The organism is Streptomyces sp. NPDC046805 (assembly GCF_040645355.1).
Classification (GTDB): Bacteria; Actinomycetota; Actinomycetes; order Streptomycetales; family Streptomycetaceae; genus Streptomyces.
On sequence record NZ_JBEYYC010000008.1, the window covers coordinates 1 to 57,671 of the forward strand.

46 protein-coding genes and 2 tRNA genes (1 of these 48 running past the window's edge) are annotated in these 57,671 nt (G+C 71.6%); 17 read left to right on the top strand and 31 right to left on the bottom strand.

The window, feature by feature from the left end:
• On the bottom strand, nucleotides 1–266 hold a 266-nt coding region (locus ABZ910_RS10855), incomplete at its 3' end, for a catalase (RefSeq protein ID WP_361361828.1).
• A gap of 144 nt (nucleotides 267–410) precedes the next feature.
• Between ABZ910_RS10855 and ABZ910_RS10860 the strand changes: the two genes are divergently transcribed.
• Nucleotides 411–827, top strand: coding sequence for a Fur family transcriptional regulator (locus ABZ910_RS10860; RefSeq protein WP_361361830.1), 417 nt, complete (start codon nucleotides 411–413; stop codon nucleotides 825–827).
• A 128-nt stretch (nucleotides 828–955) separates the two neighbouring features.
• On the opposite strand, the gene ABZ910_RS10865 is transcribed toward ABZ910_RS10860, so the two are convergent.
• The 4 genes from ABZ910_RS10865 to ABZ910_RS10880 form a co-directional block, all read right to left on the bottom strand.
• Nucleotides 956–1,029, bottom strand: a tRNA-Met gene (locus ABZ910_RS10865).
• 308 nt (nucleotides 1,030–1,337) lie between these two features.
• On the bottom strand, nucleotides 1,338–3,206 hold the full coding sequence (locus ABZ910_RS10870) for a tetratricopeptide repeat protein (protein WP_361361832.1): 1,869 nt from the start codon (nucleotides 3,204–3,206) through the stop codon (nucleotides 1,338–1,340).
• A gap of 216 nt (nucleotides 3,207–3,422) precedes the next feature.
• Nucleotides 3,423–3,496, bottom strand: a tRNA-Met gene (locus ABZ910_RS10875).
• A 62-nt stretch (nucleotides 3,497–3,558) separates the two neighbouring features.
• A complete protein-coding gene (locus ABZ910_RS10880; protein ID WP_361362255.1) occupies nucleotides 3,559–6,462 on the bottom strand; it encodes a UPF0182 family protein in 2,904 nt (967 codons plus the stop codon).
• A gap of 185 nt (nucleotides 6,463–6,647) precedes the next feature.
• On the opposite strand from ABZ910_RS10880, the gene ABZ910_RS10885 reads away from it, so the two are divergent.
• A complete protein-coding gene (locus tag ABZ910_RS10885) occupies nucleotides 6,648–7,193 on the top strand; it encodes a PPA1309 family protein (protein WP_361361834.1) in 546 nt (181 codons plus the stop codon).
• A gap of 108 nt (nucleotides 7,194–7,301) precedes the next feature.
• Here the strand turns inward: ABZ910_RS10885 and ABZ910_RS10890 are convergent, their stop codons facing one another.
• The 3 genes from ABZ910_RS10890 to ABZ910_RS10900 form a co-directional block, all read right to left on the bottom strand.
• Nucleotides 7,302–8,399: a PDZ domain-containing protein gene (locus ABZ910_RS10890; RefSeq protein ID WP_361361836.1), complete on the bottom strand. Its 1,098-nt coding sequence runs from the start codon at nucleotides 8,397–8,399 to the stop codon at nucleotides 7,302–7,304.
• Nucleotides 8,400–8,760: 361 nt separating this feature from the next.
• Entirely contained in the window at nucleotides 8,761–9,222 is a 462-nt protein-coding gene (locus ABZ910_RS10895) for a molybdenum cofactor biosynthesis protein MoaE (protein WP_361361838.1), read from the bottom strand.
• A 297-nt stretch (nucleotides 9,223–9,519) separates the two neighbouring features.
• On the bottom strand, nucleotides 9,520–10,635 hold the full coding sequence (locus tag ABZ910_RS10900) for an SDR family oxidoreductase (RefSeq protein ID WP_361361840.1): 1,116 nt from the start codon (nucleotides 10,633–10,635) through the stop codon (nucleotides 9,520–9,522).
• 190 nt (nucleotides 10,636–10,825) lie between these two features.
• Here ABZ910_RS10900 and ABZ910_RS10905 point away from each other — a divergent pair, with 190 nt between their 5' ends.
• Nucleotides 10,826–12,289, top strand: a complete 1,464-nt coding sequence (locus ABZ910_RS10905) for a zinc-dependent metalloprotease (RefSeq protein ID WP_361361842.1) — start codon at nucleotides 10,826–10,828, stop codon at nucleotides 12,287–12,289.
• Nucleotides 12,286–12,807, top strand: coding sequence for an NUDIX hydrolase (locus ABZ910_RS10910; RefSeq protein WP_361361844.1), 522 nt, complete (start codon nucleotides 12,286–12,288; stop codon nucleotides 12,805–12,807). The genes ABZ910_RS10905 and ABZ910_RS10910 overlap by 4 nt, the downstream gene beginning before the upstream one ends.
• Before the next feature lie 88 nt (nucleotides 12,808–12,895).
• Here the strand turns inward: ABZ910_RS10910 and ABZ910_RS10915 are convergent, their stop codons facing one another.
• From ABZ910_RS10915 to ABZ910_RS10930, 4 genes are all read right to left on the bottom strand, one after another.
• Nucleotides 12,896–13,651 carry an AIM24 family protein gene (locus ABZ910_RS10915; RefSeq protein WP_361361846.1) on the bottom strand — a complete coding sequence of 252 codons (756 nt, stop codon included), beginning with the start codon at nucleotides 13,649–13,651 and terminating at the stop codon, nucleotides 12,896–12,898.
• A gap of 16 nt (nucleotides 13,652–13,667) precedes the next feature.
• A complete protein-coding gene (locus tag ABZ910_RS10920) occupies nucleotides 13,668–14,348 on the bottom strand; it encodes an AIM24 family protein (RefSeq protein ID WP_361361848.1) in 681 nt (226 codons plus the stop codon).
• Between the two features lie 11 nt (nucleotides 14,349–14,359).
• On the bottom strand, nucleotides 14,360–16,027 hold the full coding sequence (locus ABZ910_RS10925; RefSeq protein ID WP_361361850.1) for a TerD family protein: 1,668 nt from the start codon (nucleotides 16,025–16,027) through the stop codon (nucleotides 14,360–14,362).
• A gap of 200 nt (nucleotides 16,028–16,227) precedes the next feature.
• Nucleotides 16,228–16,824 (bottom strand): M48 family metallopeptidase, encoded by a 597-nt coding sequence (locus ABZ910_RS10930; RefSeq protein ID WP_361361852.1) that lies wholly within the window; start codon nucleotides 16,822–16,824, stop codon nucleotides 16,228–16,230.
• Nucleotides 16,825–17,058: 234 nt separating this feature from the next.
• Here ABZ910_RS10930 and ABZ910_RS10935 point away from each other — a divergent pair, with 234 nt between their 5' ends.
• Complete coding sequence (locus tag ABZ910_RS10935; RefSeq protein WP_361361854.1) at nucleotides 17,059–18,273, top strand: TOMM precursor leader peptide-binding protein; 1,215 nt, start codon at nucleotides 17,059–17,061, stop codon at nucleotides 18,271–18,273.
• On the top strand, nucleotides 18,266–19,645 hold the full coding sequence (locus tag ABZ910_RS10940; protein ID WP_361361856.1) for an AarF/ABC1/UbiB kinase family protein: 1,380 nt from the start codon (nucleotides 18,266–18,268) through the stop codon (nucleotides 19,643–19,645). The genes ABZ910_RS10935 and ABZ910_RS10940 overlap by 8 nt, the downstream gene beginning before the upstream one ends.
• A 16-nt stretch (nucleotides 19,646–19,661) precedes the next feature.
• Here the strand turns inward: ABZ910_RS10940 and ABZ910_RS10945 are convergent, their stop codons facing one another.
• The 5 genes from ABZ910_RS10945 to ABZ910_RS10965 form a co-directional block, all read right to left on the bottom strand.
• Nucleotides 19,662–19,871: a hypothetical protein gene (locus ABZ910_RS10945; protein WP_361361858.1), complete on the bottom strand. Its 210-nt coding sequence runs from the start codon at nucleotides 19,869–19,871 to the stop codon at nucleotides 19,662–19,664.
• A gap of 136 nt (nucleotides 19,872–20,007) precedes the next feature.
• Nucleotides 20,008–20,331 carry a hypothetical protein gene (locus tag ABZ910_RS10950; RefSeq protein ID WP_361361860.1) on the bottom strand — a complete coding sequence of 108 codons (324 nt, stop codon included), beginning with the start codon at nucleotides 20,329–20,331 and terminating at the stop codon, nucleotides 20,008–20,010.
• Nucleotides 20,328–20,696 carry a WhiB family transcriptional regulator gene (locus ABZ910_RS10955; RefSeq protein WP_361361862.1) on the bottom strand — a complete coding sequence of 123 codons (369 nt, stop codon included), beginning with the start codon at nucleotides 20,694–20,696 and terminating at the stop codon, nucleotides 20,328–20,330. The genes ABZ910_RS10950 and ABZ910_RS10955 overlap by 4 nt, the downstream gene beginning before the upstream one ends.
• A gap of 172 nt (nucleotides 20,697–20,868) precedes the next feature.
• Complete coding sequence (locus ABZ910_RS10960; protein WP_361361864.1) at nucleotides 20,869–21,189, bottom strand: hypothetical protein; 321 nt, start codon at nucleotides 21,187–21,189, stop codon at nucleotides 20,869–20,871.
• Nucleotides 21,190–21,353: 164 nt separating this feature from the next.
• Nucleotides 21,354–23,552: an ATP-dependent DNA helicase UvrD2 gene (locus tag ABZ910_RS10965; protein ID WP_361361866.1), complete on the bottom strand. Its 2,199-nt coding sequence runs from the start codon at nucleotides 23,550–23,552 to the stop codon at nucleotides 21,354–21,356.
• A 219-nt stretch (nucleotides 23,553–23,771) separates the two neighbouring features.
• Here ABZ910_RS10965 and ABZ910_RS10970 point away from each other — a divergent pair, with 219 nt between their 5' ends.
• Complete coding sequence (locus ABZ910_RS10970) at nucleotides 23,772–24,029, top strand: mycoredoxin (RefSeq protein WP_361361868.1); 258 nt, start codon at nucleotides 23,772–23,774, stop codon at nucleotides 24,027–24,029.
• A 64-nt stretch (nucleotides 24,030–24,093) separates the two neighbouring features.
• Here the strand turns inward: ABZ910_RS10970 and nudC are convergent, their stop codons facing one another.
• The 5 genes from nudC to ABZ910_RS10995 form a co-directional block, all read right to left on the bottom strand.
• Nucleotides 24,094–25,038 (bottom strand): NAD(+) diphosphatase, encoded by a 945-nt coding sequence (gene nudC / locus ABZ910_RS10975; protein WP_361361870.1) that lies wholly within the window; start codon nucleotides 25,036–25,038, stop codon nucleotides 24,094–24,096.
• A 153-nt stretch (nucleotides 25,039–25,191) separates the two neighbouring features.
• Nucleotides 25,192–26,595, bottom strand: coding sequence for a dipeptidase (locus ABZ910_RS10980; RefSeq protein WP_361361872.1), 1,404 nt, complete (start codon nucleotides 26,593–26,595; stop codon nucleotides 25,192–25,194).
• Between the two features lie 10 nt (nucleotides 26,596–26,605).
• The gene (locus tag ABZ910_RS10985; RefSeq protein WP_361361874.1) at nucleotides 26,606–30,133 is read right to left on the bottom strand and encodes an ATP-dependent DNA helicase; all 3,528 of its coding nucleotides are present in this window, start codon (nucleotides 30,131–30,133) and stop codon (nucleotides 26,606–26,608) included.
• A gap of 124 nt (nucleotides 30,134–30,257) precedes the next feature.
• Nucleotides 30,258–33,632, bottom strand: coding sequence for an ATP-dependent DNA helicase (locus tag ABZ910_RS10990; RefSeq protein ID WP_361361876.1), 3,375 nt, complete (start codon nucleotides 33,630–33,632; stop codon nucleotides 30,258–30,260).
• 254 nt (nucleotides 33,633–33,886) lie between these two features.
• Complete coding sequence (locus tag ABZ910_RS10995) at nucleotides 33,887–34,273, bottom strand: MGMT family protein (RefSeq protein WP_361361878.1); 387 nt, start codon at nucleotides 34,271–34,273, stop codon at nucleotides 33,887–33,889.
• 186 nt (nucleotides 34,274–34,459) lie between these two features.
• Here ABZ910_RS10995 and ABZ910_RS11000 point away from each other — a divergent pair, with 186 nt between their 5' ends.
• The 3 genes from ABZ910_RS11000 to ABZ910_RS11010 all read left to right on the top strand — a co-directional run bounded on the left by ABZ910_RS11000 (nucleotide 34,460) and on the right by ABZ910_RS11010 (nucleotide 40,523).
• Nucleotides 34,460–37,189 carry a lysylphosphatidylglycerol synthase domain-containing protein gene (locus ABZ910_RS11000; RefSeq protein ID WP_361361880.1) on the top strand — a complete coding sequence of 910 codons (2,730 nt, stop codon included), beginning with the start codon at nucleotides 34,460–34,462 and terminating at the stop codon, nucleotides 37,187–37,189.
• Between the two features lie 72 nt (nucleotides 37,190–37,261).
• Nucleotides 37,262–38,800 carry an alpha/beta hydrolase gene (locus ABZ910_RS11005; protein WP_361361882.1) on the top strand — a complete coding sequence of 513 codons (1,539 nt, stop codon included), beginning with the start codon at nucleotides 37,262–37,264 and terminating at the stop codon, nucleotides 38,798–38,800.
• Nucleotides 38,801–38,981: 181 nt separating this feature from the next.
• Nucleotides 38,982–40,523, top strand: a complete 1,542-nt coding sequence (locus ABZ910_RS11010; protein WP_361361884.1) for an alpha/beta hydrolase — start codon at nucleotides 38,982–38,984, stop codon at nucleotides 40,521–40,523.
• Between the two features lie 71 nt (nucleotides 40,524–40,594).
• Here ABZ910_RS11010 and moeZ read toward each other — a convergent pair whose 3' ends face one another.
• The 7 genes from moeZ to ABZ910_RS11045 all read right to left on the bottom strand — a co-directional run bounded on the left by moeZ (nucleotide 40,595) and on the right by ABZ910_RS11045 (nucleotide 49,599).
• Nucleotides 40,595–41,773, bottom strand: coding sequence for an adenylyltransferase/sulfurtransferase MoeZ (gene moeZ / locus ABZ910_RS11015; protein ID WP_361361886.1), 1,179 nt, complete (start codon nucleotides 41,771–41,773; stop codon nucleotides 40,595–40,597).
• Between the two features lie 63 nt (nucleotides 41,774–41,836).
• Entirely contained in the window at nucleotides 41,837–42,604 is a 768-nt protein-coding gene (locus ABZ910_RS11020; RefSeq protein WP_361361888.1) for a spherulation-specific family 4 protein, read from the bottom strand.
• Complete coding sequence (locus ABZ910_RS11025; RefSeq protein WP_361361890.1) at nucleotides 42,592–43,551, bottom strand: NAD-dependent epimerase/dehydratase family protein; 960 nt, start codon at nucleotides 43,549–43,551, stop codon at nucleotides 42,592–42,594. The genes ABZ910_RS11020 and ABZ910_RS11025 overlap by 13 nt, the downstream gene beginning before the upstream one ends.
• A 405-nt stretch (nucleotides 43,552–43,956) precedes the next feature.
• Nucleotides 43,957–45,156, bottom strand: coding sequence for a hypothetical protein (locus ABZ910_RS11030; protein ID WP_361361892.1), 1,200 nt, complete (start codon nucleotides 45,154–45,156; stop codon nucleotides 43,957–43,959).
• Nucleotides 45,156–46,841: a DUF3492 domain-containing protein gene (locus ABZ910_RS11035; protein ID WP_361362258.1), complete on the bottom strand. Its 1,686-nt coding sequence runs from the start codon at nucleotides 46,839–46,841 to the stop codon at nucleotides 45,156–45,158. The genes ABZ910_RS11030 and ABZ910_RS11035 overlap by 1 nt, the downstream gene beginning before the upstream one ends.
• 231 nt (nucleotides 46,842–47,072) lie before the next feature.
• Entirely contained in the window at nucleotides 47,073–48,452 is a 1,380-nt protein-coding gene (locus ABZ910_RS11040; protein WP_361362261.1) for a DUF3152 domain-containing protein, read from the bottom strand.
• Nucleotides 48,453–48,516: 64 nt separating this feature from the next.
• Entirely contained in the window at nucleotides 48,517–49,599 is a 1,083-nt protein-coding gene (locus tag ABZ910_RS11045) for an alpha/beta hydrolase (RefSeq protein ID WP_361361894.1), read from the bottom strand.
• 241 nt (nucleotides 49,600–49,840) lie between these two features.
• Between ABZ910_RS11045 and ABZ910_RS11050 the strand changes: the two genes are divergently transcribed.
• The 4 genes from ABZ910_RS11050 (at nucleotide 49,841) to ABZ910_RS11065 (ending at nucleotide 51,825) form a co-directional block, all read left to right on the top strand.
• Complete coding sequence (locus tag ABZ910_RS11050) at nucleotides 49,841–50,065, top strand: hypothetical protein (protein ID WP_361361896.1); 225 nt, start codon at nucleotides 49,841–49,843, stop codon at nucleotides 50,063–50,065.
• Nucleotides 50,066–50,231: 166 nt separating this feature from the next.
• Nucleotides 50,232–50,876 (top strand): TetR/AcrR family transcriptional regulator, encoded by a 645-nt coding sequence (locus ABZ910_RS11055; protein ID WP_361361898.1) that lies wholly within the window; start codon nucleotides 50,232–50,234, stop codon nucleotides 50,874–50,876.
• Between the two features lie 156 nt (nucleotides 50,877–51,032).
• Nucleotides 51,033–51,260: a DUF3107 domain-containing protein gene (locus tag ABZ910_RS11060; RefSeq protein WP_361361900.1), complete on the top strand. Its 228-nt coding sequence runs from the start codon at nucleotides 51,033–51,035 to the stop codon at nucleotides 51,258–51,260.
• A gap of 274 nt (nucleotides 51,261–51,534) precedes the next feature.
• Entirely contained in the window at nucleotides 51,535–51,825 is a 291-nt protein-coding gene (locus tag ABZ910_RS11065; RefSeq protein ID WP_361361902.1) for a hypothetical protein, read from the top strand.
• A 13-nt stretch (nucleotides 51,826–51,838) separates the two neighbouring features.
• Here ABZ910_RS11065 and ABZ910_RS11070 read toward each other — a convergent pair whose 3' ends face one another.
• Nucleotides 51,839–52,624: a ferritin-like fold-containing protein gene (locus tag ABZ910_RS11070; protein ID WP_361361904.1), complete on the bottom strand. Its 786-nt coding sequence runs from the start codon at nucleotides 52,622–52,624 to the stop codon at nucleotides 51,839–51,841.
• A 488-nt stretch (nucleotides 52,625–53,112) separates the two neighbouring features.
• Between ABZ910_RS11070 and ABZ910_RS11075 the strand changes: the two genes are divergently transcribed.
• The gene (locus ABZ910_RS11075; protein ID WP_361361906.1) at nucleotides 53,113–55,491 is read left to right on the top strand and encodes a DEAD/DEAH box helicase; all 2,379 of its coding nucleotides are present in this window, start codon (nucleotides 53,113–53,115) and stop codon (nucleotides 55,489–55,491) included.
• A 134-nt stretch (nucleotides 55,492–55,625) separates the two neighbouring features.
• Complete coding sequence (locus tag ABZ910_RS11080; RefSeq protein ID WP_361361908.1) at nucleotides 55,626–56,510, top strand: alpha/beta hydrolase; 885 nt, start codon at nucleotides 55,626–55,628, stop codon at nucleotides 56,508–56,510.
• A 12-nt stretch (nucleotides 56,511–56,522) separates the two neighbouring features.
• Here the strand turns inward: ABZ910_RS11080 and ABZ910_RS11085 are convergent, their stop codons facing one another.
• Complete coding sequence (locus tag ABZ910_RS11085; protein WP_361361910.1) at nucleotides 56,523–57,416, bottom strand: NYN domain-containing protein; 894 nt, start codon at nucleotides 57,414–57,416, stop codon at nucleotides 56,523–56,525.
• Between the two features lie 193 nt (nucleotides 57,417–57,609).
• On the opposite strand from ABZ910_RS11085, the gene ABZ910_RS11090 reads away from it, so the two are divergent.
• Nucleotides 57,610–57,671 carry the 5' end (the start) of a hypothetical protein gene (locus ABZ910_RS11090; RefSeq protein ID WP_361361912.1) on the top strand. Its footprint extends 91 nt past the window's final position, so the window shows 62 of its 153 coding nt (coding positions 1–62); the start codon lies at nucleotides 57,610–57,612; its stop codon lies beyond the right edge, outside the window.

The window sequence follows — 57,671 nt, forward strand, 5'->3', positions numbered from 1 at the left end:
AACGTCTCCGTCTGCTTGCCGACCTCGGAGAGGAACGCGGCCCGCGTGTACGCGGTGACATCCGCGGTCACCGTGAACGTGCCGTAGGCCCCCGCGCCCCGGGCGTGCACCACCCGCTCCGGTATCCGCTCCCGGTTGAAGTGGGCGAGCTTCTCCAGGAGCAGCTGGTCCTGGACGAGCACCGGGCCGCCGACACCCGCGGTCTCGCTGTTCTGGTTGTCGGCTACCGGAGCACCGGCCTCCGTCGTAAGCGGCCCCTGCGTCACGTGCGCCTCCTGCGTGTTTCCTGGCAAATCCTGTCACTCGGCCAAAGCCGAGCTCGATCCTACATTGGACAGCATCTAAGTCAAGCAGACCTCCAAAGTCACACCTATTCGGAACACGAACACTCTCCTGTTAGGCTGGTTTCCATGAGTGACCTTCTGGAACGCCTGCGCGGCCGCGGATGGCGGATGACCGCGCAGCGGCGCGTCGTGGCCGAGGTCCTCGCCGGCGAGCACGTCCACATGACGGCCGACGAGGTCCATGCGCGGGCCGTCACCAAGCTGCCCGAGATCTCGCGGGCCACCGTCTACAACACGCTGGGCGAGCTGGTCTCCCTCGGCGAGGTGCTCGAGGTCTCCACCGACAGAAGAGCCAAGCGTTACGACCCGAACGCCCACCGCCCGCACCACCACCTGGTCTGCGCCGAGTGCGGCACCATCCGCGACGTCCACCCGACCGGCAACCCGATGTCCGACCTCCCCGACACGGAGCGCTTCGGCTTCACGGTGTCGGACGTCGAGGTGACGTACCGGGGCGTGTGCCCGAATTGCGCATCAACGTGACGTGAGCAACAGACGAAGGCCCCGGCATCCAGGACGGATGCCGGGGCCTTCGCTATGGCCTTCGCCGCACGCACACACATACGTCTAGGGCCGGAACCCATTCCTGGATTCCGGCCCTAGACCTTCAGTAGCGGGGACAGGATTTGAACCTGCGACCTCTGGGTTATGAGCCCAGCGAGCTACCGAGCTGCTCCACCCCGCGTCGATGAATGCAACACTACGTGAACGCCGAGGAGAAACGCAAATCGCTTACCGATCCCCGTGAAGCACCATGGGATCGCAGGGCCGAAGCGCCCGCGAGGGGAGGGAACGCAGGGAGGGAACGCAGCCCCGCGTGACCCCCAAGGGACGACATCCCCCGCCGGGCCCCGGCCCAAGCCCGCCCACGGGTGCAGGGGACGGAGTCCCCGCCGGGGTCTGGGGCGGAGCCCCAGGGTGGGGGGACCTCTCATCCAACCGAGTCGGGCGGGTGGGTGGGCAAACGCATCCCGCCCAAGCCCAGCGCAGCGGTCACGCCGAGAGTTCCTCCAGCAGAGCGTCCCGCAACCGCCCCGCCCGCTCGGCAACCTCCGCCGGCCCGAGCGACACGGCCCGATCGGCCCACCGCTGCCCCTCCGCCAGCTCTCCGCGACGCGCGTAGACCAGGGCCAGCCGCAGCGCCGCCCGCCCGTGCCCGGCGTCAGCAGCCCGCGCCCACCACACCGCGGCCTCCGGCTCGCTCCCCTCCCGGGCCAGCAGCAGCCCCAGATTGAACGCCCCGTTCCGCGACCCGGCCTCGGCCGCCTCCCGGTACCACCGGGCGGCCCCGACCACGTCACCCCTCGCCGCCGCCAGCATGCCGACCCGCACCTGCGCGCGCCGGTGCCCCTGGGAGGCGGCCCGCTCGTACCACTCCTCGCACTCGGTCTTCTCGTGCGCCGACTCCCCGAGCTCGTGCTCGGAGGCCGCCGGCCGCCGTGCGTCGAGCACCGTGGCCAGCCGGTACGCCGCCTCCGCACTCCCCGCACCCGCCGCGCACCGCAGATACCGCTCGGCGTCCCGGTCGTCGCGCTCGCGCAGCCGCGCGATCCCGACCTGGAGCGCCGCCTCCGTGTGACCGGCGGCCGCGGCACGCTCGTAGCACCGCAGCGCGACCGCGTGCTCGCCCCGCCCGGCGTACAGGATGCCGAGGTTGAACGCGGCGTCCACGCTCCCCGCCTCGGCCGCCTTGGAGAACCACGGCTCCGCCCCCGCCGCGTCGCCGACCTGCAGCAACAGGATCGCGAGCGCGTTCGCCGCCTCCCGGTGCCCGGCGTACGCGGCCCGCCGGTACCACTGCTCGGCCTGGGCCGTCCGCCTCTGCGCGGCGCAGAGCAGCGCGAGGTTGTACGCCCCGTTGTCGTCCCCGGCCTCCATCGCCGCCCGGTACCACCGCTCGGCGCTCTGCGTCTCCCCGCGCTGGGCGTGCAGCGCGCCCAGGGCGTTCGCCGCGTTGCCGTCGCCGTCCTGCGCGGCCCGCAGCCACCACACGGCCGCACTCTCGGTGTCCCCGGCGTCCCGCAGCAGGAACCCGAGCGCGCAGGCGGCCCGCGCCTCGCCGTCCTTGGCGGAGGTCAGGTACCAGCGCCCGGCCTCCTTGAGCTCGCCCCGCTTCTCCAGGATCGCCCCGAGGTGCAGCGCGGCCCGCCGGTGCCCGCGCGCGGCGGCCTGCCGGTACCACTGCTCGGCCTCCTCCGGCGCGGCGGCACCCACCCCGTCGTCGGTGTCCCTGGCGTCCCCCTCGGGCCCGCCCGTGCGGTCCAGTGTGCGCGCCATCCGGTACGCCGCCTCCCGGTGCCCCCGCTCGGCGGCGGCCCGCATCCATCGCTCGGCGTCGGCGTCCCCGCGGAGTTCGAGCAGGTCGGCGAGCGCGTACGCGCCGAGCACGTGCCCCTGCTCGGCGGACTGGCGCAGCCAGTACTCGGCGGCCGGTTCGTCCCCGCGCTCGCGGTGGTGGCGTCCGAGCGCGTGCGCGGCCGCGACGGAGCCCGCCACGGCGGCGATCCGCCACCACCCGGCGGCCTCGTCGGCGTAACCGCGCTGGTGCAGGAGGACACCGAGGTTGTTGGCCGCGGCACGGTCACCGGCGGCGGTGGCAGCGCGTAGATGGGGCTCGGCTCCGTCGAGATCGCCGCGGCGCAGCAGCATGGCCCCGAGGACGCTCATCGCCTCGACGTCGCCGGCCTCCGCGGCGAGCCGCTGACGTACCTCCTCTGCGGCGGCTTCGGCGACCTCGTCGGCCTCGCCGCTCGCGTCCCGGCCGGAAGGCCGCATGAAGTCAGCGGTGGGCCGTACGAATTCGTCGACCCGCGCAAAACGCCCCGTCTCCAACAGAGTTGCCTTGTCCCCCATAACATCCATCGTCGCACCACCTGCAACCTGGGTACACCCGGTATACCGCAGCCCGTGAGGTCACTTCAGCGTTTTGTCGACATGCCCACAGAGAGACAAGTCAAACACAGATCTGCCAACTCCCCACGGCGGCACGGCGATCCCCCACACCGGCACATGCGTTCGTCCCCCGTGCGCACATCACGAAGGCCCGGATCCCTGGAGGATCCGGGCCTTCGTATTGAGTAGCGGGGACAGGATTTGAACCTGCGACCTCTGGGTTATGAGCCCAGCGAGCTACCGAGCTGCTCCACCCCGCGCCGTTGCTCTGTAACAGTACCACGGCTCGGGGTGGCCTTGATCAGCCGCTCTGTCCGCTGCTCTACCCGCTGGTCTTCCCGCTGCTCCTGTCACCGTTCTTGCCGCCGGCCTTCTCGGCCTGGGACTGCGCCTCCGCTGCCTTCTTCAGCGCGTCCCCGAGGTCCTTCTGCGCCCGGCCGTACGCGTTCCAGTCACCCTTCTTCAGCGCGTCCCGACCCGCGTCGAACGCCTTCTGGGCGTCCCGCAGCGCCTGCTGGACCGTCGGATTGCCGGCGGGCGGCGGGTTGCCGGCGCCCGGCGGGGTGGTGGTCGACCCCTCGGTCCCGAAGATCTTGTTGAACGCCTGGTCGAGCGTGTCCTCGAAGGCGGTCCTGCCGCCGTACGTCACCAACACCTTGCGCAGCAACGGGTACTTGAGTCCACCTCCGCGTACGTAGACCGGCTCCACGTACAGCAGTCCACCGTCCAGCGGAACGGTCAGCAGGTTGCCGTACTCGACCTCGGAGTCGCCGCCCTTGAGGAGCCTGATGGCCTCGGCGATGTCCTGTTCTGAGTTGAACTGGCTCTGGACCTGCTTGGGTCCGTCGACCGTCGTGCTCGTCGGCAGCTTCAGGATTCTGATCTTGCCGTAGTCACTGGTGCCCGCCTCGGCGTCGACCGTCATGAAGGCACTGAGGTTGTCCCGGCCGTTGGGCGTGAACGTCGTCGACAGCGAGAACGCCTGCGCCTTCTGGTCGGACATCCTCATACTCAGGTAGTACGGCGGCACCGCGTTGCCCGACTTGTTGGTCGGGTCGCTGGGTACCTGCCACACCTCGCTGCCGGTCAGGAAGGTCTGCGCGTCCGTCACGTGGTAGCGGGTGAGCAGTTCGCGCTGGACCTTGAACAGGTCCTGCGGGTACCGGAGATGAGCCATCAGCGAGCCCGAGATGTCCGCGCGGGGCTTCACCGAGCCGGGGAAGGACTTCATCCAGGTCTTCAGGACCGGGTCCTTGGTGTCCCACTGGTAGAGCGTGACCTTGCCGGTGTACGCGTCGACGGTCGCCTTCACCGAGTTGCGGATGTAGTTGACCTGGTTCTGCTGGGCCACGACCGCGCGCGAGTTGTTGGTGGCGGTCAGCGAGTCGGCCGTCGTGTCGCCGAGGGTCGTACGCGAGGCGTACGGGTATCCGTTGGTGGTCGTGTAGGCGTCGACGATCCACTGGATGCGGTGGTTCACGACCGCCGGGTAGGCGTCACCGTCGATGGTCAGCCAGGGAGCGACCGCCTCGACGCGCTCCTTGGGCGTGCGGTTGTACAGAATCCGCGAACCCTTGCCGATCGCGCCGGAGTAGAGGATCTGCGGCTCGTTGAACGCCACCGCGTACGCGGCCCGGTTGACCGGACTCGCGAGGTTGACCCCGCTCTTGGCCCGATAGCTGGTGGTCCTGGTCCCGCCGCTGTCCTCGGAGTAGTCGATCTCCTTCTGCGGACCGCCGACGATCGAGTAGGTCGTGGTCTTCTCGCCGTAGTAGATCCGCTGCTGGTACGTGCCCAGGTCGCCCTTGGACGGCAGGTTGTACTCGGTGAAGACCGGGCGCCCCGCGGAGTCGGCCTCGGTGCCCTTGGCGGCGACCGCACCGAATCCGTGGGTGTAACGGAAGTGGTCGTTGATCCAGTTGTTCTTCGGGATGCCGGCCAGGTTCAGCTCCCGCAGACCGATGACCGTGTCCTGGTCCTTGCCCTCCTTGGTGGAGTACCGGTCGACGTCGAGGTTGGTCGGGAAGCCGTAGTAGTTCCGCATCTGCTGAAGCTGCTGGAACGTCGGCGAGACGATGTTCGGGTCCATGATCCGGATGCTCGCCGTGGCGTCGACGTCGTGGCGCAGCTTGGGCTTGTTCCCGGTGTCGCTCGTGCCCTGGTACTCGGTGACCTTGGCGGCGTCGATGCCGTACGCCTCGCGGGTCGCCGCGAGGTTCTTCTGGACGTACGGGGCTTCCTTGGTCTGCTCGTTGGGCTGGACCTGGAACTTCTGGACGATGGCCGGGTACAGGCCGCCGATGAGGATCGCCGAGAGGACCATCAGGCCGAAGCCGATGACCGGCAGTTGCCAGGTGCGCCGCCACAGGGTGGCGAAGAACAGCAGCGCGCAGATGACGGCGATGCAGAACAGGATCGTCTTGGCGGGCAGATAGGCGTTGGCGTCGACGTACCTCAGACCGGTCCAGTTGCCGGTCGCCTTGAAGTCGCTTGATTTGACGGCCAGTCCGTACCGGTCGAGCCAGTAGGCGACCGCCTTCAGGGCCACGAAGATCCCGATGAGCACGGACAGATGACCGGTCGCCGCGGCCGTGGCGCGCGCGCCCGGGCTGGTGACGCGCAGCCCGCCGTACAGGTAGTGCGTCAGCGCGGCGGCGATCACGGACAGGATCACGGCGGCGAAGCCGAAGCCGAGCAGGAAGCGGTACCAGGGAAGATCGAACGCGTAGAAGGCGACGTCGAGATGGAACTGCGGGTCCTTCTGGTGGAAGGGCACGCCGTTGACCCACATCAGCCAGATGCGCCACTGGCTCGCCGCCGAGGCGCCGGCGATCAGCCCCACCAGGACGGTGATGCCGAGCAGCAGCCACTTCTTGTACGGCGCGATGCCCATCCGGTAGCGATCGAGGCTCTGCTGCTCCGTGGACATGGCGCTCAGCGGGGGCCGCAGGCGGTGCGCGAGCCAGATGTTGAAGCCGACCGCGGCGGCCATCAGCAGACCGAAGACGAAGAACAGCCCGATCTTGGTCCACAGCATGGTGGTGAACACGGACGAGTAGTGCACCGACCGGTACCACAGCCAGTTCGTCCAGAAACCCGAGAACATGGTGAAGGCCATGCCGAGGACGGCGAGTACGCCCAGTGTCATGAGCAGGGTCCGAGCCCGCCGGGACGGGCGGCCCACTCTGATCCGCGGCCCCGTGGGGCCTCCGCCGCGGTCCGGCATCTGGAAAGCCAAGGTGCGCACCTCGAAGTTCGCTGTTGGTTCGCTGTTGGTCAGCTGTCGTTGCGTCAGGCCCGGTTGTCCGCGGACCGTCCGGTGCGCCCCCCATCGCGGGCCCACACCTATGCAACTTACTCACGGTTTACTCGGTTCCCGATTCCGGCCATGAACGAGGCAGGATTGTGACCATGTCCAACACACCCATGGCAGCGAACCCGCTCACCCGGGCCGTACTCGAGATCGACGAGTACGCCTCCGGCCTCGGCTGGGGCCGGCCCGCTCGCCTCTTCGCCCTCGTAGACACCGCCCGACTGCGGGCTCAGGAACCGGCCCTCGCGGCCCAGCTCGGCCTGCACGACGAAGAAGCGGAGACCACCGGTCTCACCCCCATCGAGCAGGACGAGATCCCTGCGGACAAGCCGCTCGACGAGTTCCTCGCCACCATCGCCTGGCCCGACCCGGTGGTCGGCTGCGCGCTCACGGTGGAGCGGCTGATGCTGCCGCCGTCCGCCGAGGCCCAGGTCCCGCAGGGGATGGACGAGGCGAAGCTGACGAAGTGGGTGGCCTCCCACCCCGAGCGCCAGGAGGTCCGCATGACGGTCGCGGTCCTGCGCGACGGCACCCGCGAATCGGCGCTGCGACTGCGCGAGAAGGACTCCGCGACGGAGGTCCTCACCGGCCCCGACCTGGTGCCGGGCCTCGCGCAGGCACTGGCGGCGACGTTCGAGGACTGACCGATCCACCGGCCTACGGCCGGTTGTCCTCCTGCACGGCACTGGGGACGCCCTCTTCGGGAGGGCGCCCCCAGCCTCGTACCGGCCATGCCGCTGCTGCCGTGCGCGTCAACCCTTGGTGGTGCACTTCGGCAGGGCAGCGGTGTCGCCGCTGCGGATGTCCTTGAGGGCGTCCAGGGCGTCACCCATGGTCTTGACCTTGACGAGGGTGAGCCCGCTCGGGGTGTCCTTGGCGGCCGCCGCGCAGTTGTCGGCCGGCGTCAGGAAGTACTGGGCGCCCTTGTCCCGCGCGCCGACGGTCTTCATCTCGATGCCACCGATCGGCCCGACGGTGCCGTCGTCGTCGATCGTGCCCGTGCCGGCGACGAACTTCCCGCCGGTGAGGCTGCCCGGGGTCAGCTTGTCGTAGACGCCGAGCGCGAACATCAGGCCCGCGCTCGGACCGCCGACGTCGGCGAGCTTGATGTCGATGGAGAACGGGAAGGTGTGGTCGGTCCCGGCGGAGATCCCGACGATGGCGCGCCTGGCCCCGCTGTCCTCGGACGTCCTTGTCCTGATGGTGACGTCCCGGGTTCTGGTCGGCGTCTTGTGCTGCTTCTCGGCCGCGGCCTGCGCGCCGGCCGGGACGACCGTGAAGACGACGTCCTGTCCGGGCTTGTGCTTGGTCACCAGCTTCGCGACGTCGGAGGGCTGCTTGACCGCCGTGCCGTCGACGGCCTTGATCACGTCACCGGCGTGCAGCCTGCCCTGGGCCGGGGAGCCCTTGATGACGGTGGAGACGATCACCCAGGACTTCACCGGGACGCCCAGCTCCTTCAGGGCGGCGACCTTGGCGCTCTCCTGGGACTGGCTGAACTCCTCGGCGTTCTCCTGGGTGGACTGCTCCTCGGTCTTGCCGTCCGGATAGAGCGTGTCGTGCGGCACGACCTTGTCGTCGTGCGCGAGCCAGCCGTAGACGGTCTCGACGAGGTTCATCCGGTAGTCGGCGCTGGTGACCCGGACCGTGGTCATGTTGAGGTGTCCGGAGGTCGCGTACGTCTTGTGTCCGGAGATCTGCAGCACCGGCTCGCCTGCGTGGTCCCCGAGCGTGTTCACGGTCGGCCCCGGGGACATCTCCGCGTACGGCACGGGGATGAGCACTCCCGCGCACAAGAGCGCGATCAGCATCAAGGTGGAGGCGAGCATCGTCGCGGTGCGGCGTGGCATGTCTCGACAGTACGGGACGCCCCTGTCAGCACACCGTCAGGGCACCCTCGTCACTCCCGGCTCACAAGCTGGTGCGGGGGCCTCTCCATGGCCTCACAAAACCGTGCGTACCCGTCGAGCTCGGGGCCGTCGCCCCGTGTCTTCCGGGTCCGGTTGGCCCAACTTCCCCACAGGCCCGCGCCTATCGCGGCCATAAACGGAATGAGCAACCAGACGAGCGCCGCCATGCCGACCTCCCAACCCCATGAGCGTCTGCGACTGACTGATCAGCAGATTAACCAGCCGCACTGACAACGCTCACGTCAGGGGTGCGGTTACGCAACCGGGGGTCGGCCACACAACCGGAGGGACTCGGCTCCGCTCAGCAGGCGCCGACCCACTCCTCCGTGCCGTCGGAGAACTTCTGGTGCTTCCAGATCGGCACTTCGTGCTTGAGATCGTCGATCAGCTTCCGGCAGGCCTCGAATGCCTCACCCCGGTGCGGACAGGCCACCGCGACGACGACGGCGAGATCCCCGACGCGCAGGTCCCCCACCCGGTGCACGGCGGCCAGGGCCCGTACCGGATAGTCGGCGACGACCTTCTCGGCGACCCGTCGCATCTCGGCCTCTGCGCTGGGGTGGCACGAGTAGCCGAGCGCGTCGACGTCGGCGCCCGAGTCGTGGTTCCGCACGGTCCCCACGAACAGCGCGATGCCTCCGGCCGACTCGTCCCCCACCAGCCGGAACACCTCGTCCACGGAGAGCGCGGTGTCGCGGATGCCGATCAGCCTGATGGGATCCTGCGCCGCCCGCTCACCGGGATGGTCGTTCGTGTGTGCCATGCGTCCATCGTGCCGCACCCCACTGACAACGCGAAACGCCGCCTTCTGCGCGGGCACTGGCGCTTACCCGTTCGGAGTAGTGCGCGTAGTTCTCGTAGCCACGTAGTTCGCCCCGCGGGTACGCGTGCGTGCTCAGGACGCCCGCTCCCGCGCCGGGCGCGTGTGCATGGTCTCGGGATCCGCTCTCTCACGAGCACGTGTGCGTGATCAGAGCATCCACTTCCCCACGGGCACGCGCGCGTGCCCGGAAGATCCACTGCTCCCGCGGGCGCGCGTGCGCGACCAGGACATCCGCGCTCAGATGCGCCGCCGCGCCTTCCGGGCCCGCCGTACCACCGCGGCCGCACCCAGCAGCGCGACCGTCGCACCGGCGGCCCCGGCCGCCGTCGCGTCCTTGCGACCGAGCCGGCGTCCCGCGACCGTGTGCCGTCCGGAGACCTCCTCCAGCAGCTCGGCGAGGACCTCCTCGTTGGTCCAGCGCGGCCGCCACCCGGCGTCGTGCAGCCTGCTCCCGCTGACCACCCAGGGGTACATCGTGTACGCCAGGTCCCCGGCCGGCGACGGGGTGAGCCCGATGCGGTGCAGCCGCGCCGCCGCGCCCAGCGCGACCGCCGACGGCAGCTCCATCCGCCGGATCCCGCTGAGCTCCTCGACCTCCTCCTGTTCCAGCCAGCCGTCACACCCGACGGCCAGCTCCCCGTCGGCCTTCTCCAGGACGGCGTACTCCAGAGCCCCGCACAGATCCTCGACGTGACAGAACTGCCAAGCAGGCCGCGACCCGGCGACGACAAGCAGCCGAGGTGACTCGAAATACCTGGTCAGCGCGGTGTCGGTGCCGCCTCCGACGAGCACGGCCGGCCGGACCACGGTGACGTTCAGGCCGGGGTGCGCCCGCGGCGCCCGGCGCGCCAGCCGCTCGATCTCCAGCAGGTCGCCGACGCCCGTGGCCTCGGCCGTGGCCCGCAGTTCCGCGTCCTCCGACAGCGGCAGCTCGTTGTCCGGAAACGCTCCGTACACCATCGCGGAGGTGCACAGCACGACGCGGTGCACCCCGGCCGCGGCGGCCGCGGTCAGCACCGTCTGCGTCCCACGCACGTTGTACGCCGTACGGGCCGCCGGGTCGGTCTCCAGGTCCAGGTCGAGCGCCAGGTGCACCACGACGTCCGCGCCCCGCAGCTTCTCCGCGATCGCCGGGTCCCGTACGTCGAGGATGTGCCACTGCGCCTCGGCGCACTCCCCGCGCCGCTCGTCGATGGCGACGACCTGTTTGACCTCCTCGGACGCGGCAAGGCGCTCGGTGAGCAGCGCGCCGATCCCGGTCGCTGCCCCGGTGACCGCGACGACCGGCCCGCGCACCGTGGGAGGGGTTGACTGGTTTCGCGCTGCGCGAACCTGTGGATCTGGGGAACTCACCGGGCGTCTCCAGAGGTTGTCTTCAGTACGGGTGCGCGTGACGCGCCCGTACCAGGTGGCTCCATCCTGCCGCAGGCCAAGTGTCGGCGAAGCACCGAGGCCCGATCGGGTCCGGGTGTCTACGCTGGGTGGTGTTGTCGGGCAGCCGCGCCGCCGGAAGATCCGGTGGCCTTACCAGCCGAGGAACCCCGTGAGTGACACCCCATTCGGATTCGGCCTTCCGCCGGAGGAGCCGGAGAACGGCGACGAGGGCAAGAAGAAGGACCAGCAGAGCGGTGGTGGTCAGGACCCGGCCAACCCGTTCGGATTCGGCTTGCCCGGATTCGGCGGCCCTGGCGGCCCCGGCGCCGACAATCCGCTCGCTGCCATGTTCGGTTCACTGAACCCCACCGACCTGGGCGCCGCCTTCCAGCAGCTGGGCCAGATGCTCTCCTTCGAGGGCGGCCCGGTGAACTGGGACATGGCCAAGCAGATCGCCCGCCAGACGGTCTCCCAGGGCACCCAGGACGGCGTCAAGGACGCGAGCGTCGGCCCCGCCGAGCGCACCGCGGTCGAGGAGGCCGTCCGCCTGGCCGACCTGTGGCTGGACGACGCGACGTCCCTGCCGTCCGGCTCCGGCTCCGCGGTGGCGTGGTCCCGCGCGGAGTGGGTCGAGGCGACCCTGCCGGCGTGGAAGGAGCTCGTCGACCCGGTCGCCGAGCGCGTCGGCGCGGCCATGGGCGACGTCCTGCCGGAGGAGATGCAGGCCATGGCGGGCCCGCTGATCGGCATGATGCGCTCGATGGGCGGCGCCATGTTCGGTACGCAGATCGGGCAGGCCGTCGGCGTGCTCGCGGGCGAGGTCGTCGGCTCGACCGACATCGGCCTGCCGCTCGGCCCGGCCGGCAAGGCCGCGCTGCTGCCGGTGAACATCGAGACGTTCGGCAAGGACCTCGGTGTCCCGATCGAGGAGGTGCGGCTCTACCTGGCCCTGCGCGAGGCGGCCCACCAGCGCCTCTTCGCGCACGTGCCGTGGCTGCGCTCGCACCTGTTCGGCGCGGTCGACGGGTACGCGCGCGGGATCAAGGTCGACACGGCCAAGCTGGAGGACGTGGTCGGCCAGTTCGACCCGCAGAACCCGGAGCAGCTGCAGGACGCCCTCCAGCAGGGCATGTTCCAGCCCGAGGACACGCCCGAGCAGAAGGCCGCCCTGGCCCGTCTGGAGACGGCTCTGGCGCTGGTCGAGGGCTGGGTCGACGCGGTGGTCCACGCGGCCGCGAAGCCGCGTCTGTCCTCCGCCGACGCTCTGCGCGAGACGCTGCGCCGCCGCCGCGCCTCGGGTGGTCCGGCCGAGCAGACGTTCGCCACGCTGATCGGCCTGGAGCTGCGCCCGCGCCGGCTGCGCGACGCCTCCCGTCTGTGGGCCTCGCTCACGGACGCGCGCGGTGTCGACGGGCGGGACGCCCTGTGGGCCCACCCGGACATGCTGCCGACGGCCACCGACCTGGACGACCCCGACGGCTTCGTGCACCGCGAGCAGCTGGACTTCTCCGAGCTCGACAAGATGCTCGGCGAGGCGGCGGGCGGTTCCGGCGAGAAGCCGGACCTGCGCAAGGGCGACACGAAGAACGACGACACGAAGAACGACGACGACAAGAGCGACGGCACCGAGTGAGCCTGTACGACGACGCGATCCTCGTCCTGAAGGAGTACGAGGACCAGCCCGAGCTGTGCCAGGACTACCTCGACCACCTCGCGGCCCACCCCGACGGCATGTGGAAGGCCTGCCACGCGGGTCACCTCACCTCCAGCGCCCTGGTGATCGACCCCGAGCGCGGCCGGGTGCTGCTGACCCTCCACAAGAAGCTGCGGATGTGGCTCCAGATGGGCGGGCACTGCGAGCCCGAGGACGCCTCGATCGCGGCGGCGGCCCTGCGCGAGGCGACGGAGGAGTCCGGCATCCCGGGCCTGACCCTGCTCCCGGGCGGCCCGGTGCGCCTGGACCGGCATCCGATCCCCGCGCCCTGCCACTGGCACTTCGACGTCCAGTACGCGGCCCTGGCGCCGCGGGACGCGGCCCACGCGATCAGCGACGAGTCGCTCGACCTGCGCTGGTTCGCGTACGACGAGGTGCCGGACGTGGCCGACGAGTCGGTCGTACGACTGCTGGAAGCGACCCGCGCGCGCCTGTGACCGCGGTCTTCGCATCGCCTGTGACCGCAGCCTCTCTGTAAGAGGTGCCCGTCGATGGCGGGCACCCTTACGTCGGCTTGCCGGACGCTCAACTCCAGACGTTGCCCTGGTTCTGCCCGTACGCCCCGTGCTGGCCCATCCCGTACTGCGCGGCCAGGCCCGAACCGATCTGAGCGTTCTGCGGCGGCAGCAGCTCGCTGGGCTGGACGAGCGCGAAGCCGCTGCCCATGAAGCTGAGCTCCCAGCCCTCACCGGTGTCGCCGCGGCGCCGCCACACGCCGGAGGAGTGCGTCTGGGCCTGCATCTGCACCCGCAGCCCGGTGGACCAGGCGACGATCGCGTCGGCGTCGCAGTTGACGTACCTGTCGGGTGTGACCTGCATCAGCAGCGGCGCACCCGACGTCATCAGGGCGACCTTGCCGCGGCCGGTGATGTTGAGCTGGTACTTCCCCGAACCCGAGATGCCGTACTGGCTGTCGACGGCGATCACCTCGTGATGCAGCGATGAGTCCATGGCGAGGACGTAGGCGCTGTCGACCGTCAGGCCGTCCTGTTCCACGTCCATCACGTGGACGTGCTGGGCGAGGTTGGCGAGGTAGACCGTACCCTGCCCGTGACAGCGCATCAGGTCCAGGCCCTCGCCGGTGTAAGCATGCGCGCGTGCCTGGCTGTTCGTGCGGTACTCGGCGTCGAACTCCACGAGTCCCTGGTAGGCGACCATCGTGCCCTTGCGGGCGAGGAAGTCGTCGTGTCCCTCCAGGACGACGCGCAGCATCTGCTTGTTCTGCAGGCTGTAACGCTCCTGACTCTGCGAGTCGTTGAAGGCGAAAAGCGGGCTCTGCATGTGACTTGACTCCCCCTCAGCCCCGGACCCGGAGACGGTCGGTGCTGTCCTCGCTGGGCTGGACGACGACGATGCCCTGACCGGAGAAGGCCATCTGGTAGGCCTCGCCGCTGCCCCGGCCGATCAGCGACTGCGCCTTGAAGCTGCGCTTGCCCTTCACCTTGAGGTTCGGCGACCAGGCGACGAGCGCGTCCGGATCGACGTATGTCTCGTCCTCGCCACCGCCGCAGTCGACGACGATCGGCGTGCCCCGGGAGGTCAGGGCGACCCAGCCCTGCCCGGAGATCCGGGTGTTCCACAGCCCCTGTCCGGCGAACTTCGCCAGCCCCTTGACCCGCTCCACGCCCCAGGTCAGGTGGGCGTCGAAGGCGAGCAGGTTGGTGGCGTTGACGGAGATGCCGTCGCCGTCGAGGTTGACCACAACGACGTCGGCGCCGTAGTCGGCGAGGTAGAGCAGGCCGTCGCCGGAGCACTTCATCAGGGGCGCGCCCTCGCCGGTCATCCAGTCGCGGGCGATCTGGCGCACGGCCGGCGGGTTGGGTTCGTACTGGATGAAGCCCTCGTAGGCGACCATCGACCCCACGCGCGCGTAGAGATCGCTTCCGGTCTGCAGGGCGACCTTCAGCATGTTGTTGCCGTGGTTCTCCATCCGGGCGGTGACGGGTGCAGGGGCGTGGCCCGTGAGCGACTGGTTCATGACGGGCTCCCTCAGACCTCGCACGGCTGGACGACGATGAAGTTGCCGGGTGCGCCCCGGAACTGCAGGTTGACGCTCTCTCCGGTGTCGCCCGGGTAGGCGTTGCGACGCATCCGCACCTGGCTGGAGACGATCACCTGGGAGGCGGCCGACCAGGCCACCACCGCGTTGCAGTCGGCGAAGGTCGTCGGCGTGACGGGCAGCACGACGGGCGTGCCGTGCGTCTTGACGACGATCGTGCCCGTGCCCTGGAACTGCATCGTGAACACGGCGCCTCCAGGGATGCCGTGTCCCTCGATGCGGCGGACCTCGTACCGCAGGCTCTCATCGAAGGCGAGGACGTTCTCGGCGGAGACGCAGATCGCGTCGCCCTGGAGCTCGACCGGGTGCAGGTGCGTGGCGTCCTCGGCGAAGAACACCTGGCCCTGGCCGGTGCAGCGCATCAGCTGCATCTCCTGGCCGGTCACGTTGCCCACGATCCGCCCGGCGAATCCGGCGCCCTTGTAAGCGAAGTCGACCTTGCCCTGGTAGAGCACCATGCTGCCCTGCCGGGCCAGCACAGGCTGCCCGCCGATGCCGAGGTCGACGCGCATGAGCTTCGCGTTCTGCTGCGTCCAGCGCTGCCCGGTGGGCGTCTCCTTGAACAACTGGAGCGCGGCCGTCACACCGGCACCGGCCTGGGGCGTTCCCTGCGGCACTCCGTAGGCGGCGCCCTGCTGGCCGGGGATCTGCCCGAGCAGCAGCTGCTGGCCGTAGCCGGGCGGTGGCGGGGCCTGCGGCGCCGGGGGCTGACCGTAGCCGGGCGGCAACGGCGCACTGGCGGGGGCGGGCGGGCCGCCGTACGACGGCTGGGGCTGACCGTAGGGCGCGGGCGCCGGGGGCGGAGGCGGAGGAGGCGCCGTGCCACCGGCGGCCGGAGGCATGGGTGCGGTGACGGTCGGCGCGCCGTGCAGGGTGGGCGCGGTCGCCGGGGGCTGGGGTGCATGGGGGGCTCCCGGCGACGCGAAGCCCTGGGGCTCGGGAGCCGGTGTGGGCGTGGGGGCCGTCACGGGAGTGGGGGTCGTCGCGGGAGTGGCCGGGACGGCGAACGCGGGTGGGGCGAAGCCCGGTGCGGCGGCGGGCCGAGGCTGCTGCGGGGCAGGCGTCTCCTCTTCGAGGACCTCGCCCCCGAAGTTCTTCAGCAGTGCGTCGAGTCCGCCGTCGAAGCCCTGGCCGACCGCCGCGAACCGCCATACGTCCTTCCGGTAGAAGTCGCCCAGCATCACGGCCCGTTCGGTGGGGAACTCCGAGCCGTCGAAGGCGTACCGGGCCACCTCCTCGCCGCCGGCCACGATGCGGATGTACCCGGGGCCGATCTGCGACATCTGCCCGGCGCCGTCGATGGTCGCGGTGAACGACAGCTTGTGGATCTGCGGCGGGATCCTGTCGAGCGTGACACGGAAGGACTCCGTGTCACCCGCCTGGGCGCCCAGCAGTTGGACGGCCTCCTCAGGGGACTTCGGCTGGTTGAAGAAGACGAAGTACCGGTCGTCCGAGAGGCGTTCGTCGGCGTCGAGACCGAAGCAGCTGATGTCGAAACCCAGTCCGGGGGCGGAGATCTGCACGCCTACGTACAGGTCCGTACCCGCGGTGAGATCACTGATCCTGGCCTTGTGGCCGCGTTGGAATTCCCTGGTCATGCGTGACGACCGTCCCCCATCCCGAATGCAATTACGTCGCGCCAGGCTAACCGCAAACCCTGACACCGGACGTGTCCGGTACAGACCCGGTACACAACGGCACAGACCCGCATCCCACCGCCTTCCAGCGGAGCGGCAGGCTCCACCTCGGGTGCAGGAGGCTTCACTTCGGGTGCAGGAGACTCCCCGTCGGGAACGTGTCACTCAGTACGCGCGCCCGGCACATAGGGCAGCCGTTCGGCGGCGACCACACCTTCGAGGTAGCCGCGGGCCCGCTCGGTGCGCGGGTACGCCTCCAGCAACTGCCAGAAGCGGGGCCCGTGCCCGGGGACCAGCAGATGCGCGAGCTCGTGGCAGAGCACGTAGTCGACGACGTAGTCGGGCATTCCCTGCAGCCGGTGGGAGAGCCGGATGCTGCCCTCGGCCGGGGTGCACGAACCCCAGCGCGTGTTCTGGTTGGTGACCCAGCGCACGGACACGGGCCGGGCCCGGCCCTCCAGGTACTGGTCCGACAGCCGCTGGGCACGCTCGGCCAGCTCGGCATCGCCCAGCACCCGCTTGCTCTCCTGCGCGGCCAGCTTGTCGAGCATGACGGTCACCCAGCGCTGCTCCTCGGCCTCGGACATCCGGGCAGGGATCAGTACGACGGTGCGATCGCCCTCGCGGTACGCGGAGACCGTCCGGCGGCGCCGGGCGCTTCTGCGGACCTCGATCGCGCTCGCCCGCGAGCCGCTCGGCGGCTGGCTCATCGTGCTGCGCTGTGGCTTTCCGGCGCGGTGCAGTGGGTCGGCGGGCACGCCCCGACGTTACCCGCTGCACACAGGGGAAGTCCCGGGTCCGGGACGGTTCGGTGCCGATCCCCCACCAGGCGTCTGATTTGTACGACGAATCCCTGTGGCCTGTGGACAACTTTCGGCGCCCGTTCGCCGCACCGGGCATGCTGGCATTCGTCGGCGGGGCGTGACCGGTTCCTCCGACTGACCAGCGAAATCCGGAGTGGTTCGAGTTGTCCGAGTCAACGGGGGCTTGTCGTGCATCCGATGGTGAAACCTGCGCTGCGGCGCGGCTGGCGTGACCTCAACACCGTGCAGTTCGGGATGAGCCCGGCGCATGCGCTGACGCTCGGCCCGATGGACACGGCGACGGGCAGTTTCCTGGACCTGCTCAACGGCACACGGGGGCTTCCGCTCCTGCGCGAGGAAGGCCGCAGGATGCACCTGCCCGACGGCCATGTCGACGCGCTGGTGCGCCGGTTGACGGGAGCCGGCCTGCTGGACGACGCCCAGGGAGGCGGCCTGGCAGCCGACACCCTGCGCAAGAGGAAGGACGTACTGGACCGGCTGCGCCCCGATCTGGCGTCGCTCTCTCTGATCACGTCGGAACCGGGCGGCGCGATGAGCCGCCTGGCGGCCCGGCGCTCCCTGCGCGTCCAGGTGAGGGGAGCGGGCCGGGTCGGTGCCGTGCTGGCCTCGCTGCTGTCGGGCGCCGGGGTCGGCGAGGTCGACGTGCGCGACGGAGGCTGCGTGGAGCCGTGGGACGTCGCGCCGGGCGGGCTGCCGTCCGAGTCCGTCGGCGACCGCAGGGACGAGGCCGCACGGCAGGCCGTCCGCCGGGCCGCACCGGACCACCCGCCCCGCCGCGGACGGGCGTTGCCGTCCGACACCGGTGACGTGGGCCTGTCGCTGGTGATCCTCGCCCCACGGGACGACGTCATGGTGCACGCCCCCGACCCGTCCACGGCCGACACTCTCATGGCCGCCGGAACACCCCACCTTTACACCGGCGTTGTGGAGGGAACCGGCATCGTGGGTCCACTCGTCCTGCCGGGCGAGACGGGTTGCGCCGGCTGTCTGCAGCAGGACCGCACGGACCGGGATCCGGCCTGGCCACGCCTGGTCGCGCAATGGCGCTCCGGGAAGGCGCGGCAGGTGGGGCCCTGCGACCTGGCACTGGCGACGACCGTCGCGGGGCTGGCGGCGGCGCACGCCCTCGCCTTCCTCGACGGGGAACCGCCGTCCAGCGCGGGCGTGCGCTGGGAGGCCTCCCTGCCGGGTCTCGACTGGCACACGCGGCCGGTCTGGCCGCACCCGGCATGCCCCTGCGGAGCCACGGAGAGACGTAACGGGGAACACTGCTCAACGAACGCGGAGCCACAAGAGACAATGACGGATCATCGGCCGTCGACGGAGCGACCAAGCACGGCAGACGCGGCGCGGCCGGCTGGGACTTGGAGGGCGCATGTCTGATCTTCCCCGGAAGGCGGTCACCCGTACCGCCAAACTCGCCGCGCTACCGCTCGGCTTCGCGGGCCGGGCGACCTGGGGGCTGGGAAAGCGGATCGTCGGCGAGTCGGCGGAGATCGTCGGCCGCGAGCTTCAACAGCGCACGGCGGACCAGCTGTTCAAGGTCCTCGGCGAGTTGAAGGGGGGTGCGATGAAACTCGGTCAGGCGCTTTCGGTCTTCGAGTCGGCGCTGCCCGAGGAGATCGCGGGACCCTACCGGGCCGCCCTGACCAAGCTTCAGGAGGCCGCACCCCCGATGCCGACCAGCACCGTCCACTCGGTGCTGGAGGAACGGCTCGGAGAGGACTGGCGGGACCTGTTCCTGGAATTCGAGGACAAGCCCGCCGCGGCGGCCTCGATCGGACAGGTGCACCGGGCGGTGTGGCACGACGGCCGCGAGGTGGCCGTCAAGGTGCAGTACCCGGGGGCGGGCGAGGCCCTGCTGTCCGATCTCAACCAACTGAGTCGTTTTGCCCGCTTGTTGGGCCCGCTCATCCCCGGCATGGACATCAAGCCGCTCATCGCCGAGCTCCGCGACCGCGTCTCCGAAGAGCTGGACTACGACCTGGAGGCCCAGGCTCAGCAGGTGCACGCGGAGGAGTTCGCGGACGACCCCGACGTGGTGGTCCCGGCCGTGGTGCACCAGTGCGACCAGGTGCTGGTCACGGAGTGGATCGACGGGATCCCTCTCTCGGAGGTCATCGCGGACGGCACGGAGGAGCAGCGCGACTGGGCCGGCCAGCTCCTGGCCCGCTTCCTCTTCTCGGGCCCGGCCCGCACCGGCCTTCTGCACGCCGACCCTCACCCGGGCAACTTCCGGCTGCTTCCCGGCGCCCCGGACAGCGAGGACATCTGGCGCCTGGGTGTCCTGGACTTCGGCACGGTCGACCGCCTGCCCGGTGGTCTGCCGACGCCGATCGGGTACTCCCTGCGCATGGCGCTCGACGGCGACGCCGACGGGGTCTACGCCCTGCTGCGCGACGAGGGCTTCGTCAAGGAATCCATAGAGCTGGACCCGGACTCGGTGCTCGACTACCTCCTGCCGATCATCGAGCCGGCCCGCGTGGACGAGTTCACCTTCACCCGCTCCTGGATGCGCAGCCAGGCCACTCGCATCGCCGACCCCCGCTCCCCCGCCTACCAGCTGGGCAAAAAACTCAACCTCCCCCCGGCCTACCTCCTGATCCACCGCGTGACCCTGAGCACCATCGGGGTCCTGTGCCAGCTGGGGGCCACGGTACGGCTGCGCGAGGAGCTGGAGGGGTGGCTGCCGGGCTTCGTTCCCGAGGAGGCGCTGGAGGAGCTGGAGGAGGGCGAGTCGGCGGCAGAGGCATGACCTCGGGCGCCGTACCTCACCACCAGGCCGAGTCCAGCCGCCCCTCGATCGCCCTGAGGTTCTCGCGGGCGCAGGCGTCACAGAAGTAGCGACGCACGCCGTTCTCCACGGAACAGAGCCAGGTGGGTTGTGGGCTCTCGCCCCGAGTGCCGCAGCGGGCGCACACGAGGGGGCCGGGCTCGGCGGTGCGGCCGCCGCGGTCACTGTCTCCGGAAAGACTCGTCACTCGGTGACGATAACTCCGGCATCGTCGGTTCGGTGGCCACAACGCACCGCGGGGGCCGGTCCGTTCACACGGACCGGCCCCCGCGGGCAGCCACCGCCTCCCGGAGCCGGGAGGCACTCGCCTCAGGTATGACCGGTTACTGCATGACCGCCATGGCGAGCGCTCGGCGGGCGCGCAGCGAGGCGCGCTCGGCCCGGCGCTGCATCCGGCGGGCGGTCGCCAGGCGCAGGGCCCGGCTCTCCCGCTCGGCGTCCTGCAGCCGGTCGCGCATATGCGCACGAGCCAGGGCTTCTGGGATGAGTTGCATCTCTCGGGTCCTGTTCTGACGCGAGTCGGTCGCGCCGGTGGTGGTCACGTCTGGAGTTGCGGAGCCTTCGGGCTCGCTGGCGGACGGCTTCATCGGGGCCTGCTTCTTGGGGTCGTACGTGAGGGGGCTGTCGATCGTTCCCGGGGTGTTCATGCCGTGACCGGGTTCTTGCGCGGGCGGCCACGCGGCCGCTTCCGGGCGACGACGACGCCCTGGACGAACAGTTCGCCACCCCAGACGCCCCAGGGCTCACGCCGCTCCCTGGCACCGGCGAGGCAGGCCTCGACCAGCGGGCAGGTGCGGCAGAGGGACTTGGCGTACTCGACGTCCGCCGGCGACTCCGCGAAGAAGACCTCGGGGTCGTAGGAGCGGCAGGGGACGGGTACGCCGAGGTTCTCGATGGCGTCGTCGAGCGCGCTGAGCGCGGTGAGCGGGGTCAAGGCGGAGTCCTCCGTGAGACCGGGCAGGGGGATCGTTTCGGAAGGCGGTACGGACGGGGCGTGCGCTTCGAGTTGCACGGTTCGTCTTCCTCGTCTGGTCGTTCCGGCCGGTTGACCGGATGTCGGCTGGTACCGGGTTCTTTTCTTGTCCCGAGGCCCCTTCGCTCCGTCGCCCCGTTCGGGGAAAACAGAAGGGCCGCGGATCCCGGGTGGGGTTCCGCGGCCCTGAAGGCGCCGGCCTGATCGGCGATCAGGCTGGATCACTCCAGGATTCTGGCCCACGGAAGGCCCACATCAGGTGGTGCTGCGTCGCCTGCTTCCGGAATCCGGCACCGGCCGCCGTAAAGGCATAGGCATGCGCCTGTGCCGCTACTGCTTCCAGTGCCTTGGTCGGTCGCTCATTGCGCTCACGGATGGGAAGACCCGCGAGGGAAAGGGAGGACGCCGGACGCGCGGCACGAATGCCGGACAGACCGGTGGCCGGGTTCGAGGCGCCGAGCATGCACGTGGAGACGGCCGGACGATCGGTCACTTTGGCGGTGCAGATGGTGCTGGTCGTGATGCTGATCATTGGGCTCGCCTCCTCTCGGCGCTTCGGGGACTGGGGTGAGCCAGCCCGTTCGGATATGCAAGTACAACACGGAATCAGGGCCTTCGAGAAGGCCGCCGTTCCCGTGCCTAGAACCTATGGGGATTCCCGGGGCATGCGCAAACTATTTTTTCGACGAGTTGGCATCAGTTGCCGTCACCGGCTCCTCCGACTTCCCGGCCTGCGCAGAGGGCCAGAACGTCGGCTCCGTAGCGGCCGAGTTTGCGCACTCCGACGCCGGGGATGCGGGCCAGTTCGGCGTCGTCGTCGGGGGCTGCCTCGGCGATGGCCATCAGCGTCCTGTCCGTGAATACACAGAACGCCGGCTGTCCGGTGCGCCGGGCCTGGTCCGCGCGCCACTCGCGCAACCGCTCGTACAGCCCCTCGTCCATGTCGGAGGGACAGTCCTCACAGCGCATCAGTTTCATCTCGCCGGCGTCGGTGAGGCTGCGGCCGCAGACCCGGCAGCGGGCCGGGGTCCGCTGGGTGCGCCGGGGCGCCACGGCTCTGGTACCAGTCGCGAAGCCGCGCTCGACGCCCCCGGACGCGCTCGCGCCCGAGCGGCCGGCGGTGGACGCGGAGCCGGGACGCAGGCCGTCGAGGAAACGGCTGGGACGACGGCTCGCGCGGCCGCCCGGGGACCGGGAGAGGGCCCAGGACACGTGCAGCCGCTCCCGCGCGCGGGTCACTCCGACATAGAGGAGGCGGCGTTCTTCCTCTACCTGCTCGTCGGTCTTGGCGTAGGTGATCGGCATCATGCCCTCGGCGATGCCGACCAGGAAGACGACGTCCCACTCCAGGCCCTTGGCCGAGTGCAGCGAGGCGAGGGTGACGCCCTGGACGGTGGGAGCGTGCTGGGCGTTCGCCCGCTCGTCCAGCTCGGCGACGAAGTCGCTCAAGGTCGCCTCGGGTCTCGCCGCCGCGAAGTCGTGGGCGAGGCTGACCAGGGCGGCCAGGGATTCCCAGCGCTCTCTGACGGCGCCGGAGCCGGCCGGCGGCTCGGGGGTCCACCCCTCCGCCGACAGGATCGCACGCACCTCGGACGGCAGGTCCACGGCGTCGTTCAGGAGCGCGTCGTTGCCGCCGAAGCGGGCCGCGCCGCGCAGGGCGATGCCCGCCTTGCGGATCTCGGGGCGGTCGAAGAACCGCTCGGCGCCGCGCAGCTGATAGGGGACTCCGGCGTCGGCGAGGGCCTGCTCGTAGGTCTCCGACTGGGAGTTGGTGCGGAACAGGATGGCGATCTCGCCCGCCGGGACGCCCGAGTCGATGAGCTCACGGATGCGGCGGGCGGCCCCTTCGGCCTCGGCGGGCTCGTCGGTGTACTCGGCGTAGACGGGTTCGGGACCGGCGGCGCGCTGGGAGACCAGCTCCAGGCGGTGGTCGGCGGCGCGGCCGTGCGCCTGGGCGAGCAGCCCGTTGGCGAGGCGGACCACCTGGGGGGTGGAGCGGTAGTCGCGGACCAGCTTCACGACGGTGGCACCGGGGTGGCGGGTGCGGAAGTCGAGGAGGTGGTCGGGGGTGGCCCCGGTGAACGAGTAGATCGTCTGGCTGGCGTCCCCGACGACGCACAGGCTGTCCCGGTCGCCGAGCCACAGCTCCAGCAGGCGCTGCTGGAGGGGGCTGACGTCCTGGTACTCGTCGACCACGAAGTGCTGGTACTGGGAACGGACCTGCTCGGCGATGTCATGGCGGTCCTGGAGGACCGCGACGGTCAGCAGCAGGACATCCTCGAAGTCGATGACCGCGCGGTCGCGCTTGAGGTCCTCGTAGGCGGAGTAGAGCTGGGCGATCTCCGCGGGATCGCGGGGGGCCTCGCGGCCTGCCTTCACCGCCGCGAGCGCGTAGTCGGCCGGGACGGTCTGGGTGACCTTGGACCACTCGATCTCGGCGGTGACGTCGCGCAGCTCACCCCGGTCGAGTCGGATCCGGCAGGCGGCGGCCGCGTCCGCGACGAGCTGGATCTTGCGGTCGACGAGGCGGGGCATGCCACCGCCGATCGCTTTCGGCCAGAAGTACTGGAGCTGGCGCAGCGCCGCCGAGTGGAAGGTGCGGGCCTGGACCCCCTGGGCGCCGAGCTGACGCAGCCGGCCGCGCATCTCGCCGGCCGCGCGGTTGGTGAAGGTGACGGCGAGCACGCTGGACGGCTGGAGGATCCCGGCGCGCACGCCGTAGGCGATGCGGTGGGTGATCGCCCGTGTCTTGCCCGTACCGGCGCCGGCCAGCACGCACACCGGGCCGTGCAGGGCGGTGGCCACCTCGCGCTGCTCGGGGTCGAGCCCATCGAGCACCGCGTCGGCCGAGTCCGGTACCCGCGGGAAGAGGGTGGAGTGCGTTGCTGCTGTCACATGGCCATGCTGCCAGGTCGCCGGAGACGGCTGCGCCGGTTGTCCACAGGCGAGGCCTCCCAGTCGTACCAATGCGGCAGGCGTCACGTTCCGAGGCACATTCCGAGGCGAGGGCGTCCGCCGGGTTCCTCGCCGGGAATGGTGACCGGGTCGCGTGCGTTCCTCCCCTGGAACCACCGATCCAACGGATCCTCCGGCCGTCTAAGGAGCGCGAGAGACATGCAGGGCACTGTGACGATGTACAGCACGACTTGGTGTGGCTACTGCCGTCGGCTGAAGAGCCAGCTGGACCGGGAGGGCATCGCGTACACCGAGATCAACATCGAGCAGGACCCGGCGTCGGCCGCGTTCGTGGAGAAGGCGAACGGCGGAAACCAGACCGTGCCGACCGTTCAGGTCGTTCCCGCCGGTGGTGGAACCGAGGTCGTGATGACGAACCCGAGCCTCGCCCAGGTGAGGCAGGCGCTCGGCGCCTGACGCCCGAAACGCACACGAGGCCCCCGCCGCTGTCCGGCGGGGGCCTCGTTGCGCTACCGGTGGCTCAGACGGAGCTTCGCGTCGGCAGCGGCTTGCCGTACCAGAGCTCGATCAGGCGGGCCGCGATGGAGATGCCGTACGGCGGCAGCACCTCGCCCGATTCGAAGGCGGCGCGCAGCTCCTCCCTGGAGAACCAGCGGGCCTCGTGGATCTCGTCGCCGTCGACCTCGATCTCGGTCGAGGTGGCGCGGGCCAGGAAGCCCAGCATGAGGCTGGACGGGAACGGCCAGGGCTGGCTGGCCACGTACTCGACCTGGCCGACGGTGACGCCGGCCTCCTCGTAGACCTCGCGGCGCACCGACTGCTCGATGGACTCGCCCGGTTCGACGAAGCCCGCGAGCGTCGAGAAGCGGCCCTCCGGCCAGTGGACCTGGCGGCCGAGCAGGATGCGGTCCTCGTCGTCCGTGACGGCCATGATCACGGCCGGGTCGGTGCGCGGGTAGTGCTCGGCGCCGCAGGCGGGGCAGCGGCGGATGTGGCCGGCCGCGGCGATCACCGTGCGCTCGCCGCAGCGGGAGCAGAAGCGGTGGGTGCGCTGCCAGTTCTCCAGGCCGACCGCGTGCACCATCAGTCCCGCGTCCCGCGGGGACAGGAGCAGGCCAGCCTCCCGCAGGCCCGCCGGGCGGGCGGACTGGTCCATGCGGCCGGGCAGGGAGTCCTTCTGGAGCGCGAAATAGCTGACGCCGTCCTCGTCGGTGCCCAGGAAGTAGCGGTGGGCCTCGGTGAGGGGGGCCTCGAAGGAGGGGGTCATGACGAGTTCCGTCCGGCCGTCGGGCGTCTCGTCGATGAGGACCTGGCCGCCGGAGACCACGAAGCAGCGGGTCGTGGGGTGGCTCCACGCCGCGGCGAGCCAGGCCTCGTCGAGCCGATGGTGGGCGGCCCGGTCGATGCCGCTCGGGGCGGTGAGCGAGATGGGGCGGTCGGCGGTGTGGTCGGTCCAGGTGGTCACGGGTGCTTCCAACTCCCCCAGTGGAACGGTTCGTTGCGTCGGGCTGTTCAGCGGGTCGTACGGCGGGCGGGGACCGAGCCCGGCTCGGGCGGAGCGTGCGGGGCGGTCCTTCCAGTGTGCCCCGCGCGCAAGGCCGGTCCGGACGGCGCCGGATCAGGGCGCATGGTGCCAGTTCTCCGCGAGGTCGCCCCACAGGTATGCGGTGGTCTCGACACCCTTGAGGAGCAGGTCGAGCTCGACCTTCTCGTTCGGGGCGTGCCAGCCGTCCGAAGGGACGGAGATGCCGAGGAAGAGGACGGGGGCGCCGAGGACCTCCTGGAGGTCGGCGGCCGGTCCGGAACCACCCTCGCGGGTGAAGCGGACCGTCGTGCCGAACGCGCGGCCCATGGCGCGGGCCACGGACTGCAGGGCCGGGTGGTCGAGTGGCGTGAGGCACGGGCGCGTGGCCGCGCCGAACGTGATCTCGTGCCGGATTCCGGCGGGCACCTGCTCGGCCGCCCAGGCGCGGACGGCCTTCTCGATGTGGTCGGGGTCCTGGCCCGCGACGATCCGGAACGACAGCTTCACCGTGGCCGAGGACGGGATGATCGTCTTGCTTCCGGGCCCCTGGTAGCCGCCACCGATGCCGTTGACCTCGGCGGTGGGGCGGGCCCAGATGCGCTCCAGGGTGGTGTGCCCGGCCTCGCCGTGGGTGGCGTACGACTTCGCCGTGCGCAGCCACTGCCGCTCGTCGAAGGGCAGCTCGGCGAAGAGCTCGCGCTCGCGGTCGGTGAGCTCCACGATGCCGTCGTAGAAGCCGGGGATCGCCACGCGCGCGTGCTCGTCGTGCAGGGCGGCCACGAGGCGGGCGGCGGCGGTCGCCGGGTTGGGTACGGCACCGCCGAAGGACCCGGAGTGGATGTCCTGGTCGGGGCCGTACAGCCGGATCTCGCACTCGGCGAGGCCGCGCATGCCCGTGCACACGGTCGGGGTGTCCTCGGACCACATGCCGGTGTCGGAGACGATCACGGCGTCGGCGGCGAGCCGGTCGGCGTGCTCCTCGACGAGGGCCCGGAAGTGCGGTGAACCGGACTCCTCCTCGCCCTCGATCAGCAGCTTCAGGTGGACGGCGGGGACCGTGCGGCCGGTGGCCGCGAGGTGCGCGCGGACACCGAGCGTGTGGAAGAACACCTGGCCCTTGTCGTCGGCCGCCCCGCGCGCGTAGAGGCGGTTTTCACGGACGACGGGCTCGAAGGGCTCGCTGTCCCAGCCGTCCTCGCGTGCGGCGGGCTGGACGTCGTGGTGGCCGTAGACGAGGACCGTGGGTGCCTCGGGGTCGTCGGTGGGCCACTCGGCGAAGACGGCCGGGGCGCCCGGGGTCTCCCAGACCTCGGCGGTCGGAAAGCCCGTCTCCTGGAGCTTGGCGGCGAGCCAGTCCGCGCTGCGTCGCACGTCGGGTGCGTGGTCGGGCTGGGCCGACACGGAGGGGATGCGCAGCCACTCGGCGAGGTCGTCGAGGAAAGTGGCACGGTGTTGTTCGATGTACGAACGGACGGCGCTGTCCGGGGTCTGGCTCATGGTCACGAGCCTATCGGCACGCGCCGACATCCTGATTGGGCGGTACGTCACACCCGGTTTCTCCGGTGAGCAGCCTCTCCAGCACGGCCCGGTCCGGAAGGTCGTCGGGGCGGACGACCTCGCCGGTGCGCACGTACACGAAGGAAGCCGTGACGGACTCGGGCGGCACGCCCTGCTGCTCGGCCCAGGCCAGGCGGTACACCGCGAGCTGGAGCGGATCGCCGGCTCCTGTACGGCCGGTCTTCCAGTCGACGATCTCGTACGTCGCTCCGTCACCGTCGCCGTTTTTGTAGACGGCGTCGATCCGGCCCCGTACGACGCGGCCCGCGAGGGCGAACTGGATCGGGGTCTCGACGCGATACGGCGTGCGGTGCGCGTACTCGGTGCGTTCGAACGCCTCCTTGAGGGCGTCCAGGTCGCGTTCGTCGGCGATCTCCGCGTCGGCACCCGGCAGTTCCTCCGGCTCCAGCATGGGCAGCGTCAACTCTTCGAAGCGGGCCTCCACCCAGGCGTGGAACCGGGTGCCTCGGCGCGCTGCCGGTTGCGGGGGGCGCGGCATGGGGCGTGCGAGTTCCTGTGCGAGACCGTCGGGGTCCTCGGCCAGGCGCAGCAGCTGGGACGCGGTCAGCGTGGCCGGCAGGGGGACCTCTGTCACGCTCTGCCGGGCGCGCAGAAGCTCTCCGGTGAGTGCGTCGAGGTCGCGGTCCCAGGAGGCGATGGCGCGGGCTTCCTCCGGCGTGAGGGGGTCGCGCTCCGGCTCGGTGAGGTGGAGGCGCGCGTGCTCGCGGACGGTGGGGGCAGTCGCCTGGTGCGGGACCGTCGGGAGAGCCGGGCGGGCGGTGGTCCACGCGCCCCAGTCGGCCGGGTCTTCGGCGGAGGGAGCCTCGTCGTCGTAAGGGCCTTCGTCCTCGTGGAGGACTTCCTCGTCGTGGAGGACTTCCTCGTCGTAGGGCGGCTCGTCGTCCGGGGGCGGTGGCCAGTCCGGGTCGTCGTAGGTGTCCGGGGTGGTCGGCGCCGGGTGATCGTGCGCGGTGGAGGCGAGGCTCTCCAGGTGGGCGAGGACCGTGTCGGCGGCCGCGCGGCGGCGGGCCAGGGAGGCCTCGTCCAGGGGCAGCGGCCATGCCTGGTCGGCGGTCGCCTCGTGGAGAGCCGGGTTCTCCTCGCCCTCCTCCGGCTCGTCCGCCCAGACCCCGATCTCGCCGTGTCCGGCGGCGCAGTGGTCGTACAGGGCCAGCAGGAAGTCGGACGGCCCGCGGGGCTTCTTCTGGGCGGGGCCCCACCAGTGGCCGGAGCCGAGGAGCAGTGAGCGCGGGCGCGTGAAGGTGACGTAGCCGAGGCGGAGCTCCTCGGTGTGCTGGTGGTCCTTCATGGCCTCGTGGAAGGCCTTCATGCCCTTGGAGTCCCAGGCCTGGAGGTCGGGCAGCGTGTCGGTGTCACCGCGCAGCGCGTGCGGCAGCACCTTGGCCTGGGCGGTCCACTTCTCGCGGCCCTGGGCGCTGGGGAAGGTGCCGGTGACCAGGCCGGGGACGGCGACGACGTCCCACTCCAGGCCCTTGGACTTGTGCGCGGTGAGCACCTTGACGGTGTTCTCACCACCCGGAAGGGCGTTGTCGAGGCCCTTCTCGTACTGGGCGGCGGTGCGCAGGAAGCCGAGGAAGGCCAGCAAGGTGGCCTCGCCGTCGCCCGCGGCGAAGGAGGCGGCGACGTCCAGGAAGTTCGACAGGGTCTCGCGGCGGCGGGCGGCGAGCGCCTGCGGGGAGGCCGACAGCTCCACCTCGAGGCCGGTGACGGCGAGGACGCGGTGCAGGACGTCCATCAGCGGGTCGGCCAGGGAGCGGCGCAGCTCGCGCAGTTCGGCCGCCAGGCGCGCGAAGCGCACGCGCGCGTCCGGGGAGAAGGGCAGCCCGTCGTCGTCCCCGTAGCCGTCCATCGGCGTCTCCAGGAACGTGTCGAGGGCGTCCGCGAGCGAGATGACCTCGGACGGGTCGACTCCCTCGACGGCCTCGGCGAGCCGTCGGTCGGGGTCGTCGTCGGCGTCCACGCGCGCGTGGGCCACGAGCAGGCGGGCGCGCCGCCCCAGCAGGGCGAGGTCGCGGGGGCCGATGCGCCAGCGCGGGCCGGTCAGCAGGCGCACCAGGGAGGCGTTCGCTCCGGGGTCCTGGAGGACGTCGCACACGGCGACGAGGTCGGCGACCTCGGGCAGGTGCAGCAGCCCGGACAGGCCGACCACCTCGACGGGGATGTCACGGGCGACGAGGGCGCCCTGGATCTCCCCGAAGTCGGTCGCCGTACGGCACAGCACGGCGATCTCGCCGGGCGCCTTCCCCGTGCGGACGAGGTGGGCGATCGAGTCGGCGATCCAGGCGATCTCCTCGGCGTGGGTACGCAGCAGGGCGCAGCGGACCATGCCGTCGCGTTCGGCTCCGGGGGCCGGGCGGAGGGCCTCCACGCCCGCGTGCATGGCGCGCAGGGGTTCGGCGAGGCCGTTGGCGAGGTCGAGGAGGCGGCCACCGCTGCGGCGGTTCTCGCTGAGCGCCTGGCGGGTGGCGGGGCGGCCGTCGGCGCGGGCGAAGTGCTCGGGGAAGTCGTCGAGGTTGGCGACGGAGGCGCCGCGCCAGCCGTAGATGGCCTGGCAGGGGTCGCCGACGGCGGTCACCGGGTGGCCCGTGCCGCCGCCGAAGAGGCCGGCCAGGAGGACGCGCTGGGCCACCGAGGTGTCCTGGTACTCGTCGAGGAGTACGACGCGGAACTCGTCGCGCAGCAGGCGGCCCACGTCGGGGATCTCGGCGAGGGCCGCGGAGAGGGCGATCTGGTCGCCGAAGTCGAGCAGATCGCGTTCGCGCTTGGCGGTCCGGTAGCGCAGCACGAGCTCGGCGAGTTCGCGGCGGGCGGCGGCGATCTCGGGGACCTTGCGCAGGTCCGCGTTGGAGAGCTTGGCGCCCTCCAGGGTGCGCAGCAGATCGGCGTCCCAGGCGCGCAGGTCCTCGGGGCGTACGAGGTGTTCGGACAGCTCGGCGTCGAGCGCGAGGAGGTCGCTGACGAGGTCGGCGAAGGAGCGGGTGAGCGCCGGGTAGGGGCCGGGGGCCTCACGCAGCACGCGCGCGGCGAGCTGGTAGCGGGTGGCGTCGGCGAGCAGCCGGGACGTCGGCTCCAGCCCGAGGCGCAGGCCGTGGTCGGTCAGCAGGCGCCCGGCGAAGGCGTGGTACGTGGAGATCACCGGCTCGCCCGGCGGGTTGTCCGGGGCGATGACCTCGGGGTCGGTGACGCCGGCCTTGACCAGTGCCGTGCGGACGCGCTCGGCGAGTTCGCCGGCGGCCTTGTTGGTGAAGGTGAGGCCGAGGACCTGCTCGGGGGCGACCTGTCCGGTGCCGACCAGCCACACCACGCGGGCCGCCATCACCGTCGTCTTGCCCGACCCGGCTCCTGCCACGATCACCTGCGGGGCGGGCGGCGCGGTGATGCAGGCCGTCTGCTCCGGGGTGAACGGGATGCCGAGGAGCTCTTTGAGCTGCTCGGGGTCGGTGATACGGGCGGACATGTCGCAGAGGCTAGCGGCGGCCACTGACAGCGGGTGCCGGATCGGCGGCTGTGCGGGGAGAAGCGCAGGTCAGCACGGTGGTGTGATGGGTCACGTCTTTCTTCGGACCGCGCGCTCGGGCGGGTCACTCGACCACGTGCCGCCCCTCGGGCCGCACGTTGCACGACGCCCGGAACGCGCAGTGCGTGCAGTGCTGCCCGGCGCTCGGTGTGAACCGTTCGTCGAGGACCTTTCCGGCCGCGGTGGCCAGCAGCTCGCCGACCCACTCGCCCTCCAGCGGCTCCTGGGCCTGCACCTTGGGCAGGCTCTCCCCGCCGTCCCGCTTGGCGGCTCCCTGCCGGAGATGGACCAGCTCGGCGCCGCCCGGCTCGGGGCGTACGCCGTCGAAGGCGTCGTCGACGGCACCCTCGCGAACGGCGAGCTGGTAGACGGCCAGCTGCGGGTGCCGCTCCACCTCACGCGCGGTCGGCGCCTGCTTGCCCGTCTTGAAGTCGACGACGTACGCGCGTCCCTCGCCGTCCGCCTCGACGCGGTCCATCTGACCGCGGATGCGCACCTCGTAGTCGCCCGCCTCGAGAGAGACGTCGAAGTCGTGCTCGCTCGCCACCGGCGTACGCGCGGCCCGGGTGCCGTTGGAGTCGACGTGCCACTTCAGGAAGCGTTCGAGGGCCGCGCGCGCGTTCTCCTTCTCCTGCGCCGACTTCCAGGGCGCGTCGAAGACGAGGGCGTTCCACACCGAGTCCAGGCGTTCCATGAGGACGTCGAGATCGGCGGGCGTACGCCCGGAGGCGACCTCGTCGGCGAGAACGTGCACGACGTTGCCGAAGCCCTGGGCCGCGGTGGCGGGGGCGTCGGCCTTCACCTCACGGCCCAGGAACCACTGCAGGGCGCAGGTGTTGGCGAGCTGGTCGAGGGCGCTGCCGGACAGCACGACGGGCTGGTCGCGGTCGCGCAGCGGCACCCTGCTCTCGGTCGGCTCGAACATGCCCCACCAGCGGTAGGGGTGCGCCGACGAAACCAGGGGGCGCCCGTCCTCGTCGGTGAGGGCCGCGAGCCGGGCCAGGCGGCGGGCGGCGGCCTCGCGGAGGGCGGCGGACGCACGCGGGTCGACCGTCGTGGCCCGCAGTTCGGCGACCAGCGCGGCCACGGCCAGCGGGCGACGGGGGCGACCGGTGACGTCCTGGGGCGCCACGCCGAGCTCGGCCAGGAAGCGGGAGGGCCGGTCCCCGTCGTCCGCGGGGGCCTTCACCGCGGTGACGACGAGGCGTTCCCGCGCGCGCGTGGCGGCCACGTAGAACAGGCGGCGCTCCTCGGCGAGCAGGGCCCCGGGAGTGAGCGGTTCGGCAAGTCCGTCGCGGCCGATGCGGTCGGCCTCCAGAAGGGAGCCGCGGCGGCGCAGGTCCGGCCACAGGCCCTCCTGAACACCCGCGACGACCACCAGGCGCCACTCCAGGCCCTTGGCCCGGTGCGCGGTCATCAGGCGCACGGCGTCGGGCCGTACGGCACGCCGGGTGAGGGTGTCCGCGGCGATGTCCTCGGCCTCGATCTCCTCCAGGAAGTTGAGGGCGCCGCGGCCTCCGATGCGTTCCTCCGCGCGCGCGGAGGTCGCGAACAGCGCGCATACGGCGTCCAGGTCGCGGTCGGCGTTGCGCCCCGCCGCACCGCCCCGCCGGGCGGCCCGCTCCAGGCGCACCGGCCACGGCGTGCCCGCCCACAGGTCCCACAGCGCCTCCTCGGCCGTACCGCCGCCCGCGAGGCGTTCTCGGGCCTTCCTGAGCAGCGCGCCGAGCCGCTGGGCTCCCCAGGCGTACGCGGGGTCGTGGGCGACCAGCCGCTCCGGCTCCGCGAGCGCCCGCGCGAGCAGCTCGTCCGAGGGCGGCGGCAGCGGGTTGCCGGCCGTCCGCTCCTCCTCGCGCAGCGCCCGACCGAGTCGGCGCAGATCTGCTGCGTCCATGCCGGCAAGGGGGGAGGTGAGCAGCGTGAGCGCGGTTTCGGTGTCGAGCCAGGGGGCTTCGGCGGACGCATCGGCGGCATCTTCCTCAGGCGCTTCTTCGGCCCCTACGACCTGGTCGACCTCGCCGTCGCCTCGTACGGGCGTCCGCGTCGCCTCCGCCGTCGCCACCGCCCTGAGCGCTGTCAGCAGCGGTGCCACCGCCGGCTCGTGGCGCAGGGGTAGGTCGTCGCCGTCGATGTCCAGCGGGACACCGGCCGCCGTCAGAGCCCTGCGGACCGCGGGGATGCTGCGGGATCCGGCGCGCACCAGGACGGCCATCTCGTTCCAGGGGACGCCGTCCTCCAGGTGCGCCCTGCGGAGGATGTCGGCGACGTTGTCCAGCTCCGTACCGGGCGTGGGGTACGTGTAGACCTCGACCCGGCCACCGTCCCGCACCGGCGCGAGCTCGCGGTGGGCGCGCACCTTGTCGGCCGGGAGGCGGGTCAGGGGCATGCGCTGGGTCAGCAGGCGGGTCGCGGCGAGCACACCGGCGGCGGAACGGCGGGAGGTCCGCAGAACCTCGACGGGGGCCGGGCGGCCGTCCGCGCGCGGGAACGTCACCGGGAAGTCCAGGATGCCGCCCACGTCGGCACCCCGGAACGCGTAGATCGACTGGTCGGGGTCGCCGAAGGCGACCAGGGTGCGGCCGCCGCCCGCGAGGGCGTGCAACAGGCGCACCTGGGCCGGATCGGTGTCCTGGTACTCGTCGACGTACACGGCGTCGTACCGGGCGGCGAGCCGGCCGGCGACCTCGGGGCGGCGGGCCAGCAGCACCGCGCGGTGGACGAGTTCCGCGTAGTCGAGCACGCCCTGCATGTCGAGCACGTCGAGGTACTCGGCGAGGAACGCGGCCGCGGCCCGCCAGTCGGGGCGGCCGATGCGGCGGGCGAAGGCGTCCAGGGCGTCGGGGCCGAGTCCCAGTTCGCGGCTGCGGGCGAGGACCGCGCGGACCTCGTCGGCGAAGCCGCGGGTGGTCAGGCAGGCGCGCAGATCGTCCGGCCAGCGCACATGGGTGAGGCCGAGCCGTTCCAGGTCCCGCTCGCCCGCGAGCAGCTCGCGGACGGTCACGTCCTGCTCGGGACCGGAGAGCAGACGCAGCGGATTCACGAACAGGTCGCTGTCCTGGTGGGCGCGGACCAGGGCGTAGCAGTACGAGTGGAAGGTGGTCGCCCGGGGCGCGCGGGCGGCGCCCACGCGCTGAGCCATGCGGTCGCGGAGCTCGACGGCCGCCTTGCGGCTGAACGTGAGCACCAGGATCCGCTCCGGGTCCGCGCCGCGGGCGATCCGTTCGGCCACGGACTCGACGAGCGTGGTGGTCTTGCCGGTGCCGGGCCCCGCGAGGACGAGCAGCGGGCCGGACCGGTGGTCAACCACCGCACGCTGAGCTGCGTCCGGACGAGGGGGGTCGGGCACGGCCGGAGGGGTACGCACCAGTCGGTAAGCGCCACCAGTCGTCTGCCGCACCCTGGGGTGCGGCAGACGACTGGTGGAGGAAGAGGAGCTCACGTGGTTGGCCGGTCCTGGTGGTCGTGCTGGTTGGCGACTACCGCGCATGGAGGGCGGTGGCCGGGGAGTGAGGGGGACATGTGCAGCCGACGCTACGCCGACGAACGGGACGAGGCAGGCCTTCCGCTTCATCCCTCACGGCTCTCGAGACACACGCGTCCCACGCCTTACGAACGTACGGCATGTCCCGGAGTCGCTCGTGTCCCCCGTACAGGCCACAGGCTCCCCCTGGAGGCGTCCGATGGCGGAAGCTGTCAGGTGTGACCCTCCGTACCGCCGCTGCCGTCCCAGCGGGCCCGTCTCATGTCGAGCCGCGGCACATGGCCCTCGGCGGCCCTGCTCGCCGCCTTCAGTGGGGTGCCCTCCGCGCGGTAGTGGTCGAGCGCCCGCAGTTCCTCTCCGGGCAGCAGCACCCCGTCCGCGCGCACGACGCGCCACCACGGGACGGCTCCCCCGTACAGGGCCATCACTCGGCCGACCTGGCGGGGACCGCCTTCCTCCAGCCATTCGGCGACGTCCCCGTACGTCATGACGCGCCCCGGCGGAATCCGCTCGGCGACGTCGAGGACCCGCTCGGCGTACTCCGGAAGCGCCTCCGCATACCCCCCACGGGCATCCTCGGAAAGGATCTCCTCGCTCATTCTCCCCATCCTGCCCCACCCCACCGACAACGGGAGGCGCCCGGCTCCACGCCTCCGTCTCGCCCTTCGGCGGCGCTTCCGGCAGACTGTGCGCCCCCGCATTTGCACCCTGATGCCCCCGTGTGTCGGTGGGGCATGCCACCATCGTGCGGGCGGTGACTGGTGATACGAGATCAAGAAGAGACCATGAAGCAGCAGGGCGTGCACCCCGAAAACGCGGAGGGCACCTCTGACGCTGGGGCGCGCCCGAAGCCGGACGTCGAGCGGGATGCCGTAGGCAAGAACGACGACGTCCCCGAGGAGACGCACGTCTCCGACGAAGGGCACACCGGCGAGGTCGAGGGCGACGAACCGCTGCTTCCCGCGCGCGTGCACCGTCCCTCCGACCTGATGCGCTTCGTGGTGGGCGTGCTCACCATCGTCGTGCTGCTCGCCGTCGCCGCCTTCGCCCACGGCACCACGTCGGGTCTCGAACAGGACATCAACAAAGGCACTGGCCAGGCCCCGGATCTGCTGATCAAGATCGCGGGACTGGCGTCGAGCATCGCGATCCTCCTGGTGCCGGTGGCGTTCGCGATCGAGCGGCTGATCAAGCGGGACGGGCTGCGCATCGCCGACGGCGTGCTCGCGGCGGTCCTCGCGCACGGAGTGACCCTGGCCACCGACCTATGGGTCGCCCGGGGCGCACCGCACTCGATCCAGGAGGCCCTGACCCAGCCCTACCCCGGTGACATCCACGCCCTGACCGACCCGGTGCACGGCTACCTCGCGCCCGTCATCGCGTACATGACGGCCGTCGGGATGTCCCGCAGACCCCGCTGGCGCGCCGTGCTGTGGATCGTGCTGCTGCTCGACGCGTTCTCCATGCTGGTCACCGGTTACACGACACCGTTCTCGATCATCCTGACGGTGCTCATCGGCTGGACCGTGGCCTACGGGACGCTGTACGCGGTCGGCTCCCCCAACGTCCGTCCGACGGGACAGACCCTGCTCGCGGGACTGCGCCACGTCGGCTTCCACCCCGTGAACGCCGCCCGCGAGGAGGTCCCGGACAGCGAGAACGGCGACCGCGGCAGGCGCTACTTCGTCACCCTCGAGGACGGCCCGCCCCTGGACGTCACGGTGGTCGACCGGGAACAGCAGGCACAAGGCTTCTTCTACCGCGCGTGGCGCAACCTGACCCTGCGCGGCTTCGCCACCCGCAGCAGCCTCCAGTCGCTGCGCCAGGCACTGGAGCAGGAGGCGCTCCTGGCCTACGCCGCCACCGCGGCCGGAGCCAACACACCCAAGCTGATCGCGACCTCCGAGCTGGGCCCCGACGCCGTCATGCTCGTCTACGAGCACACCGACGCACGCACGCTCGACTCGCTGGCCGACGAGGAGATCACCGACGGCCTGCTGCGCAACGCCTGGCACCAGGTGCAGGCGCTGCAGTCGCGGCGCATCGCGCACCGCAGGCTGGCGGGCGACGCGATCCTGGTGGATCGTTCCGGCGATGTGATCCTCACCGAACTGCGCGGCGGGGAGATCGCGGCCGGTGACCTGCTGCTGCGCATGGACATCGCGCAGATGATCACCACCCTCGGCCTGCGCGTGGGTGCCCAGCGGGCGGTGGCCTCCGCCGTCGGCGTTCTCGGCCCCGACGCCGTCGCCGCGTGCCTGCCGATGCTCCAGCCGATCGCCCTGACCCGCTCCACGCGCGCGACGCTGCGCAAGCTGGCCAGGGAGCGGGCCGAGCGTGAGCGCGAAGCGGTCCTCGAGGGATCCCGCCAGGCCAAGGAGGCGCGCCTGAAGGAGGCCTCGGAGGACGCCAGACCGGCCCTCGAGAAGCCCGACAAGAAGACGGTGCGCGCCGAGCAGCGCGCCGAGAAGCGGGCCATCGACGAGGCCCTGGAGGAGGCCCGCGAAGAGGATCTGCTCACGCAGATCCGGCACGAGGTGCTGCGCATCAGGCCGCAGGCACCCGTGGAGCCGGCCCGCCTCGAACGGGTGCGGCCACGCACCCTGATCAGCTTCATCGCCGGTGCCATCGGCGCGTACTTCCTGCTGACGCAGTTCACGCACATCCAGTTCGGCACCCTCTTTGCCAACGCCCAGTGGGGCTGGGTCCTCGCGGCGGTGCTGTTCTCGGCACTCAGCTACGTCGCCGCGGCGATGGCACTCCTGGGGTTCGTGCCCGAGCGGGTGCCGTTCCTGCGGACCGTGGCGGCACAGGTCGCCGGGTCGTTCGTGAAGATCGTCGCGCCGGCCGCGGTCGGCGGTGTCGCCCTCAACACGCGCTTCCTGCAGCGCGCCGGAGTACGTCCCGGGCTCGCCGTGGCGAGCGTCGGCGCGTCGCAGCTGTTCGGGCTCGGCTGCCACATCCTGATGCTGCTGGCCTTCGGCTATCTCACCGGCACCGAGAAGACACCGTCGCTGTCGCCGTCCCGGACGGTCATCGCCGGGCTGCTGACGGTGGCGGTGCTCGTGCTCGTGGTGACCTCGGTGCCGCTCCTGCGGAAATTCGTGGCCACGCGCGTGAGGTCGCTGTTCGCCGGTGTCGTGCCGCGCATGCTCGACGTGCTCCAGCGGCCGCAGAAGCTGGTCACCGGCATCGGCGGCATGCTGCTGCTGACCGGCTGCTTCGTGATGTGCCTGGACGCGTCGATCCGCGCGTTCGGCGACCAGACGACCTCGCTGAGCATCGCCAGCGTCGCGGTCGTCTTCCTCGCGGGCAACGCGCTCGGGTCCGCGGCACCCACCCCGGGCGGCGTCGGCGCGGTGGAGGCGACCCTGACCGTCGGCCTCATCGCCGTCGGCCTCCCCAAGGAGGTCGCCGCACCGGCCGTCCTGCTCTTCCGGCTGCTGACCCTGTGGCTGCCGGTGCTGCCGGGCTGGCTGGCCTTCAACCACCTCACGCGCAAGGGCGCCCTGTAGGCGCCGGTCGGCGCGTACCTCGTACGGCCCGCGCCCCGAGCGCCCCGCCGCGCGCGACCCCAGGATGGGATCATGCCGAACCCCTCCCGGATCCGCGTCGCCCTCACCGCCGCCGTCCTGCTGTCGTCGCTCCTCGTGAGCTGCGGCGACGGCTCCAAGGACGAGGATCTGGGGGCGCAGGAACTGAACTGGAGGGACTGCCCGCCCCCCTCCCCGGCGGAGGGCGGCGGCAACGCTCCGTCGCCGCTGCCGGGCGGGGCCACATGGCAGTGCGCCACTCTGAAAGTGCCCCTCGACTGGAGCAAGCCCAAGGGCCAGACCATCGGGCTCGCGCTGATCCGGGCCAAGGCGAGCGGCGAACCGAGCAGGCGGATCGGCTCGCTCATCTTCAACTTCGGCGGCCCCGGCGGCAGCGGCGTCACCACGCTGCCCGCGTTCGGCGAGGACTACGCCAGACTGCGCACCCGCTACGACCTGGTGAGCTTCGACCCGCGCGGGGTCGGCCGCAGCGCACCCGTCGAGTGCGAGAGCAACGCACAACTCGACGAGTACTTCCAGCAGGACACGACGCCCGACGACAGTGCCGAACGCACGGCACTCGTGAACCGCACCAAGAAGTTCAACGCGGAGTGCGAGAGGCACTCCCCGAGAATCCTGCCGCACGTGCGCACCACCGACGCGGCCCGCGACATGGACCTGATGCGCAAAGTTCTCGGCGACGACAAGCTGCACTTCTTCGGCATCTCCTACGGCACCGAACTCGGCGGCGTCTACGCCCACTTGTTCCCGAAGCACGTGGGCCGAGCCGTGTTCGACGCGGTCGTCGACCCCACGCAGAACCCCGAACAGAGCTCGCTCGGGCAGGCCCGGGGGTTCCAGCTCGCCCTCGACAACTTCGCCGACGACTGCACGTCGAAGGTCACCGAGTGCCCGATCGGCGACACCCCCCAGGACGTCAAGAACCGCATCGCCGCACTGCTCAAGAACCTTGAGAAGAAGCCGATCCCGGGCATCTTCCCCCGCCAGCTGACCCAGACCGCCGCGATCAACGGCATCGCGCAGTCCCTGTACTCCAAGGACTTCTGGGAGTACCTCACCGAGGGGCTGGAACAGGCGTACGAGGGGGACGGAAAGATCCTGATGCTGCTGTCGGACTCGATGAACGGCCGCAGCGACAACGGGGAGTACAGCAACATCACCGCGGCGAACGTGGCCATCAACTGCTCGGACGAGAAGCCCCGGTACACCGCCGGCGACATCGAGCGGACGCTGCCCCGGTTCCGCTCCGCGTCCGCCCTGTTCGGGGACTATCTGGCCTGGGGTCTGGTCAGCTGCACCGACTGGGCGGTGCCGGGCGCCGCCGACCATCCCGACGTGAGCGCGCCCGGCTCGGCACCGATCCTCGTCGTGGGCAACACCGGCGACCCGGCCACCCCGTACGAGGGCGCGCGGAAGATGGTGGAGGCGCTCGGCAAGGGGGTCGGCGTCGAGCTGACGTACAAGGGGCAGGGGCACGGCGCCTACGACAGCAAGAACAAGTGCGTGCAGGGCGCCGTGGACGGCTATCTCCTGGACGGGAAGGTGCCCGCGGCCGGGACGGTCTGCTCCTGAACCACCGACGGAACATCTGCTGGACCGACGACGGGGGCGTCCGCCGGCGCTCCCTGCGTTTCTCCGGTAAAACCGCAGGTCAAACGGTTATCCACAGGTCGCCACGCGCTCGGCTTGATCCGCCTACCATGGCCTCACTGCTTCCCGCGGCCAGGGCGCGGAGAGCTCGTGAGGGGGAAACATGTCACGTTTCGTACGGTGGGCGGCCGCGGTCGCCACAGCGGTACTGGTGGCCGGATGCGGCGGCGAACCGTCCGGCGGGGACGACGGAGGCGGAGGCAAGAACCGGTCGGATCCGCCGCCGGGACCGGCGGCCGTCGCCGGCCTTCCCTCCTCGCTCACATCGCAGAAGCCCGACTGGGGTCGCTGCAAGAAGACCGCGGACTCCTCCGCACCCGGCGGCGCCTGGGAGTGCGCGACGCTCAGGGTCCCGCTGGACTGGGCGAAGCCGGGCGGTGCGACCATCGGCCTCGCCCTGATCCGGGCCCGCGCCACGGGCCACGACCGCATCGGCTCCCTGCTGTTCGACTTCGGCGGACCGGGCGGCTCCGGCCTGTCGATGATGCCCTACTACGCCAACTCCGTCCCCGAACTGCGCGAGCGGTACGACCTGGTGAGCTGGGACCCGCGCGGGGTCGGCGCCAGCGGTGGCATCCGCTGCCGCGGCGACCGGGACATCCAGGCCACCGAGACCGTGGACACCACCCCGGACACCCCGGCCGAGGAGAAGGCGTACCTCCAGGACGCGACCGCCTTCGGCAAGGGCTGTGCGCGGAACGCCGGCAAGCTCATGGCGCACGTCTCCACGACCGACACGGCCCGCGACATGGACCTCATGCGCCAGGTCCTCGGCGACAGGAAAATGCACTACTTCGGCATCTCGTACGGCACCGAACTGGGCGGCGTGTACGCCCACTTGTTCCCGCGGAACGTGGGGCGGCTGGTCCTCGACGCGGTGGTCGACCCCACCGCCGACTCGGTGGGCCACGCCGAGAACCAGGCCAGGGGCTTCCAGCGGGCCCTGGACGACTACCTCAAGTCCACGGGCCAGGACCCGAAGCAGGGCTCGCGGAGGATCGCGGACCTGCTCCGGCGCATCGACGCCAAGCCGCTGCCCACCTCCTCCGGACGCAGGCTCACGCAGACACTCGCCATCACCGGCATCGTCCTGCCGCTGTACAGCCAGACCCGCTGGCCGACGCTGACCGCCGCGCTGAAGGCGGCCGAGCAGGGCGACGGCTCACGACTGCTCTCCCTCGCGGACGACTACAACGAGCGTGACGCTTCGGGGCACTACGGCACGACGACCCATGCTCAACGCGTCATATCGTGCTTGGACGACAGGCAGCGGCCGACGCTCGCGGAGACGAAGAGGCGGCTGCCGGAGTTCGAGAAGATCTCGCCGGTGTTCGGGGACTTCCTCGGCTGGGACACGGCGGGGTGGTGCCACGACTGGCCGGTGCCCGGACAGTACGACACCCCGAAGGTCAGCGCGCCGGGCGCGGCACCGATCCTGCTCATCGGCAACACCGGGGATCCGGCGACGCCGTACGAGGGCGCCCGCAGGATGGCGGACGAACTGGGCAAGGGCGTCGGCGTGGAACTCACCTGGAAGGGCGAGGGGCACGGGGCGTACGGCAACGGGAGCGACTGCGTCGACTCGACGGTGAACGCCTATCTGCTGAAGGGGAAGGTGCCGAAGGACGGCAAGGTCTGCTCATGACGACGGCGGGGGCTCCGCGCACCCGTGGCGCCTGGAGCCCCCGCCGCGAAGGAAGCAGGGCGAGCCGTGGCTCAGTAGACCGGCTTGTGCGGCTCGATCTGGTTGACCCAGCCGATCACGCCGCCGCCGACGTGGACGGCGTCCGCGAAGCCCGCGGACTTCAGGACGGCGAGGACTTCCGCACTGCGGACACCCGTCTTGCAGTGCAGGACGATCTTCTTGTCCTGCGGGAGGTCCTGCAGGGCGCTGCCCATGAGGAACTCGTTCTTCGGGATCAGCCGGGCGCCCGGGATGGAGACGATCTCGTACTCGTTCGGCTCGCGGACGTCGATGATCTCGATGTTCTCACCGTCGTCGATCCACTCCTTGAGCTGCTTGGGAGTGATGGTGGACTCGGCGGCCGCGGCCTGCGCCTCCTCCGAGACGACGCCGCAGAAGGCCTCGTAGTCGATGAGCTCGGTGACGGTCGGGTTCTCGCCGCAGACCGCGCAGTCGGGGTCCTTGCGGACCTTCACCTGGCGGTACTGCATCTCCAGGGCGTCGTAGATCATCAGGCGGCCGACCAGCGGGTCGCCGGTGCCCGTGAGGACCTTGATGGCCTCGGTGACCTGGATGGAGCCGATGGACGCGCACAGCACGCCCAGGACACCGCCCTCGGCACAGGACGGGACCATGCCGGGGGGCGGGGGCTCCGGGTAGAGGCAGCGGTAGCAGGGACCGTGCTCGGACCAGAAGACGGACGCCTGGCCGTCGAAGCGGTAGATCGAGCCCCACACGTACGGCTTGTTCAGCAGGACACACGCGTCGTTCACCAGGTAGCGGGTCGCGAAGTTGTCCGTGCCGTCGACGATCAGGTCGTACTGGCTGAAGATGTCCATCACGTTGTCGGCCTCGAGCCGCTCCTCGTGAAGGATCACGTTCACGTACGGGTTAATGCCCTCGACGGAGTCGCGGGCCGACTCGGCCTTGGAGCGGCCGATGTCGGCCTGGCTGTGGATGATCTGCCGCTGCAGGTTCGACTCGTCGACCTCGTCGAACTCCACGATGCCGAGCGTGCCCACGCCCGCCGCGGCCAGGTACATCAGCGCAGGCGAGCCCAGACCGCCGGCGCCCACACAGAGCACCTTGGCGTTCTTCAGCCGCTTCTGCCCGTCCATCCCGACATCGGGGATGATCAGGTGGCGGGAGTACCGGCGGACCTCGTCTACGGTGAGCTCAGAGGCTGGCTCGACCAGGGGTGGCAGCGACACGGGAACTCCGTTGGTCGGTCGATCACTACGGTTGTTCTCCGTGTAACACTGCCATGGCCTTCTTCATTCCGAGACACCCGTTCCGACCCGCGAGACAATCTCGTCCCAGTAGCCGGGCATGGTCTCCCAGGGGTCGGTTCGGCCGCCGCGGTCGGTACGGGCGAGGCGGTCCGAGCGGTCGGTGAAATAGATCGTCGCCGCGCCCTGCCAGCGGGCGATCCGCAGCGCCTCCTCGAGGTGGCCGCGGGGCACGCCGTGCACGAAGTGGCAGAAGCGCTCGGGCGGATGGTCGGCGGTCCACTCGGCGACCTGGGACCAGCGGTACTCGGACCAGGGGCCGGAGAAGGTCACCAGTTGGTCGGCGCTCTCGGCGTAGCCGGCGTAGGGGTGGGTGCCGTGGCCGAGGACGACGTGGGCCTCGTCACGCATCGCGCGGAGCGTGCCGACGGTGCGCCGGATCTCGGGGAGCGCGGCGCGCTCGGTCGGGCAACGGTCCAGGAGGAAGCCGTCGGCCCGGTACCACTCGACGTAGTGCTGCGCGTCGGCGAGCAGGTCCCCGAGGGGGCGGGCACCGTGAGCGATGTCCAGACGGCCGAGCACGCGGACGCCGGTATTGCTCAGGCGTCCGGCCGCCTCCAGGCAGTGCGGATCGGGGCGGGCGCCGGGGCCGTTCGCGACGTTGAGGACGACCCAGTGCAGGGGCGTGCCGGGGCGGGTGAGTTCGGCCCACTCGGCCGGGGCGACAAGGGGGTGCGCAAAGCCGGGGACACCGAAGCCTGTGCGCAGTCCGGTGCTCTTGGTGCCCGGGCCCGCGCTGGTCAGATGCGGCACGCCGCCTCCATCCAGATGTCGGCAAGGGACTCTTCGAGATTGATCCGGGGACGCCAGCCGAGCCGGTCGCGTGCGGTGCGCACATCGGCCTGCTGCCAGCTGCCGCAGCCGTCCGGGTACGGGTACGCGACCGGGGCCGCGTGGTCGGATTCGGGGCGGGGGTGGCCGATGGGCGCCCGCAACGGGCCCGGGGGGCCGTCGAGTTCGTGCAGGGCCCCGCCGTACCCCGCGACGCGGGCGAGGACGGCGGCGGCGTCCCGGATGCGTACGGCACGGCCCGAGCCGATGTTGATGACGCCCTGCGCGGCGGAGAGCGAGGCGGCGTGCACGGCGCGGGCGACGTCGCGTACGTCGATGAAGTCCCTCTGGGCGCCCAGGCCGCCGAGCTTGAGTTCGCCGTCGCCGGACTGCATGGCGCGGCGCATGGCCTCGGCGAGCCGGCCGAGCGGCGAACCCGCCGGGGTGCCGGGTCCGGCGGGTGAGAACACGCGCAGGACGACGGCGTCGAGACCGGATCCCAGGACCAGTTCGGTGGCGGCGAGTTTGCTGACGCCGTACGGGCCGCCGGGGCGGGGCACCGCGTCCTCGGCCGTGGAGGAACCGGGCTGGCTGGGACCGTACTCGGAGCTGCAGCCGATCTGCACCAGACGGGCGCCGCAACCGCTGCGGCGCAGGGCCTCGCAGACGGTGGCGACGGCGACGGTGTTGTGCCGGGTGAGTTCACGGGCGCCACCGCGCGTGGCACCCGCGCAGTTGACGACGACACCGGGATGGACCGCGTCGAGGAAGCGGGTGAGCGCTCCGGGACTTCCGGTCGCGAGGTCGAAGCGCACGTCGGCGTCGTCGCCGCGGCCAAGGGCGGTGAGCTGGACGGCCGGGTCCGCGAGCAGACGGTCGGCGACGAAGCGGCCGAGATAGCCGTTGGCTCCGATCAGCAGAACCCTCATCGCGCGGCTCCCGGGGTGTGCGCACCGGCTGCCCCGGTGGCTCCGGACGCTCCGGGTCGGGAGGTGGTCATCTGGCGTTCTCCTTCGAACGGTCAAGGGCGTGATGCGAGTGCCTGCGGCGCCTTGGCAGGGAGCCCGCGGCCGGGGGCGGTGTGAGTGGCTGCGGCGCTTTGGCAGGGAACCTGCGGCTGGGCGCGGTGCGGTTGCCTGCGGTGCCTTGGCGCGGAGCCCGAGGCTGGGCGCGCTGCGGTTGCCTGCCGCGCTTTGGCGGGGAGCCCGCGGCTGAGAGCGGTGCGGATTTCGAGCTGGGAGCGAGGCAGAGTCCAAGTCCAGGACGGAGTCCAGCTCCAGGGACGGCGGACGATTTCGCCGGCCGGGGAGACGGGAGGTGGGTGGCGCCGGTCATCAGGGTTCTCCCGTCGGCGCGTGGGCCGAGGCCCGAGTGAGAGTGCGGGTGGCGTGGAACAGCAGGGTCAGGGCGCCTGCGGTGCAGGCGAGCGTCGGGACGCTGCCCGTGCCCCAGGCGTCCACGAGGGACTCGACCGGGACGGAGAGGAAGGCGCACCCCGGAAGGCGGCCGCCGAGGACCAGGGCGGGCGCCATCGCCTCGGTCGCGGCAGCGGCGGCGAGCCCGAGGGCTGCGGGGTGGGAGAGGTGGTGGATACAGAGGAGCCGCGCGAGCAGGAGGAGGGAGCCCAGAGCGAGGATCTCGGGATAGGCGGCGCTCTCGTGCAGGATCGCGCCGCACACGGCGCCCAGGGCCGCGAGGGCGCACAGGAACAGGGCGAACGTGCCGAGCAGCAGCGGCTGTGCGGCGGCGGTGAAGTCGTCCAGGCCCCGGCTGGCGGTGAGCCTGCGGCGCGCGTGGGTGGCGAAGAGGTGCGCACTCCAAGCCGCCGGGACGCAGGCCAGGGTGAGGGCCAGGACGGGGGCGGTGGCCAGGGGCCAGGGGCCGTCCGTCGTACCGTTCGGCAGGCCGTCGGGGCCGCCGCCCATGACGGCGTCGAGCAGGCCGTCGCCGAGGGCGGCGTAGCCGAGGAGCCACCAGGTCCACGCGCGGGGGCGGGCTGCCGTGCGCCACGCGTGCGTGCCGGGAGGCGTGCTCAGCGGGCCGCGGCGGAGGGCGGCGCGCGCGCCGAGGGCCACGGCGAGGATGCCGGTGACGACCACCAGGAACCGGTTCCGGCCCTGCGTGAGGTGCAGGCCGATCACGGTCGCCGTGCTCAGGGCGCCGGGCAGGAGGGCGAACAGGGCCCAGTCGGCTCGTTCCCGGGGCGCGGTGGCGGTTCCAGGGTGGGGAAGCGGTTCGCCGTCTCGGGGGACGCGGGCGTACATCTCCTCCGCGAGGGAGAAGACGTCGCGGTGACGGAAGCGGGTGGCCGTGCGGTCGGTCATGCCGTGCGCCTCGAGCCCCGCCGCGATCTCCAGGGCGTCCACGGCCCTTTCGCACAGGTCGCGGTGACGGTGCATCAACACCTTCACGGGGTCGGCGGCGCCGCGACGGCCGACGGCGGGTGCGCGGCCAGTGACCGGGGCCGGGGCCGGGTCGGCACCGACCTCGACCTCGTCTTGGGCGCGCTCGGCGCGCTTGTCCAGGTCGTTCATCACGCCCCCTCCGTGGCGGCCAGCCGGGTGGCGCGTACCGGGGATACGAGCTCCTGCGATACGGACCCCGGGGCGCCGCGGGCTGCGACGCCGGCCGTGGGACCGGTCCAGCAGCCCGGGATGTAGGCCTCGGCAGGGAGGGCGAAGGGGAGGGGTTCGCCGGAGTCGCCGAGGATCACGCGGGGCGCCGGACAATGCGCCACGATCTCCAGGTAAATGCCGTGAAATGCCGTGAGGTTCTGCTCGACGGTGAACAGTTCGAGAGCGCGGGCGCGGGCGGCGGCGCCCAGGCGCTCACGGCGCTCCGGGTCGCGCAGCAGCGCCACGCAGGCCTCGGCGAGGGCCCGCGGATTGCGCGGCGGTACGACGAGACCCGTGCCGCCGATGACCTCCACGACCGCGCCGGCGTCCGTGGACACGGTCGCGCGGCCGCAGAACATCGCCTCGACCAGGCCGACCGGGAAGCCCTCGACGACGCTGGACAGCACGGTCACGGCGCCGGAGGCATAGGCGTCGGCGAGGGTCGGAGCCTCCGGGCCGCCGATCTCCTCGAAGGACACGGGGTTGTCGCCGACCGCGTACGCGCCCTCCGCCTCGTCCGGGAAGAGCTGCGCGGCAAGCACCTTGCAGTGGCCCAGATACGCCTCGCCCTCGGCGCCCGCCGCCCCGCCCAGGATCCGCAGACGGGCCTTGGGCTCCGCCTTGCGCACCTCCGCGAAGGCGTGCAACAGGGACACCAGGTCCTTGGCGGGTTCGACGCGACCGACCCACACCAGCGTGTCCGGATCGCCGCGGTCCGGTGACTCGCCCACCTCGGCGAAACGAGCGGCCTCCATGCCCGGGTGAACGGTGCGGATCTTGGCCCGGTCGGCGCCGCAGCGTTCCTGCCAGCGGCGCGTGTGCGCGTTGCCGGGCGTGACGATGGCGGCCTGGCGGTAGACCTCGGCGGCGAGTCGGCGGTGGAAGGCGGCGAGCAGGACCCGGACCGCCGGAGCCTCCGTACCGGCGCCGGAGGCCAGGTAGTGCGAGCGCAACTGCACCCCGTACTCGGTCACCAGCAGAGGTACGCCGAAGAAGTGGCGCGCGAGCAGCCCGGGCAGGGCCGCCGTACCGCCGGATGTCGCGTGGCACAGGTCGGCCGCACCGAGGCCGTCGGTCTCGTACCAGTCGAGGGAGAGGGGGCGCAGGGCGCGTTCGAGGTGTGCGGCGAGGGCGAGCAGGTCGGGCACGCGGGCCTCCCGCGCCGTTCGCGGTGCGCCCGGGGCACGACAGGCGCGCTCCCATGCGTGTACGGCGGTTTCGGAGCGGAGCGCGCCGATCAGGCCACCCTCGTCACGGGCCAGTTCCGCGAGGCCGTACAGAGCGCTGGCGAAACGGTCCTCCTGCTCATCGGGCCCGGCACAGACGGCCCCGGCGAGCTCCTCGTAGGACTCGGCGAAGCGCCGGCGCGCACGCCGTCCGTACACGATCCCGTCGTCGTCCGCGGTCCACAGCGGCGCCGTGTGCACCCGGCCGACCTGCGACGGGAGCGGGACCCAGCCCTCGTCCTCCTGGCTCCGGGTGCGGCTGAGCGCGTAGATGTCGAACTCGTGCTGCCCGAGCCCGCGCACGAGCCGGTCGCACCAGAGCCTGGCGTCACCGCTCACATACGGATAGCCACCCTCTGTCAGCAGTCCGATGCGCACGAGCACACCCCCGATCTCCCGTATGGAGAGCCGCCCTTGTCCCGGCGGCTCGCAGCGGGACGAAGGTATGCGGACTTGGCGGTGGTGCGATGGACGGTTGTCCGTCGCACCACCAAAAGGGGTGAACGGTCGTAACTTTCCCGTGCGGGTCGCGTTTCGTCGCGCTAGGAGATCAAGCGCGCACAGATCGTCACATCGGCGAGCGATGCCCGTCAGCGCTGACGATCTCCGTCAGCGCTTGGGAAACGGCCAGGGGTTGGGCAGGCAGTGGATGCCGTCATGGTCGAGGAACTTGGTCTGCTGCTGCATGACCGGGGCGAGCTCGCCGTCCTTGTCGCAGGTGACATGGCCGTAGCCGAGCCGGTGGCCGACCTCGTGATTGATGAGCATCTGCCGGTAGGGGTGGATGGCGTCGCCGTACGTCTTCGAGCCCTGCGCCCACCGGTACGCGTTGATCATCACGCGATCGGTGGAGGCCGAGTCGCACGAGACGTTGTCCTCGGTGGTGTCGAGTCCCGACTTGGCGCACCATTCGGCCGTCGTCCCCGGACTGGCGAGCGTGATGACGAAGTCGGGCCTGCCGGAGGAGACGCGCGCGAAGGTGCGGGCACCGTCGTGGGCCCAACTGCGGCCGTCGTTGAGCGTCTTCTGCACGGCCTCGGCGAACAGCCCGCCGTCCAGGCCGAGTCCCCGCTCCACGTCCACGCGGTAGGTGTACTTGCGGCCGCTTCCGGGCGCCTTGTCGGCGCCGGGGACGGCTTCGAACTTCCCCGAGCCCATGAACGTGGCACCGAGCGCGTACCTCTTGTCCATCTTCTGCTCGTACGTCAGCGCCGTCGCGCCCGGCAGCGTGGGCGCCTGCCCGACACCGGGCGCGGCCGAGCCGTGGGGGTCGAGAGCCGGGTCAGGGGCTGACTGCGACCGCGCCTCGGCGCTGTCGCGGCCGTCGGCCACCTGTCCGGCCACGACCACCACGAGCACGGTGGTGACGGCGGCGGCCGCGATCCCGGTGAAGGCGCGTCCCTTGCCTCCCTTGGTCTGCGCGGGCGGGCCCGTGGGGGCTTCGTCGTCGTCCACGCCGGCCTCGTCCGCCGGGTCGGTGACGGGACCGTACGACTCCGTGCGCTGGGCGCCGACCCCGAACCGTCCGGGCTGACCCGGCTGACCCGGCCGCCCGGACCGGAGCGCGAAGACATCGTCGTCGACGTCGCCCTCGCTGCCGACGGCACGGGGCGCGCCGAAGGCGTCGAACGCGTCCAGGTATTCCTGCCTGGGGCCGCCCGGAGCCGGCGCCTGCCGCTGCCGCGGTACGGCCGCACCGGGTCCCGTCGGCGCGGTCCGCCCCGGAACCACACCGAGTCCGGGGCCCGAACCCGGTCCCCCACCGGCCCGTCCCCTGAAGTCGCCCCAGCCGCCCCCGGGTTCACGCTGTTCGGGGTGGCCACCGCGGGCACCACCACGGGCCTGCGGGACGCCCTGCGCCGGAGTCCCGTCCGGGAAACGAGGGACACCATGGGCGGGAGTCCCGTCAGGAACGGGGCTCCCGTCAGGACGTGGTCGCGCGCCCCGCTGCTCCCGCGCTTCCCGCTGCGCCCGCTGCTCTGTCGTTATGTCCGCGACGTCGTCCTTGGCCTTGGAGGCCGACCCGCGGCGGCTGTGGCGTCCCACGTCGCCCCTAGTCCCCCGTATCCGCACTCGCGCCGGCGGCGTCGCCTCCGGTCGCCGTGCCGTCGTTGTCCGCACCCGCTTCACTCACCGCGTCTCCCGTCCCGCCGGAAGCATCCGCTCCCCGCACAGAACCCAACGCCCCGACCTCCGCGAGGAGTTCCCGGAACCGCCCGGCCACCATGTCCGGGTACTCCATCATGGCGACGTGACCGGCGTCCGGCAGGGACAGCAGGCGGGAGTCGCGGAAGGAGCGGGCCGCCTTCTGGGCCATGCGGTAACCGACGAGCTGGTCACGGCCGCCGTATATCAGGAGGGTCGGGACGAGGACGCGCTCGGCCTGGCGCCACAGCCCCTGCTGGCCGCCCAGCGTGTACGCGTTCACCAACCCGCGCGCGGAACGCGCCATCGCGTCCCAGAAGTACGGCAGTCGCAGCCGTCGCTCCAGCTCCTCCACGGCGTGCTGGAACCCCTCGGGCGACACCCGCTCGGGGTCGCCGTAGCAGAGCGCCATGACACCGCGGACCCGCTGTTCGACCGTCCAGTCCTTGCTGAGCCGGGTGAACAGCGCGGCCACGCCGGGCACGCCGAGCAGCGCCGTCGGCACCGCGGTCCGCTGCACGCGCAGCTCCGGGAGCGCGGGCGAGACGAGCGTCAACGTCCGTACGAGATCAGGGCGTACGGCGGAGACGCGGGTCGCGACCGCCCCGCCGAGCGAGTTGCCGAAGAGGTGCACCGGGCCGCGCGCCGCCGCGTCGAGATAGCGGATGACCGCGCGCGCGTGCCCCGTGACCGAGTAGTCGCCGTCGTCCGGTGGCGGGGAGTCGCCGAAGCCCGGCAGGTCGACCGCCTCGCAGTCGACGACGCCCTCGAGCTCCGCCATCAACGCCGACCAGTTCTGCGAGGAACCGCCGAGCCCGTGGACGTACAGCGCGGGCGGCAGTCCCGCGCGCGCGGGCGGTCTCGACCGGATCGACAGCGTGACCCCCGGGAGCCCCACGGACCTCAGCCGCTCGCCCTCCGCGACCCTGACGCGCACCACCTCCGGAAGGACACTGGTGGCCGGCACGAACGGCAGCTCGGTCGAAGACATACGGCGATGTTACGAGACGATCACGTTGTGGTTCATGTGTTCGCTGTCACAGATCACCGTCACGGCGACCGCGGGCCGAGGACGCTCTCCCGGGCGGGCCACACGGGGCATGGGGCCGGATGACGCGGGGAACGGAGCCGGATGGCATAGCGTCCGCATCAGGTGTCTCCTAGGCTCGTACAGAGGGCGCCCGTATTGGCCCCCGACCGCTCCGGGGACGTCCGCAGGAAGGGAGCCCACCATGAACTTCGACCCCACCGACCCCGAGACGCTCGAGGAGCTGGAGGAAGCCGACGTCACCGAGATCGACGTCGAGGCTCCCGAGGGCGACGCCGCCGAGCAGCTCGCGGACGTGACCGAGAAGCGCGACACCCCCCTGACCGGCGCGGGCGAGGGCCGCGCGAACGAGGCCGACCTCATCGAACAGGCGCGCGTCGTGTCCCTCGACGAGGACGACTACCGCTGAGGTCGGGGCGGGAACAAGGGACCTTCTGCCCCGGTTGAGCCCCTTTGGTCGGCTTTCGCCGCCATCCGGTACTGAAATTCTGCGGTCGCACCGCGCACACCACGGTTACCGAAAAGTACGATGGCCGCGCGGCGCTCACCGCACGTGGACGATTTTGGGAGGCGGCGTGACAGCCATCGAGCAGACAGAGGCGGCACGCCCGCGAGGTACGCGCCTGCCGCGCCGTGCCCGACGGAACCAACTGCTGGGCGCCGCCCAGGAAGTCTTCGTGGCCCAGGGCTACCACGCGGCCGCGATGGACGACATCGCCGAGCGCGCCGGCGTCAGCAAGCCGGTGCTCTATCAGCACTTCCCGGGCAAGCTCGACCTCTACCTCGCGCTGCTGGACCAGCACTGCGAGTCCCTGATCCAGGCCGTACGGACCGCCCTGGAGTCGACGACCGACAACAAGCAGCGCGTCCGCGCGACGATGGACGCCTACTTCGCCTACGTCGAGGACGAGGGCGGCGCCTTCCGGCTGGTCTTCGAGTCCGACCTGACGAACGAGCCCGCGGTGCGCGAGCGCGTCGACAAGGTCACCAACGAGTGCGCCGCGGCGATCTGCGACGTCATCGCCGAGGACACGGGCCTGTCCCGCGACGAGTCGATGCTGCTGGCCTCCGGGCTCGGCGGTCTCGCCCAGGTGGTCGCGCGCTCCTGGCTGCACAGCGACCGCAGCGTCCCGCGCGACCAGGCGGTCCAGCTGCTGGCCTCGCTGGCCTGGCGCGGCATCGCCGGCTTCCCGCTGCACGGGACCGACCAGCACCACTGACGCCCTCGCCGGGCGTCCGGCCGGCACCCCGGCACCCTCCCCCTGTTCGCTCTTGGCGTGCTCGCGCGGAGCATGTCCGTCCCCTCACCGGGCTAATGTGTGCTGAGTACGGCGCGGAAGATCGCGCACTTCACTGACCGTCGGAGGGACAAAGCCGTGGAGGTCAAGATCGGCGTGCAGCACGCGCCCCGCGAGATCGTTCTGGAGAGCGGTCAGAGCGCGCAGGAGGTCGAGCGCGCGGTGGCCGAGGCGCTGTCCGGAAAGTCGCAGCTGCTCAGCCTCGAGGACGAGAAGGGCCGCAAGGTCCTCATCCCGGCGGACCGCCTCGCCTACGTCGAGCTCGGCGAGCCGACGGCCCGCAAGGTGGGCTTCAGCGCGCTGTAGTTCGTACGCGCTGCGTCGTAGCCGACCGTGCTACGCCATGCATGACGGGAAGGGCCCGGTGGCGACCAGCCACCGGGCCCTTCCCGTGCCACCTGCAGCCCGCGCCGCCCACGCCCCGTGCCCCACACCCCCTGCCACCTGCAGCCCGCACCGCCTACAGACGGACTACACGCCTGGCACACACGTCGCACACAGGGGAGGATTGCATTCCGCAGGTCACGGGTAGGACGGGCTACGACCGTGAAGCGCAGGCCGGCCGTGGGAGGGCCCCTTGATGATCCTGGAAGCTCTCGGTTCCGCCCTGCTCGGAGTGGCGCTGGCATGGACCGCGGTGCGCCGTCTGTCCCACCGGCTGCCCGCCCGCCCCCTGGTGTTCTGCACGGGCGTGGCCGGAGCCCTGTTCGGCGACTTCGTCACCCACAGCGCGCTGGGCTTCGACACGGTCCTGCTGAGTCTGCTCGGCGCGGCGGTCGTCTCCGCGGCGTCGCTCTCCCTGCTGCTGCGCCCCGCGCGGGGACTTCGCCGCCGACCGGCGCCGCCGTCGGGACGTTCGGCACCGGCGTAGGCGCGAGAAACAGCTAGGCGGCCAGCCCCAGCGCGGCCATCCGCTTGGTGTGCGCCTCGGTGATGCGGGAGAACATCCGGCCGACCTCGGCGAGGTCGAAGCCGTCCGCGACGCCGCCGACCAGCATCGTGGACAGGGCGTCCCGGTCCGCCACGACCCGCTGGGACTGCGACAGCGCCTCGCCCATCAGACGCCGCGCCCACAGGGCGAGCCGGCCGCCCACGCGCGGGTCCGCGTCGATCGCCGCACGTACCTTCTCCACCGCGAAGCCCGCGTGCCCGGTGTCGTCGAGGACCGCCAGGACGAGCTCGCGGGTGTCGGAGTCGAGGCGGGCCGCCACCTCGCGGTAGAAGTCGCTGGCGATCGAGTCGCCGACGTACGCCTTGACCAGGCCCTCCAGCCAGTCCGAGGGCGCCGTCTGCCTGTGGAAGCCGTCGAGCGCCGCGACGAACGGCTCCATCGCCCGCGTCGACTCCTCGCCGATCTCCGTGAGCCGGTTGCTCAGCTGCTCGAAGTGGTGGAACTCGGCCGACGCCATCTTCGCCAGTTCCGCCTTGTCCGCCAGGGTCGGAGCCAGCTTGGCGTCCTCCGCGAGCCGCTCGAACGCCGCCAGCTCGCCGTAGGCGAGCGCACCCAGCAGGTCCACCACCGCGGCACGGTACTGCGGGTCGGCCGAGGCCTGCGCCCAGTCCTGGGCGGCGACGCCGGTGTGTTCGGCGGATTCGGCGCTTCCGGCAGCGACTTCGGCGGTTTCGGCAGCGACGTTGTCAGGCTTGTCAGAGCTCGTCATGAAGCGCACAATAGCCCGCCCTTCGCACGAGGGAAGCCCTGGCCAACCACTGTGGCCACGGCTACGTGACCAAATCGGCCATCGCGAGTGCGCGAATCCGAGGTATGGTGGTAATGCGCCTGCTGAGTGCGTCGATGCTTTTCGACGTCTTCCGACAGGTCGCACGCATGAGGATGCCCGGTCGGTGGCCCGATCGGCTCCGACCCGACAGCCCTCCCGGCCGTACGGCACTGCGCGTACGCCCACCGGAGGGACCCTCAGCGGTTCGAGCGCTAGAGCGTCGGCAGAGGTCCCGTGTCCTACGGCTTGCCCCAGCGGTTCGCTGTAAGGCAGCCGACGTCCCGGCACGGTCTGACACGACCCCCGCGCTCGCCTCGCGCCGCACACACAGAAGAGGCAGCACCCTGACTACGACGTTTCGAGAACTCGGAATCCTTCCCGAGACCGCCGAGGCCCTGGAGGCCGTCGGCATCATCAACCCCTTCCCCATCCAGGAGATGACGCTCCCCGTCGCCCTCTCGGGCACGGACGTCATCGGCCAGGCCAAGACCGGCACGGGCAAGACCCTCGGCTTCGGCCTCCCGCTCCTCGAGCGCGTGACCGTCCCCGCCGACGTCGAGGCCGGCCGCGCCCGCCCCGAGGACCTCACCGACGCCCCGCAGGCGCTCATCGTCGTCCCCACGCGTGAGCTGTGCCAGCAGGTCACGAACGACCTGCTGACCGCGGGCAAGGTGCGCAACGTGCGCGTCATCGCGATCTACGGCGGCCGGGCCTACGAGCCCCAGGTCGAGGCCCTGCAGAAGGGCGTCGACGTGATCGTCGGCACCCCGGGCCGTCTGCTCGACCTCGCGGGCCAGAAGAAGCTCGACCTCTCCCGCGTCAAGTGCCTGGTGCTCGACGAGGCCGACGAGATGCTCGACCTGGGCTTCCTGCCCGACGTCGAGAAGATCATCGGCATGCTTCCGGCCAAGCGCCAGACCATGCTGTTCTCGGCGACCATGCCGGGCGCGGTCATCGGCCTGGCCCGCCGCTACATGTCGCAGCCCACGCACATCCGCGCCACGGCGCCGGACGACGAGGGCGCGACCGTCGCGAACATCACGCAGTTCGTCTACCGCGCGCACAACATGGACAAGCCCGAGATGGTCGCGCGCATTCTGCAGGCCGACGGCCGCGGGCTCGCGATGATCTTCTGCCGTACGAAGCGCACGGCCGCCGACATCGCCGAGCAGCTCCAGCGCCGCGGCTTCGCCTCCGGCGCGGTCCACGGCGACCTCGGCCAGGGCGCCCGCGAGCAGGCGCTGCGCGCCTTCCGCAACGGCAAGGTCGACGTCCTCGTCTGCACCGACGTCGCCGCGCGCGGCATCGACGTCGAGGGCGTGACCCACGTCATCAACTACCAGTCCCCCGAGGACGAGAAGACGTACCTGCACCGCATCGGCCGTACGGGCCGCGCGGGCGCCAAGGGCACGGCGATCACGTTCGTCGACTGGGACGACATCCCGCGCTGGCAGCTGATCAACAAGGCGCTGGAGCTGGGCTTCCCCGAGCCGGTGGAGACGTACTCCTCCTCCCCGCACCTCTTCACCGACCTCGGCATCCCCGAGGGCACCAAGGGCGTCCTGCCCCGCTCGGAGCGCACGCGCGCCGGGCTGGCCGCGGAGGAGCTGGAGGACCTGGGCGAGACCGGCGGCCGCGGTCGCGGTGGCCGGGGTGGCCGCGGGGACCGCGGTGGTCGTGGAGACTCCCGCGCCGACTCCCGCAACGAGTCCCGTTCCGCCGAGCGTGAGCGTACGCCGCGTCGCCGCCGCCGTACGCGGGGCGGGTCCCCGCTGGACTCCGCGCCCGATACGGCTCCGGTCGACACCGCGTCGCCGGCCGTCGAGGCCGCCCCCGCGGAGGAGGCCACGGCGCCCCGTACCCCGCGTCGCCGTCGGCGCACGCGTGGCGGTGCGCAGGCAGAGCCGGTGGCCGTCACGACGGTGACCGAGCCGGCGGAGGCCGCCGTGGAGACGGCGGAGGGCCCGGCCGCGCTCGACACCCCCGAGAAGCCGCGCCGCCGTCGCACCCGCAAGTCGGCGGAGCCGTCGGTGACGCAGGCCGAGGCCGCGCCCGCGGTCGAGACCGAGGCTCCGGTGACCGAGCCGGTCGCGGAGGCGCAGCCGCGCCGCCGCACCCGCACGGCCACGCAGGCGTCCGAGACCGCCGTCGCCACGGCCGAGACCGAGGGCACCGACGAGGCCGCCCCCGCGACGAAGCCGCGCCGCACCCGCAAGACCGCGGCCGCCGCCGAGGCTGCCGAGGCCGTGGTCGGCGCCGCCGAAGCGGTCGTGGACGCGGTCGACGGTGCCGAGGCCAAGCCCAAGGCCCGCCGGACGCGCAAGGCCACGGCCACCGCCGAGGCCGCGGTCGACACGGCCGAGGCCGCCGAGGTCAAGCCGAAGCGCACGCGCAAGGCGACCACGACCGCCGCGGACGCGCCCGAGGCCACGGAAGCCAAGCTCCGCCGCCGCACCCGCAAGACCGCGGCCGCCGCCGAAGCCACCGTGGACGCGGCCGAGGCCGCCGAGGTCAAGCCGAGGCGCACGCGCAAGGCTGCCGCCACCGGCGCCGAAGCCGCTGTGGACGCGGTCGACGGTGCCGAGACCAAGCCCAAGGCCCGCCGGACGCGCAAGGCCACGGCCGCCGCCGAGACGGTGACCGCCGGGATTCCGGCGCAGGCCGCCGAGGAGCCGGAGGCCAAGCCGCGTCGCCGTACGCGCAAGGCCGCCGAGGCTGTCGAGGCTGTCGAGGCCACCGGCGACGGTGCCGAGGCCAAGCCCAAGGCTCGCCGGACGCGCAAGGCCACGGCCGCCGCGGAGGCGACGGAGGCCTGATCCCGCGCCCGGAACAGGCCCGGAACAGCCCGACGGCCCGGCCCACTTCGCGTGGGTCCGGGCCGTCGGCGTTTCCGCACGCACGCATCCGCCCTTCCCCTGTCCTTCTCCCGCGCGCCGGATAACCTCTGCACATGAGCAGGCCTGCGTCCTTCGTCCCGCCCCCCGGCGCCCGCGCCTACTCCCTGCGGACGGCACGCGGTGAGTTCGCCGTCGTCGACGCCCCCGTGGCCGCCGGTGTCGAGCCCAAGGGGGTCGCCCTGCTGCTGCCCGGGTTCACCGGGAGCAAGGAGGACTTCAACCCGCTGCACGTGCCGTTGGCGCAGCGCGGGTACCGCACCGTCGCCGTGGACGGGCGCGGGCAGTACGAGACCGGCGGCCCGGAGAACGACGAATCCGCTTACGCACAGGCCGAGTTGGCTCGGGACGTCCTCGCGCAGGCGGAGGCTCTCGACACGCCCGTCCACCTCCTCGGGCACTCTCTGGGCGGTCAGATCTCCCGCGCGGCCGTCCTGCTCGACCACGCCCCGTTCCGCTCGCTCACCCTCATGGCCTCGGGTCCGGCGCACATCTCCGTCTCCCAGCAGCAGCGCGTGAAGCTGCTACGGGACGCGCTCGGCACGATGTCGATGGCCGACGTGTGGGTCGCGATGCGCGCCATGGAGGCACCGGAGGAGACCGAGACGGCCCGGCTCGACGGCGGGCTGGACGACCGGGAGGATCTGCGGCGGCGCTGGATCGCCACCCGGCCGGCCCAACTCCTCGCCACCGGCCGCCAGTTGTGCGTCGAGCCCGACCGCGTCGGCGAACTCGCCGCGCTGAGCCTGCCGTTCCACGTCCTGTCGGGCGCGCTCGACGACACCTGGCCGGTGACGCTCCTCGACGAGATGGCCGTACGGCTCAGGGCCCGCCGGACGGTCGTGGACGGCGCCGAGCACTCCCCCAACACCGACCAGCCGCTCCCCACCGCCCGCGCGCTAGCGGACTTCTGGGACGGGGCCGAGGAACAGGCTCAGTAGCAGGCTCGGAATTCAGTACTGGGTCTGCAGGTGCTCCCAGAAGCCGTCCCGCAGCGCGCGGCGCAGGTCCGCCTGGCCGCGCAAGGAGTACTGCAGCAGGCCCTCGGCCTCGACGAGCAGGTCCTGGTCGACCGGGCCGGGCAGGTAGGGGTGGCCGGGGAGCAGTTCCACCAGGGCGTCCCGGCCGCGGGAGGACAGCCACTTCGCCGCGATCCGGGCGCCGACGAAGCGGACGTCCTCGCGCGTCGGCCGGCCGGTCGTGCACTCGTAGGCGGGCGCGGTGCGCCGGGAGACGTACGGCTTGAAGAAGTCGAGGTCGAAGGTGCGCTGGCTGTCGACCTCCCAGAGCAGGGGCTCGGCCTGGTTGCGCCCCTCGGGCGCCTCGATGCCCCAGAGGTGGACCCGGGCGCCGTACCCCTGCGCCGCCTCCACCGCCGGCACCAGGTCCTCGTCGCCGCCGACGAGCGCCACGTCGCTGATGGCGCGGTGGCGGGCCAGGGACTCCAGGTCGCTGCGGATCAGTGAGTCGACGCCCTTCTGCTGGTTGTTGGCGTTGAGGTTGCCGAGGCGGACCTTCACGTCGGGGAGTTCCGCGATGGACTGCTGCTCGGCGGTGTGGATCCGGCGCCGTGCGCCGTCGTACCAGTAGACCCGCAGCAGCCTGCTGTCCGCGAAGATCGTGCGGGCGCGGTCGATGAGCGACTCGATCAGGCCCTCCGCGTCGAGGTCGAAGGCGCGGCGATCCTCCGTCCCGGTGACCAGCCGGCCCGCGGCCGCGTACAGGTACCCCGCGTCGACGAAGATCGCGTGGGTCGAGGGGGTCTTGGCCACTTCGGCGAGCATGCGCTGGAGCAGCTCGTTGGTGCGGTCGATACGGGCCTGGAGTGCGGCGAGGTCGTCATTCATCGCCTCCATTGTCCGGGTGGTCACGCTGCGGAGCCAACCGGTCCCGGTCGGTCCCGCAACCGTCACTACCGGGCAGTACTTAGCTGTTCGAAAAATTTCCTTAGCGTAGGGAATGTTTGACTCGGGCAGTCCGTTGTAGAGGGTGTATGCCAGTAGTTCTCCTCAGGAGGATGACCAGACGAAGGGAGAAGCCTTGCGCTTCGAAATCATGCGCCTCGACGAGATCAACGGGACTACCGTGGACAGCACCGTCGT

Bases quoted from the DNA above. Each gene is read 5' to 3' on its own strand.
- ABZ910_RS10860 (WP_361361830.1), top strand. From the start codon at position 411: ATGAGTGACCTTCTGGAACGCCTGCGCGGCCGCGGATGGCGGATGACC.
- ABZ910_RS10870 (WP_361361832.1), bottom strand. From the start codon at position 3,206: ATGGATGTTATGGGGGACAAGGCAACTCTGTTGGAGACGGGGCGTTTT.
- ABZ910_RS10880 (WP_361362255.1), bottom strand. From the start codon at position 6,462: ATGCCGGACCGCGGCGGAGGCCCCACGGGGCCGCGGATCAGAGTGGGC.
- ABZ910_RS10885 (WP_361361834.1), top strand. From the start codon at position 6,648: ATGTCCAACACACCCATGGCAGCGAACCCGCTCACCCGGGCCGTACTC.
- ABZ910_RS10890 (WP_361361836.1), bottom strand. From the start codon at position 8,399: ATGCCACGCCGCACCGCGACGATGCTCGCCTCCACCTTGATGCTGATC.
- ABZ910_RS10895 (WP_361361838.1), bottom strand. From the start codon at position 9,222: ATGGCACACACGAACGACCATCCCGGTGAGCGGGCGGCGCAGGATCCC.
- ABZ910_RS10915 (WP_361361846.1), bottom strand. From the start codon at position 13,651: ATGCAGAGCCCGCTTTTCGCCTTCAACGACTCGCAGAGTCAGGAGCGT.
- ABZ910_RS10920 (WP_361361848.1), bottom strand. From the start codon at position 14,348: ATGAACCAGTCGCTCACGGGCCACGCCCCTGCACCCGTCACCGCCCGG.
- ABZ910_RS10925 (WP_361361850.1), bottom strand. From the start codon at position 16,027: ATGACCAGGGAATTCCAACGCGGCCACAAGGCCAGGATCAGTGATCTC.
- ABZ910_RS10940 (WP_361361856.1), top strand. From the start codon at position 18,266: ATGTCTGATCTTCCCCGGAAGGCGGTCACCCGTACCGCCAAACTCGCC.
- ABZ910_RS10950 (WP_361361860.1), bottom strand. From the start codon at position 20,331: ATGAACACCCCGGGAACGATCGACAGCCCCCTCACGTACGACCCCAAG.
- ABZ910_RS10960 (WP_361361864.1), bottom strand. From the start codon at position 21,189: ATGATCAGCATCACGACCAGCACCATCTGCACCGCCAAAGTGACCGAT.
- ABZ910_RS10970 (WP_361361868.1), top strand. From the start codon at position 23,772: ATGCAGGGCACTGTGACGATGTACAGCACGACTTGGTGTGGCTACTGC.
- ABZ910_RS10980 (WP_361361872.1), bottom strand. From the start codon at position 26,595: ATGAGCCAGACCCCGGACAGCGCCGTCCGTTCGTACATCGAACAACAC.
- ABZ910_RS10985 (WP_361361874.1), bottom strand. From the start codon at position 30,133: ATGTCCGCCCGTATCACCGACCCCGAGCAGCTCAAAGAGCTCCTCGGC.
- ABZ910_RS10995 (WP_361361878.1), bottom strand. From the start codon at position 34,273: ATGAGCGAGGAGATCCTTTCCGAGGATGCCCGTGGGGGGTATGCGGAG.
- ABZ910_RS11000 (WP_361361880.1), top strand. From the start codon at position 34,460: ATGAAGCAGCAGGGCGTGCACCCCGAAAACGCGGAGGGCACCTCTGAC.
- ABZ910_RS11005 (WP_361361882.1), top strand. From the start codon at position 37,262: ATGCCGAACCCCTCCCGGATCCGCGTCGCCCTCACCGCCGCCGTCCTG.
- ABZ910_RS11010 (WP_361361884.1), top strand. From the start codon at position 38,982: ATGTCACGTTTCGTACGGTGGGCGGCCGCGGTCGCCACAGCGGTACTG.
- ABZ910_RS11025 (WP_361361890.1), bottom strand. From the start codon at position 43,551: ATGAGGGTTCTGCTGATCGGAGCCAACGGCTATCTCGGCCGCTTCGTC.
- ABZ910_RS11030 (WP_361361892.1), bottom strand. From the start codon at position 45,156: ATGAACGACCTGGACAAGCGCGCCGAGCGCGCCCAAGACGAGGTCGAG.
- ABZ910_RS11045 (WP_361361894.1), bottom strand. From the start codon at position 49,599: ATGTCTTCGACCGAGCTGCCGTTCGTGCCGGCCACCAGTGTCCTTCCG.
- ABZ910_RS11050 (WP_361361896.1), top strand. From the start codon at position 49,841: ATGAACTTCGACCCCACCGACCCCGAGACGCTCGAGGAGCTGGAGGAA.
- ABZ910_RS11065 (WP_361361902.1), top strand. From the start codon at position 51,535: ATGATCCTGGAAGCTCTCGGTTCCGCCCTGCTCGGAGTGGCGCTGGCA.
- ABZ910_RS11075 (WP_361361906.1), top strand. From the start codon at position 53,113: ATGACGCTCCCCGTCGCCCTCTCGGGCACGGACGTCATCGGCCAGGCC.
- ABZ910_RS11080 (WP_361361908.1), top strand. From the start codon at position 55,626: ATGAGCAGGCCTGCGTCCTTCGTCCCGCCCCCCGGCGCCCGCGCCTAC.
- ABZ910_RS11085 (WP_361361910.1), bottom strand. From the start codon at position 57,416: ATGAATGACGACCTCGCCGCACTCCAGGCCCGTATCGACCGCACCAAC.